The organism is Rhizobium sp. P1_C7 (genome assembly GCF_056406295.1).
Map to the genome: position 1 here is coordinate 1 of NZ_JBFUAL010000029.1, position 54,775 is coordinate 54,775.

The window sequence follows — 54,775 nt, forward strand, 5'->3', positions numbered from 1 at the left end:
ATTGGCGGCCGTCGGCGTGCCGGTGAAGGTCCGCGTCGTGGCGTTGAAGCTCAGCCAGGCGGGAAGCGCCGAGCCGTCGGCGGCCAGTGCCGTGTAGGTGAGCGTCTCGCCGCTGTCGACATCGGTGAACGTGCCGGCGGGGAGTGCAAGCGAGAACGCGGTGCCCACCGTGGCGTTCTGGTTGGAGGTCTGGACGGCGAGCACCGGCGCGTCATTGGCGCCATGAACGGTGACGGTGAGCGTCGCCGTGGCGATGGCGCCGGCGGTGTCGCGCATGGTGTAGCTGAAGGCATCGGTCAGCGTGTTGGTCGACAGCCGCAAGGCCTGCACGGCGGAGGCGCTCTCGTTGACGGTGTAGGTGTAGGCGCCCGACGCATTGAGCACGAGGCTGCCATAAGTGCCGTTGAGCGCCGTGCCGAGCGTGCCCGTGGTCGCGCCGAAGCTGACCGCGCTGACGGCCTTGGTATCGCCGCTATCCGGATCGGTGTCATTGGTGAGCACGTTACCGCTGGCGGCCACGCCGCCCGAGCCATTGGCGACCCCGCCCTTCTCGGTGGCATCGCCCGCATCGGCAACCGCAGTCGGAACCGTGTTGCCCGATGTCGACGGGTTGAAGATCACGTCGACCCAGTAGTTCGTCGCCTCGAATGTGCTGGTCGGGAGGCTGCTACTGCCATAGCTGTAAACGCCGTTGCCGCTGGCAGGCGCAGTCAAGGGACCGCTGGTCAGATTAGAAGTGAAGTAATTGGCAGTGCTCGAATAGTGGCCTGTGTCGGTGTGATAGGAGGCCGTGTAGGTGGCGCCCACCGTCAGTGCAACCGGGCTTGAGAAATACGCGGTTTGCCAACCGCTTGCTGTTTCGTTGCTGAAGGTGAGGGTGGCAAGCCTCGTTCCAGTGCTCGACCAGAGGGAGCCGGTATGGGTGCCGGTGTCCTGACTACCCTTGTAGAAGCGGATACCACTGACGGTACCAGCCGCCGAGGTCTGGAATTTGACCCCGAGCTCGACCGCGGCGGCGTCATTGGTGTTCACAATCGCAGGCGTCGCACTCCCCGGAAAGAGCGACACGTAGGTCGGCCCGCTGACGACGACCGTGCGCCCCGCCGATGGGGTTTCAAGGTTTATGCTGTCGTCGACGGCGCGAGAGCGAATGACATAGGTGCCCGCAACCTGTGGCGACCAGGTATACGTCCAGTTCTCATCGCCGGTCGCTGGATGCCAGCTGGCACCGTTGTCCGTCGAAACCTCCACTCCAGCGACCACGCCGCCGACATCCGAAGCAGTACCGGAAATCGTTACGTTGGTCCCAGGCGAGACAGTTGCCGGCGCCGTGAGGGTGGAAGTCGGCGCTGTGAGGTCGGTGGAGGCGGTCGCAGCAACGAGCCCGGACTGCAACGTGACAGGCTGGATTCCCATGTCCGCAAACAGATTTACCATTGCCTGCTGGACGCGCGGGTCGGTCGGCGTCCCCTGAAGGTCGTGATTGTCGCTCAGACCCCAGGACCAGTAGACGGTTCCGGCGCCGAAGACCAGCGCTCCGCTCGGAGCGCGGTAAAGAGTGAGATTGTGGGTCGAGACGCCGTCACCGGTCGTATTCCCGTAATCAAGAAGATAGGTGCTTACCGGAACTGTCGTCGATGACAGCTTGACCAGCCCGGCGGGATCGAAGCCGTTGTCGACCGCTTCGTCCCATTCATATCCGAGGTAATTCTGCGTCAGCGTCGCCGTCTGCCCGGCCTGCAGGTTGGCGACGCTCGTGTTGCGCCAGAAGCGGAGGTTGGCGTCGTCATAGGGGACCTTGATCGACTGCAGATTGCCGCCGACGTCGTCGACCTTGAACAACTGGCCGGTGAGGGAGTTTTCGGGGTTTCCTCCGCCGACGGCGGGCGGACTGAGGCGCGGATCGCGAAACGTCCCGGTCCACTCACTGGAAGGATCGATGCTGGCGCCGGGCGACCAAGTCTCCTTGTAGGAGATCATCGTGCGGTAGGCCGTGGCGTCTGCGCTCAGGCTGTTGCCCCAGCGGGTGCGCCAGTAGACCTCGTTGCCGCTCCAGAACTGCAAGTTGACACCCGCATCCCGGGCGGCCTCGACATTGGCCCGCTGCTGACCCGACCAGTACTCGTCATGGCCCGCATCCACATATACGTTGTGATTGAGTAGCAGGCTGCCGTAGCGGTCCACATCGACGCCCGACATGTAGGAGACGTCGTAGCCGTTCTGCTCCAGCCAGTAGATGCCCGCATACTCTGCGCCGAAGAGATAGTCCTGCGGGCCGGCAAACGTGCCGATGCCGCCGCGCGTCACGATCGGCCTGTTATAGCTTAGGGCATAGGCACGACCGGCGCCCTGTCCTGTCGCCGGGCCGTTGCCGCCGTAGAAGTTTGCGCCACCCCAGCCGTTATAGGCCTGCCACGTCTCATCTGCCGTCTGGAAGACGACATCGCTGTGGCTGTCGTCGTCGCGCACGATGAACGGGATCTGGTTCTCGCCGAAGGTGCCGTCCTGACGCACAAGCTTGGCGATGTAAACGCCGGAGACCGCGTCCTCCGGCACGGCCCAGGACGCAGAGACAGCCCAGTTGCCGGCGTCGACGAGGCCGGTCGACGCATCGCGCAATGGGTCTGGCTGCGCCTGCAATCCCGTGTGCTGCATCGTGGCGACCTTGCGCGCACCCATGCCGCCATAATAGCCGAGCCGGTAGATGTCGATGCGATAGTTGGTGGAGTCCGTATCGATCTTGAAGCTGATCGTCTTGCCGTTGTCGACACTTATATCGGTCGCAAAACCCTCGATGTTGGAGCTGCCCGAGCCGTCGATCCCCCACTCGCTCTCGGGATTGCCCTGCTTCTGGTTTTCCGCGACGACTGGATTGACGGCCGCTGCCACTGCCGCCAGGCTCTGGGTCGCGGCTCTCGAGGTCACCGTCGGCGGCGGACTGGTGACCGAGCCGGAAAGGATGCCGACACCCTTCGATGTGCCGGTTCCCGCTCCGGCCTCTCCGCCGCCGGGCAGCGATCCGGTCCACGCCGCCGACTCGGCCCAATTTGCCGTACCGGTCCATCCCGAGAGCTGGGTCAGGTTCCTGCCCAGAAGCGGGTCGCTGATCGAGGCGCCCATCGAACTCTTGCCGGCGGAAACGTAGTCAGGTCCATCGATCAGCCGTGTCCCCGGCAATTGACCGTCCGGTTGAAGCATGCTCTGGCCGGGTGCCCACTCTAGAATGTGTGTTGGAGACGTAAAATAGCCGCACCCGCAAACACCGTAAGGCAAGCCAAACGCCAGAAAAGACGGAGATCCGGAAATGTGCGCTGTGGTCTTGGCGGAGGGTGCTGATTCCAGGATGACGACGTTGCCTGAGGCGGCAGGTTCGACCGCCGCGCTGGTCGCTCCTCTCCCCGCCGCCGTCAGTGAGTGACTTTGCAGTGCGGGACTGTGCAGAAGAAATGGCCCCAAGGGATCGCCGCTTATGCGGCTCATGCCCGCTCCGCCGACAGGCAGCTTCAATGCCGTGCGAAATGAGCTCGCGGCGGTATCCCTTGTGAATGGTGCAACTGCGTCGGCAAACGAAAGCGATGCCCGATCGGCATCCACGTGTCGATACACGTCGGAGACCTCATCGCCGGCCTGCTCCCCCCGGTCCTCATCGAGCGAAGAATCGTTGAATATCAGGTCGACACGAGTGCCGATCTTGTCCCAATCGGCAACTTGCACGGTCGATGCGAGCTGCGAATAGTCCTCGCGTTTATGAACAAACCTGCGCGGCTCGGCCTCTTGCCCGGTGGCCAGCCATCTGGGAGCCAACGAGTCTGGCAATAGTGACCTGGAAGTCCACCGACGAGCATAGCGATACATGGGCTGACCCTCTCGCGAAAATGGTCGGAATCAATACGGACCGAACTATGGGTGATCGTCAGAAGCATAGTCGAAATGGCACAAAATGCATTGTACCCACTTCGGCGTAGATCACCGACCAATCGATGTTTTACGAATACGAACGAGGTGAGATTTGTCTTTTCGTCTGATCGTGATTGGACTTCGTGGCGCGTCGGAGTCACGCTCCCGTTTGGCAAGTTTCGATGGATGGACCACCTACCGTACGAAAAGGAGGTTTCGATGAAGCACCGCGCCCTTGAACAACTCCAGACCGTCGCCAATGTGGACTTCGACTATCCGCGCCCGACAATGTCGCGCCGTGAACGCATTGAACGCTGGGCCGATCTTCTGGAACGCAGTTCACACCGCTCGCTATCAACCCTGTACGAGACCGAATACCAGCCGGCCAAGGAGCGTGCGGTCATTCGCGCCGACGATTCGCCGATCTCTGTAGCGTTTGCGGACCCTGTTTTGCGATCCGTCGGATTGGAAAGCGACACCTATGGCGAGGCCCAACGGTTCTTCGAACTGAGCGATCATCAGTTGCACAGGATCGTCTGCTTTTGCCATTTCGGAGAGAGGGTCAGCACCGTGACGGCCGCCCGTCATGTCCGAGCACTGATTGCCGAGGGCGATCGAACCGGCATAGTGGCCCGACTACGCAACATTTTCGCGTGGTAGGTTTCACCCAACGCAGGGCGGCGAATTGCTCCTCGTTTGGCCGGATCGTCCCTTGTTGCTTCGATCCGGCCACCGCGGCGCGTTGGCGACCCTAGACCTGCAAGGCGAAGATGCCGGTATTCGATAGGTGCCGGCCGCGTGGCCTATCGGGAACAACCTTGGACGACAACGCCGACCAGCGCGGGAACGCCCTACGGGACTGTGTATTCACGCGTCTTCAACGCGCTGGGGTTGATGGCGGTTTTCAGCCGGGCCTTGCACCGCATTTTCAACCGGGAATATCCGCGGATGGAGGAAGCCCTTCCGTTCTGCGCCATGCGACCACGTCGATACGCACATCGCACAGACGGGGCAAGCACCGGTCTTCGAATGTCGTACGGCGAGGCGTTCTGCCGGGCACCATCCATCCATCCCAAATCGCGTCCATTTCAGCAAATGATTTGAGATCACGCAGCCAGATATTGGCGTGGATCAATTCTGACTTGTCAGTGCCTGCCTGCGCAAGCAGGTTCCCGATGCGATGCAGAATCTCTCTCGTCTGCGCGCCAACTCCAGAGCCCGCGGCATCGGTGGCAAGGTGTCCGATGAGGTGTATCGTTTGAACCGGAGAGACCCCATCCACAACGGCTCTCCCGATAGTCATAGTCGTGCAATCCTTGATTTGTGGCCGTGTGGAGAGATGCTCGCCGAGAAGGCAAACTGGTGCTTGTCGCGGCCCTTGAATAGGGCGCTTTATTTTTGACCGGTATAACGGGATCTTAAGGGCGGTCGGCCATCGCAGTGTGACGCGAGACGAATTCAACGAGATAGCGAACACCATCCGACACATCCGATTGTGCATAAAAGCCGATCTCGATGCGCACGCCGCCAGGCAAATCGGTCGACTTGTCGAGTGCGCGACATCCCTCTGGGATTGTCGCTGCAAGCATCGGGCCAATACCTATGCCGACCCGCACCGCGGTGGCCATGGCGACCAAAGTCGATGCGACACAGGCGATTTTCCATTTGATATTTCTTTGCGATAAAGTCGCTATGGTCCGAACATTCCAAGGGCAGCTCTCATCAAACATGATGACCGGCAGGGGCCTGCTTGCGTCAACGACAAAATCTGATCTGACAGCCCAGGTCAGATATTCTGTCCAGATCAAGATTGGCTTTCTGGCAAGAACGGTTATGTCGCAGACTGCGAGATCGAGTTTTCCGTCTTCGAACATTTCCGCCAGGCGTCGATTTGGCTCAACAATGATGTCGATGTCCACCTTTGGGTTTTGAACCCTGAAGTCCCGAAGGATATCGATCAGACGGCTGGCGGCAAAATCCTCCACGACTCCGAGGCGGATCCGACCCTCGATCATCTTTCCGGTAAGCCTTTGTCCGACCTCGTCGCTGAGCAAGACGATTTCCCGCGCATAGGCAACCATGATTTGACCATGAGCGGTGAGTTCAAGCCCTTTGGAAGAGCGGGTGAAAAGCGTTACACCGACAAGTTCCTCGAGCTTGCGGATCTGCATGCTGACCGCCGCCTGGGTTCGATGCAATTTTCCCGCCGCACCGTTGACGGTTCCTATTTCTGCGACCGTCAGGAAGGCGCGCAACAGATAAGAGTCTAGATCAAGCATGGATGAACCGCGATTTTGCCGCTGCTGAGGACGCTGATCGTGGCATCGACAGCTGCGGCCGACATTGAACCTTCTCCCGTCCAGGCGCAACGGGGCTTTGCCCCTCGCCAAGTTGCGCGACCGGCAGGTGGTCACCTCAGTCGCAACGCGAAGCGACTAGCGATTAAACAGGACACACGCTTTTGGCGGCAAGGAGACCGCGACCTGCTGCCCACGCACGAACGAAATGTCCGGACGGTTCGGACAGGCAGAAACGACACGGTCACCACTGGCAAGCTCGACAAAGACGTGCTGGAAAGCCCCCAGCATCACGATCTCTGCAACGCGTCCTGGCATGCCCTGTGTCACGGTGTGGCTAGCGGTTGACGATATCTCGACGCTCTCGGGTCGCACGCAAACCTCGCGCATGACGGCACTTTTGTCTGGCGAAGCAACCGGGAACTCCCATCCAGACTCCGAACGAAACCTTGATATTGCTCCGTTCGACGCGACGATCGATCCCCTGATCCAGTTTGCTCGACCCATGAAGTCCGCAACGAAGCGCGAATTGGGACGCCAGTAAACGTCGTCGGGCTTACCCGACTGCATAATGGCGCCACGGCTCATGACGAATATTCGCTCTCCAAGGCTCATGGCCTCTTCCTGGTCGTGTGTTACCACGATTGCGGTTGAACCGACCGCAGCGAGAACGTCTTTCAGCTCGGTGCGCAGTTCGTGCCGAAGCTTGGCATCGAGGGCGGAAAGAGGTTCGTCAAGGAGGAGGAGGCTCGGGTGCGTCGCGAGAGCTCGGGCCAAGGCTACACGCTGTTGCTGTCCCCCACTCAACTGATGGGGACGTCTGTGCCCGAAACCCGATAGCTGCACAAGCTCGAGCATCTCAGCAACGCGGGCAGGGATCTCGGTTGCCGGGTGACCTCGGTGGCGAAGCCCATAGCCGATATTCTGCTCGACCGTCATGTGCGGGAAGAGGGCGTAGTGCTGGAAAAGCAGGCCGACGTTACGCTCATAAGGCTTCAAACCGGCCATGGACTTGCCCGCGATCGTGATCGTGCCGCTGTCGGGCCGCTCAAAACCGGCGATAAGACGAAGGATCGTGGTCTTGCCGCAACCGCTCGGACCGAGCAGAGCGATCGTTTCGCCCGGGGCAACGGAAAAGGATATATCACCGAGCGCAACAGTCTCGCCGAAGCGCTTGCCGACGCCTCGAAATTCAACCGCAGACATCATTATACTCTCCTCATGAACGAAACAGGCCCTGGCCGACGACGTTGTCGAATCCGACGAGCCTGTCGAGGACAACGATCAGCATCACAGTTGCTGCCATCAGGATCACAGCTGCGGCAGCTATCGTCAGGTCGAAGGCCGCACGCATATTGCTGACGAGCGTGACAGGCAGGGTCGTTGAGGATGGGTCACTCAGGAAAAGACTGATTGAGACGTCGTCCATCGAAATGGCGAATGCGAAGATCGCCCCGGTGATAATGCCAGTCCTCATTAGCGGTATCGTAATGGTCCAAAACGCTTGGCGTTCCGTCGCGCCGAGAATCATTGCAGCTTCCGTCAATCGCTTGTCGCTGCCAAGAAGACTGGAAAGGCTCGTCCTTATGCAATAGGGCACGGTCACGATCACGTGCCCAAGAAGCATGCGCGCAAAGCCATTCGTGATACCGGCCTTAGAGAGGAAAAGCAGCAAACCGAACCCGATAACGACAGGCGGAACGACCAGCGGCGACAGGAAGGCCGATGTCAGTGCCGCCTTTCCCGGAAAGTTCCTGCGCACGAGGCCGACAGCTGCAGCTGTCCCGATCGAGACAGACAGAAACGTGGTCAGCAGGCCCAAAATGATGCTGGTGCGAAGGCTGGTTAAAATCTCCGCCTGCGAGACAAGTCGTTCGAACCAGTGAAGCGACAGTGCGGGGGGCGGCAGAGGACCGAGATAGGACCTCGCGTCGAAAGCCATCAGGCACGTCATCGCCAACGGGATCGCGAGAAACGCCAGCCCAAGGCCGATCACGCCGTAGGCGAGAACACTGGCGATACGGTCGCCAAATCGCTTGCCAAGAGAACGCAAGGTCATCTGGAGCCCTTCCACGATTGCGCAAACGTTATGAATGCGATCACCGCAAGTGCAGCGGCGAGCATGACGAGCGAGATCGCAGCTCCGCTTGGATAGTTGGCGATGTCGCTGAAGCGCGTGTAGATCACATTCGACATGAAGAGAACGCGCCCTCTCCCGAGCACCATCGGAATGACGAATGCGCTGATCGCAAAAGTCAGTGAGACAAGGGTGCTCGAGACGAGGGCAGGCAGGCTGAGCGGAAGCGTAATCGACAGATGAGCTTTCCAACCGGGCGCTCCCAGCGATTGGGCAGCGTCGAGGAGGCGTGGATCAATCGACTGCATCGCCCCCATGAGTGTCAGCGTCGCGACAGGTATGATCGAGTGAACCAGTCCCGCGATAACGACAAGATTGATGTACTCTCGGCTATTGGGCGAAAAGCCGACGCTTAGAAGCAGGGGCCGCAAGATACCAACCGAGCCGAACGTCAGTTCGATCGCGTATGTCTTGATCAAGACGCTCGACAGCACGAGCGTGATGAGAAAGCCAAGCGTAAGAGTACGCATGCGCACTGAAAGCCGTCGCACGATGAAGTAGGCGAGAGGAAGGGCCACGAGCTGCCCGACGATTGCCGCCACGCCACCGATCCAGAATGTCGTGATCAGGACGTTCACGAAAGCCTGGTTCGCGAGCTCATGATAGTTCTGGACCGTCGTCACGGCGCCTTCGACGGAACCGACGCGCCCCGGCGTGAATTGCTTCAAGCTTTCGATGGCCAGATTGATCAGCGGCGAAAGAAAACCGAAGGCGAAAACCACCAGGGCAGGGCCAAGTGCCATGGCCGTGTCGCGGTAATCCGAAATTGAGATGGCGGCAGATCGCCGCGTGGCTTTGGTCATGATCAAACAGCCTATTTCCGTCCGACGAGCGCCAGAAAGACTCTCGAAGACGCGCCGTCGCGCCTTCGAGACCTTCATCGCAATTCTTTAAAGCAGCGGCGCGATGTCCTGCTCCCAGCGCTTGGACCAGGCATCCTGCTGTTCAAGAACGACGTTGTAGTCGGGAACATAGACGGAGCCGGCGAACTCGTCGGGAGTGAAGGCGAGATGCTTCAGATTGTCGGGAGTCGTTGCCTTGGCATTGAGTGGTGCTTCGCCTGCCACCTTGGCGTAAAGCCCGTTCATCTCCGGGCTGATGGCGAAGTTGACAAAGTCCAGGGTCGCCTTCGTATTGGGTCTATTCTTCAAGACCCCGAAGCCGCTCTGATAGAGGAATGTCTTGAAGTTGGCATCCTTGGTAAAGCGCGTAACGGGGAAGTTCTTTGCCACCGCCGCCCAGCCGGGTTCCGCAAAGAAGCCAACCGACGTTTCACCCGACGTCAGCGAATTGGTAAAATCGATGTCAGTGACGGCGACACGACCAATGTTTCCCGATTTCGCGATCTCCTTCATCAGCTTCCAACCTGGCTCCATGTTGGTTTCGCTACCTCCTGCATGGAGTGCGAGTGCCACGATCTGCAACATCATGCTCTGGGTTGGCCCAGGCCAGCAGATTGCTCCTTTCAGCTCGGGGCTGAGAAGATCGTCGATCGTCTTGATGACCCGAGGCGCTGTGTCGGTTCGTGCCCCGAAATACATGCCCCCCACCGCGCGAGGCACGGCCTTTATGTTGTCCTTGGCATCACGAATGATGATTTTTTCCGGGATATCGGCAAGGTTGGGAATGTCTGCAGGATTGATGGTCTCCAGCCAATCTTCTTTGACCATGCTGTTGAACGAGCCCTCCCATCCGGCGACGTAGTCAAAGTCGACACTTGGCCAAACCGCCTTTATCTTCGGCAGAATCGCGCCCGCCCCACCCTGATGGAGTACCCAGTTGAATGTCGCCGCGTTCTGGGTTGCCGCCACTTGCTTCATGGCTTCGACAACATCTCCGCCCCATTCGACTGCTGTAAGATTAGCGCTCGTCCCTGCGGCCGCCGGCCGTGCAAGTCCAGCAATCGTTCCGGCAACTCCGAGAGCCACAGCGGATCCCATGAAACGGCGGCGTGTCATAGTGTGCAACATGGTCAGTTCCCTTTTTGTGGCCATCACGATGCGGCCTTTTGTTCTGGGGGAAGACTGCTTGGGCGTTGTTGCCGGCGGTAGTGGGAAAAACTTCGCTGGGCTATAAGATTTTCTGAATGTGCGCCCCCTCGCATCGCTTCGCCACGCTGAGTCCGGGTATCAGGAATCGTTATAGTCGCTCTTGAATTTTCGAGGTTCCAAAGGGTTGCGCCAAAGCGAAGGATGGCACCGCGATATCAGAACCGTGGAGCTTATCTTGACGATTGACCGGGATTTTCTGGAGGACTTGCGCAACCGCTTCGGCAATGCGGCCGGCGGCGAAATGCAAGATCCACACTTTCGCGAAGTTGCCGCAAGCGTCTTCAAGGACGGCGACAGTCGCAAATGGCCTTTTGCGGACCCGGCAACATTCCTCGACGCGCCGTTCATAGAAAACGGCCTGCGGCCGGACATTCTTGATGCTCTGGACGTCGCCTTGATCGGTGTGCCAATGGATCTTGGTGTGACCAACCGTGCAGGCGCACGACTGGGGCCGAGGGCAGTTCGGGCAATCGAGCGGGTGGGACCCTATGAGCACGTCCTTCGGGTTGCGCCGATGGGTAAGCTGAAGGTTGCCGATGTCGGCGACGTGCCGATGCGGAGCCGGTTTGACCTTGCTGGATGCCATGCAGACATTGAAGCATGCTACCGCATGATTTCCGGTACCGAGGCGATACCCTTGTCGGTAGGCGGGGATCATTCCATTTCCGGTGCCATCCTCAAGGGCCTCGCGCGCAATGCGCCAGTGGGCATGATCCACATTGACGCCCATTGCGATACGGCGGGGCCTTACGAGGGTTCGAAATTCCATCACGGAGCTCCCTTTCGAGAGGCCGTACTTGCCGGGGTACTTGATCCTCGACGCACGATCCAGATCGGCATCCGCGGCGGTGGCGAGTATCTCTGGGAATTCTCCTTCGCCTCCGGCATGACGGTTATTCATGCCGAAGAGGTCGCGGAAATGGGCGTCAAGGCTGTGATCGCCCGCGCTCTCGAGGTGGTCGGATCCGGCCCTACCTATCTCAGCTTCGACGTTGACAGCCTTGATCCTGCCTTTGCGCCCGGAACCGGAACCCCTGAGGTCGGAGGCCTTCTTCCGAGGGAAGCTCTGGCCATTTTGCGGGGTTTGCGAGGGATCAATCTCGTTGGCGGTGACGTCGTGGAAATCGCGCCGCAGTATGACCCGACCACCAATACAGCGCAGATAGCCGCCCAGGTTCTGTTCGAACTTCTGTGTCTTGCGACGTTCAGTCCGTCCGCACGCGGGCGCGCCGCCTGATGCAGAGGTGAACCTCCATTCAAACCAACCAAAACATCCAAAAAGGGGAACAAACATGACAATTTACCGAAAACTAGGTCGCACTGTCGCTGCTGCCGCTGCATTTGCTCTTGTGGGGTTAGCTGCCCATGCGGACGAACTCGCCGACATCAAGGCCGCCGGCCAGATCAGTGTCGGCATATTCTCCGATTTCCCTCCATTTTCCTCGGCCAGTGCCGACATGAGCATCAAGGGATACGATATCGATGTTGCGCAGGACATTGCCGACAGTCTTGGCGTAAAGCTCAACCTGGTAAGCGTCACCGGGCAAAACCGGATCGCCTATCTGAACGATAAGCGCGTCGATATCCTGATGAGTGTCGGCTATTCAAAGGAGCGGGCGGAGGTCATCGATTATGCGGCTGCATACGCCCCATATTACATCGCGGTCATCGCCCCAGCAGCACTCGCGATCAGCAACAAGGACGATCTGGCCGACAAGACGATTGCCGTCAATCGCGGGACGCTCGAAGACACCTCTTTGACGGCTGCCGCCCCTGCGTCCGCAACGATCCAGCGCTTCGAGAACTACAACTCCGTCATACAGGCCTTCATCTCAGGCCAAACGCAATTGATGGTTGTCGGCAACGACGTTGGAGCGCAGGTCCTGGCCCGGCAGGATGCGTTGAAGCCGGAACAGAAGTTCCAGCTCCTAACGTCGCCTTCGCATATCGCTCTTCGCAAGAGTGAGGAAGGTCTGAAAAAGGCAGTCAACGACGTGGTCGCCAAGATGGTGGCCGAGGGAAAACTCGACGCAAGTTCAAAAGCCTGGCTGAAGACGCCGCTCAATCCTGAAAACCTCAAGGACTGACAATCATGAGCGCTCCAACCCGCGGAAGGAGTGGAGATGACCTATAGCCTTGGATTCGACTGGCTTTGGGGCAGTGCAGGAGCGCTTGCTTACGGCGCGGGCATGACGCTTATGCTGATTGCCTGCACCACGGTCCTGGGGACGGTGCTCAGCGTTTTCGGTGCGGCTGCCCGACGAGGGCGGTACGGCTGGCTGCGACGGGCTGTCGGCATCTACGTTGAAGTGATCCGCAACACCCCGTTCCTGGTCCAGCTGTTGTTCATCTTCTTCGGACTTCCCACTCTCGGAATCCGTCTCGATCCGGTGACCGCTGCAATACTCGCCATGACCCTGAACATGGCGGCATACACCACCGAGGTTGTTGGCGCAGGGCTCGATGCTATACCGAAAGGGCAAGGCGAGGCAGCACGCGCGCTTGGGCTCAAGCCCAGGCACGTGTTTTTCAAAGTTGTGTTGCCACAGGCGCTCACCATTATCTTTCCGGCGCTGACGAGCCAGATCATCATCATGATGCTGGAATCGGCTGTGGTCTCGCAGATTTCCGTTCGAGAGCTGGCGCAGGAGGCCGACCTTCTGCAAGCGCGTACCTTCCGTTCTTTCGAAACGTATCTTGTCGTGACGATGATCTACCTTGYGATGTCGGCAAGCCTCCGGCGTTTGCTCATTACCGTCGGGCGGCGCTTTCTTGGAGCCGGCGTGTCATGATTGAATTCACGTTATGGGATATTGTGCGCAACCTCGCCTTTGCGACACGTTGGACGGTTCTCCTGTCGATCGCAGCCTTCGCCGGCGGGGCTGCCGTCGGGCTCGCGATCCTGTTTGCACGGATATCGAAAGCATTCTGGCCACGCCGTCTGGCGTCGGGTTACATAGCGCTGTTTCAAGGCACTCCGCTCCTGATGCAGCTATTCCTGATGTTCTTCGGGTTGCCCATGCTGGGTTTCCGAATAGAGCCATGGACGGCTGCCGTGTGCGGTCTGACGTTCTATGCCAGTGCATATCTCGCCGAGATCTGGCGAAGCGGTGTCGAAGCGCTGCCACGCGGCCAATGGGATGCGGCGGCGAGCCTCGGGTTACACCGTTTGCAGGAGCTGCGGCTCATCATTCTGCCGCAGGCTTTTCGCATCACCCGTGCGCCCACTGTCGGTTTCCTTGTGCAATTGATCAAGAGCACAGCCCTGACGTCCATCCTTGGCTTTGAGGAGCTCATGAGAACCGCGAACGCTATAAACAATGCGACCTTCGAACCGTTCAAAGTCTATGGCTTGGTCGCAGTCATCTTTTTTATGCTCTGCTATCCCCTGACCCAATACGCACGGATGCTCGAGAAGAAGGCTCCAATTCACTGAGCGTGCGCCGCGCAAGACTGTCGATTTCCAGTCGCGCTGGAGGAAACGTGTTCACCCCATTCGACCGGCAAGTCGGTCGTTCAAATTCCACGGGAGGCTATTTCAATGATCGATACGCGAATTCGCATCCTTGATGCTGAGGTTACGTGCGCCCTTCTTCCCTTTGCGCCCTTGATAGAAACCTTGCGGCGCGCCTTTGCGGAGGGTTGCATTGTGCCGGTGCGCCACCACCATACGATTGCAAATCATGGGGAACCAGATGCGACCCTGCTCCTGATGCCTGCCTGGCATGATACCCAGCGCTCTTCGCGCTATCTCGGCATCAAGATCGTCACCGTCTTTCCTGGAAATACGGGACGCGGAATTCCCGGATTGACATCGACCTATATGCTCTACGACAGTCTAACAGGCGAGCAACTTGCGCTCATTGATGGAAACACCATCACGACGCGCAGGACCGTGGCAGCATCGGCGCTGGCCGCAGATTATCTCGCTCGCAAGGATGCCAGTCGTTTGCTGGTGGTCGGCGCCGGGCGCGTGGCAAGCCTCATTCCTGATGCCTATCGCGCAGTTCGGCAAATTGAGCATGTCGACATATGGGATATCGACGCGGCGAGTGCGACGAGACTGGCGCGAAGGCTCGAACAACAGGGGGTGACAGTAGCCGTCGTTGAAGATCTGGAACAGGCTGTCGGCGCCGCCGACATCGTGAGTGCCGCAACGCTGGCTACCACGCCGCTTGTCAAAGGAGAGTGGTTGCGTCCAGGTACCCACCTGGACCTGATTGGCGGTTTCACGCCGGCCATGCGTGAAGCGGATGACGAAGCAATTCGGCGATCTGCGGTCTTTATCGACACCACCGAAGCCCTCCACGAAGCTGGTGACCTCGTCCAGCCCATCAAGGCGGGGGTTTTTTCGGACGAGATGGTGCGTTCAACGCTCGACGAATTGTGCCGTCGGGACCACCCTGCTCGAACCACCGCCGAAGAGATCACCCTCTATAAAGCGGTCGGAACGGCACTGGCGGATCTCGCTGCTGCGACGATGGCATATAGTGAATCGCTTCGCGTCAACTGACGGCAAGGCCAGGCCACGTCGCTTCGCCGAACAGTGGTCTGGCGGACAATGCCGATGGCCAGCTAGTCGACCGCGATCGCTTAAATCATGGGCGACAGCTTTGCTGGTATCGCCTGGGTCTCCTTGCGAGTCGAGCATTCCGGAGAAGGAAACGCCGACGCGCGGGCAACAGACTTCAGCGCCTCACCACGCGCATGACGAGCGAAACCACGAAGAGGACGAGGAAAATGAAGAACAGGATCTGCGCAATCGACGCCGATGCCCCGGCTATGCCGCCAAAACCGAGCACGCCGGCGATCAGTGCAACGACCAGGAATACCAATGCATAGTAAAGCATTTCGAGCTCCTTTTTGATGTAGAAAGGAGAAACTGCGCAGAGTTCGTTTGGTTCCGTAGACGCGCTCGATGTCTTGATTCAGGCGCTGAGCGAGCCTTCCTGATCAGCCAAACTGAGCGGTGCCGCCGTTTACCCGGAATGATCGCTCGCCATCACTTGGCTGTGGCGGCTCGGCAGCCTCCAGATAGGTCCTGACAGGTGCCGTCAGGACGAACCAAAGGCTCGCGCCAAGCAGGAACCAGCGGCCTGCGGGATCATCCGTCGCGACAAGAACCGGCATACAGATCGAGATCAGCAGGATCATCAGGCGAACCGACCATTCAGCGTCCCGTTTCTTAATCGCCAGTGCCGCCAAGGCGCGGTAGGTGCGGACATCGTAGGTCTGCCTGGCCCGACCGGACACAAGTTTCCATGCTGAAGGCAGTGACAGCATTGACAAGGCGCCGACCCCAAGTACGAGGGCGCCGCCAGCAAGAAACTGACAGCTTGCTGCCAGGAGAACGAGAACCACACCAAGGTTCCAAATGGGTTCGAGTTTCGCAGGGGATTGGCGGGTACGGACATGCCAGGCGCGAAGGGACATCGACGCGCCTTGAAGCAATGGTTGGTCAACGTAGCGATTGATGAATTCCATGTTGCGTCCCCTTTGGTCCAGGAAAAGCCCACAGCATGTAATTCCGGCGTCAGCGTGGCGAAGATCCCCGGCGGACGATAAGTTGCCGCTTAGCGCACAGATACTTTGAAGCGCGGGCGTCCATTGCCTCTAAGGATGGTCATGGTCGACCATCCTGTCTTGGCGTTCACCAGCTGGCTGGTACTATGGCTAAATCTGCCCGCGATCGCAGGATCGATGTTATCTCCGGTTCGGATTTTCGGCATCTGTGGCTGCCCTGCAATTGCTCATCGCGCGTCTGACGCTATCGTCCGGTCAAGTGCGGGAGGTATGGATGGTAGCGAAGACTGACTGGCCGAAGGAGCCGATGACCGGCGAGGCGATGACATTGCTCAATGACGTTCTTCGGGAATGGTGGACCGAAAAGGGCCTTCATCCCGGCAGCGAAGCGGTTGCGGCCCAGGCCAGGCTATTGGTGGGCTGGTTCGAATTTGGCATCCGCGACCGGGAAGAGTTCTCAAGTCTTTTGCGAGAAGAATTGACTATGAGGCAATAGCTCCCTCGAATGATCCCCGTTCTCGTCTGTGCCTGGTGCGCCTTGCCACGCAAGCAAGACGCTTCCGCTGTATGGACCGCTCGTTAAAATCGGCCTGCTTGGTCAGCGCCTCATCGTAGCGAGATCTTTCGCCGCCATTGTGGTGCCCATCGGTACCGGATTTCGTCCTGATGCCAACGCAAGGCCTTCCCCACGCTCGGCATCGAGCATGTAGTCCCGTGCCAATGGCAGCGCATCGACGTTGCGCGTCAGCTGCAGTTGCCAGTTCATATGTCCCATTCGGCGGAAGGCGAGTTCGGAGCCGATCAAATAGAACTCGAACATGCGACAGAACCGCTCGTCGTACAGCTTGGCGAGCGTCCCCCGATGTTTCGCGAACCGGTCGCGCCAGTGAGCCAGGGTTTTGGCATAGTGAAGGCGCAGCACCTCGATGTCCGTCGCCCATAGTCCAGATCGCTCCACGACGGACAAGACCTCCGACAGAGCCGGCGAATAGCCGCCTGGAAAAATGTACTTCGCGATCCAGGGGTTTGTGCTGCCTGGACCGTCGGCACGGCCGATGGCATGGATGAGGGCCACACCGTCATCCTTTAGCATCGAGCGCACTTTGTCGAAGAAGGTTCTGAAGTGGTTGATGCCCACATGCTCGAACATGCCGACGGAGACGACCCTGTCGACCTGGCGCGACCATGATCTGTAGTCCATGAGTTCGAACTTCACCCGGTGGTCGAGCCCTGCCTCCCTGGCGCGGGCGCGGGCGGCCTCGAGCTGTTCTGTTGACAGGGTCAGACCCGTGACGCGCGCGTTGAATTCGCGCGCGAGGTAAAGGGCCATTCCGCCCCACCCACAGCCGATATCCAGGATCTCCAGATCGGGCCGATCGAGTCTCAGCTTCGCTGCAATATGCTGCTTCTTCTTGAGTTGTGCCTCTTCCAGCGTTTCCCCGCCTTCGGGAAAATAGGCGCACGAATATTGCCGGTCCTCGTCCAGCATGAGCGAATAGAGACGCGCATCGAGATCATAGTGGTGGGCAACATTACGCCTTGATCTTTGAGCGAAGTTCAGTTGGTCAAGGTGGCGGCGGAACCAGCGCAGCTTTTCCATGAGCTTGTCGAACGGGTGACTGCCACCTTCCATTGAGTTCATCGCCAGGAAGTCGAGTGTCTCGAAGAGACTGCCGGGAGCCGGTTCGAGATCACCGTCCATATAGGCCTCGCCCAGCGCTAGCGCCGGGTTGAACAGCAGACGGCGTTCGGCCCTCTTCGTGCGAATGGTGAGCGATGCATGCGGTTCCTCCCCAGTCCCGAAGACGCGCTTCAGCCCGTCAGGGAACGTAACGGTAAGGGTTCCAATTTTGATCAGATGTTTTAAAGCGAGCTCAAGCAACATTTCCAATACCTATTCATCGTCGGAGCGCAAACAACCGTTCACGCTGGCTGCGTGTCATGCTGGCAATGCTAGAGGCAAAAAGGTTTTGAAGGTCGCCGGCTAAGTCACGTGGCGGCCACTCGAAGGAAGGACTCAGCCCGTCCCGCACCGGCTGGGACCAAGACGGGCCCAGTCTTTGCGCCGGTCACTCCATGCGGTATTCGCTATTTTGCATTCATTGCTCATGGGCAACGTCCAAGCCGGGTGAAGGGTGGCGCGCTGACACGTTTGAGGAGGCGGCCGCCTCCGGCCGTCGGAACGGAAGCGCCGCCAATGCAATTTCGACGACGCGCCGCAGTTCATCACGGGTTCGACCGGCCTTGGCCTGGCAAGCTGTTCCCAGTGCCAGCGTCACAACGAAGCGTGCGAGATCGGCGGGATCACAATCAATCGGCAGATCACCGACGTCCCGGGCGCGGATCAGCCTTGCGCACAACGCGATTTCGATACCGACGCGCCGATCGATCAGCGTCTTTCGGATCGGCTCTGCCTCGTCCGAACAGGCCACGGCACCATTCAATGCCAGGCAGCCGGTCGGTGTTTCCGCATGGGTTTGCGCGTCGACATATCCATAGACCAGTCGCGCAACGGCAACGTCGACCGAAGGCTCAGCCAACGCCTCTTCGATAAAGCCCATGTATTCGGCATCATAGAACTGCAGGGCGCGCCGGAACAGTTCTTCCTTGTTGCCAAAGGTTCCGTAAAGACTGGGACGGGTGATCCTCATTGCATCGGTGAGATCCGAAACGGACGTGCCGTCATAACCCTTTTCCCAGAACAGTCTCACTGCAGATGCCAAGGCTTCTGTTGCGTCAAACTCTTTTGGCCGGGCCATGATGCGCTTCGTCCGTTTCCTACCAATCGGTATGTAACCAGATCCTCTCACGCCTGTCCAGACGTGACGCGAATTTCATACCGATCGGTAGCAATGTCGGTGCGGCGGGCGGGTCACTCGTATCCGTGACCCGCCCAACCCATCTTCCCTCCGCCGGCTCCTCAATCCTTCCCGATCTTGTCCTGCGTCATCGTGTCGAAGTCGGAGGCATCATGGCGTTCGTGAAGTTGCTCGGAAGGGTCGCCCGCCACGCGATTGACCCTACGCCCGCGTTTGACTGCTTGGCGCCCTGCGATCTCGGCCGTCCAGCGCTGCACATTCTTGTAACTCTGGACGTCGAGGAACGCACCTGCATCGCCGTAGGCTTTGCCTTGGGCAAGATTGCCGTACCAGGGCCAGATCGCGATGTCAGCGATAGAATATTCAGAGCCGGCCATGAACTGATTGTCAGCAAGGTGCCGATCAAGCACGTCAAGTTGACGTTTCACTTCCATGGAAAAGCGGTCAATTGCATACTGGATGTGCATCGGCGCGTAGGCGTAAAAATGACCGAAACCGCCGCCGAGATAGGGGGCGGATGCCATCTGCCAGAACAGCCAGTTGATCGTCTCGGTGCGTGCAATGTGATCATTCGGCAGAAAGGCGTCGAACTTGTTGGCAAGATAAAGCAGGATCGCACCGCTTTCGAACACACGGGTCGGCTCCGGCGTGGAGTGATCCACGAGAACCGGGATTTTCGAGTTTGGGTTGACGTCCACGAAGCCGGAGCCGAACTGCTCTCCGTCACCAATCCTGATCAGCCAGGCGTCGTATTCGGCACCCTCGTGGCCAGCTGCCAGAAGCTCTTCAAGCATGATTCCGATTTTCACGCCGTTCGGCGTCGCCAGGGAATAAAGCTGCAAGGGATGCTTGCCTACAGGCAGTTCCTTCTCATGCGTCGCTCCTGCGATCGGGCGATTGATATTGGCAAACTGGCCGCCACTTCCCCTCTCCCAGGTCCACACCTTCGGCGGCTCGTAACCGACGGGAAAGCTGTCAGCGGAGGATTTTTCAGTCATGAAGATTTGTCCTTATTGTGAGAAACGTATGGCGCATGGAGGGCAACCACGCACAAAGGTAAGCGCGACGCGCGGCGGCGCAAGATGTGGAATTACATAGTGCTTCTTCAAAAGCCGGTCGAAGCTTCGGCTTCCCTAATGGGGGCGAACTGAGAAAAAATGTTCTCGCGGTGCTGTGCCATAGTCAGCGTCAGAACGGCCTCGGTGGTGTCGACAGTTGCTTTCCAATGACCTCCGTGTTCTGGAACAAAAGTCACGCATCGGTGTTTCACCACCGATCGCGGGGATCTACATTTCCCGCGATCCCTCCCGGCGGAGAGCCCTTGTTACCGAGAGATCTCCGCCACCGGAGCCTGTGCAAGGCCATGGACTTCGCTGCGCTCCGTAATCACAACCCAGAACAGGGGACCCTTGAGATGTTCAGAACAATCGTACTCGTCGGCGCAGCACTTGGCGCATTGGCATCCTGCACAGCCACCGAGCAAGGAACAGCCATCGGGGCTGGCACCGGCGCAGTTATTGGCGGAGCTGTTTCCAACAGCTGGGGCGGAGCAGCTGTTGGCGCGGTGGCGGGAGGTTTGGCAGGTGCGCTGATCGGCCAGTCGACAGAACATCGCGGCTATTGCGTCTATCGTGATCGTTACGGCCGGACCTACGAAGCACGTTGCCGCTGAACCCTTGCAGGCGTCGCCTTCCTCTTAGGGAGCGGCGGCGACGCCGGCGCGGGCCTGCACGTCTAAGTCATGCGTTGAGGCCGACCGCCTTTCTTTGCGCCCGTCGCGGGACCAGTTGAGCCGCGGTGCGACGAGCGTAATGAAGTCCTGGATGATCTGGCGGTATTCTTCATCCTCGAACTCATAGGGAAGTTCGAGCCTGAGTTCGCTGACGTGGGGCAGGATGGGATCGGCGAACAGACGTTCAAGGATCTCGTCGGACGTGCCGACGATATCACGGGCATAAAGGGTGCGTCGGTCGCCCTGCGGCGTCAGCGTTCGCCCGTCGCGTCCCGCCGCGTAGTCGCGATAGCGCCGTCGTGTTGTTGCGTCGGCACTGTCGATCGGGACAATTACGCGGCCGAGTGCGACCCGTCCCTGTCCACCTGCCCTCCTGTAGGCATCGAGCTGACGGCCTTGCGCGACGAAGAAGTTGTCGGTCTCCTCGCCTGTCGTCACGTTGCCGATCAGGAGATTGAAGCCGTGTTTGCCCGCCCAGCCGGCGGAGCGCAACGATCCGCCCCCATACCAGATACGGTCGATGAGCCCCTTGGCATGGGGCTGCAGACGCGGCCGCTGCGGCCCGAAGGGCGTCTTGATGACGGTGGTCTCGTCACCAAGATAGTGGCCGCGCAGGTTGTCTGCGAACCGAAGCACCCGATCATGCGAGAAGTCGTGTTTCTCCCAGTCGCCGTCGAAAGCGAGTGGCCCGATGAGGTCTGCATGCAGCGGCCGACCGGCACTGAGGCCGACATTCAATCGTCCTCGCGAAAGAACGTCCACCATCGAAAGATCTTCGGCAAGTCGATAGGGACTTTCATAGCCGATCGGGATAACCGCGGTTCCAAGCTGGATACGCTTTGTTCTCTGCGTCGCTGCGGCGAGAAATGCGGTTGCCGACGAAATGCCGGGTTCGAGATGCCGCTGGCGCGCCCAGGCGCTGTCAAAACCCAGCTCCTCGCCAAAGGCAAGCAGTTGCAGTGTCTTTTCCAGACCTGAAAGCGGATCACTGTCGGGATAGTTCCCCGGTGTCAGGAATCCGATATGACTTATCGAAACGGATTGGTCACTCATCATCTGATCCTCACGACTTCGGCAGCCCGGGAGGGTTTGTTTCCGATTTCGGCAGGGCCTCTTCGTTGAGTTGCCAGCGATCGAGGATTTTGGCGTAAACGCCGTTGGCAATCAGCCCGTTGGTGGCGATGGTCAGGGCGTTGGCAAGACCGCTTCCCTTGCGGGTCGTTATGGCAACATCGGAACGCTCGGGCCAGCCGGCACTCAGAGTGCCAACGCGCTTGATGTTCCCGTCGCGGGCGGCGATGTAGACAAGCTGAGCATGCGGCTGAACAATGACATCGGCCCGTCCGGAGGAGATGGCCAGCAGGCTCGCTGCCTGATCGTCGAAGTACTGAAGTTCCAGGGGTTTCAATCCCGCCGCAACATTTTCGTCGTTCCATCTGAGCAGGATGCGCTCCTGATTGGTACCGGCGCCGACGATGATCCGCAGCCCTGCTGCATCCTTCGGTTCCTTGATGGATATAATGGGACTGTCGGTTTTGACAAAGAAGCCGTGCAGACCCTGCCGGTAGGTGGAAAAGTCGAACTTCTCCTTGCGTTGCTCTGTTACGCCGACGTTCGAGATAACGGCGTCATACTTGCCGGATGTCAGCCCGAGCGGCCAGTCGATCCAGGCAACCGGCACCAGTTCAAGCTTCAACCCGAGGCTATCGGCGACAGCCAGTGCGTAGTCGGGATCGGCACCCACAACAGTCTTCGCATCCGTGGCATATGTCGCAAGAGGTGGTCCTCCGGGACTGACGGCGACCGTGAAGCTACCTGGCGCGGCGAACTTGAAATCCTGAGGAATGGCTTCAATTGCCGTATTGTCACGCTCCCCACGGATGCGGCCAGCCTGCTCCGGGCTGAGATCGAAATCTGCGGATTTTGCAGTACTGACAGCAGCGAGAAGAATAGCCGCCACGGCCAAGAGCGAGCTTCGCAAGGTCCAAGTGGTCATGTGTCCACGATCTCCAAATTATGACTGACCATGTGAAGGGCCGGCGCCGTAGGGGGCGCCGGCCGGTGCGACGAGGCTCAGGAGCCACTTCTCGGAAGACCGGGTGGGTTCGTCTGCGCCTTCTCGATCGCCTCCGGCGTGAGCTTCCAGGTCTCGAGAACCCTGTGATACTCACCGCTGGCGATGAGGTCGTTGATGACGTCGGTCAGTGGATCGGCCAGGCCGCTGCCCTTTCGGGTGGTGACAGCGATCTCAGCCGTGATGGGCCAACCGCCGCTGACGGTACCGACCAGCTTGGTCTTGCCGTTGATGCCTGCCGCGTAGGCCTGGGTGGCATTGACGCTGAACACCGCATCTGCGCGACCGGATTGCACTGCCAGATCCTTGACCGCGTTGTCGTCGTAGTACTGGACCTCGATCGGCTTGAGGCCGGCGGCAACATTCTGCCTGTCCCATTCGAGCAGGATTATTTCCTGATTGGTTCCGGCATCGGTGATGACCTTCAGCCCGGCAATATCTTTCGGCTCCTTGATTGCCGCTATCTGGCTATCAGCTTTGACGTAGAAGCCCAGTTCATCCTTTCGATAGGTAGAGAAGTCGAACTTCAACTTCCGTTCTTCGGTAACGGTGACATTGGAAATCACCGCATCGAATTTGCCCGAAACCAGTCCAAGCGGCCAATCCGCCCATGCGACCTGCACCAGCTCGAGCTTTCTTCCGAGGCTGTCTGCGACCACCTGGGCCAGATCGACATCATAGCCAATGACGGTCTTGGAATCGGACGCGTAGTCATGCAGCGGCAGGTTGCCGCTTGTGCTGATGCCGATCGTCAGAACGCCGTCATTGACGAATTTGAAGGTCTTCGGCACTTCGGCGATCCGTTTTTCATTCTTGGCGACTCGCAGCCGGTTTGGCTGCTCCGGGCTGAGATCGAAGCCGTCGGCTGCCTGCACGGACCCGATCGCCAGCGCAGTAAAAGCAATCGCTCCTGCCATCAGAAGTTTTGTCTTGTGTAGAAAATCCATTTCCCGTCTCCGTTTTCACGTTGTGGTTGCATGCACTGCCATACTCCACCGACGGCCTGACGCGGCGGAACAGTTCAAGTCATTTCGGTCAGAGGACTTTTGCGAGGAACTCGCGCGTGCGAGCGTGTGTGGCGGTTGCGAATATTCGCGATGGCGGGCCCACCTCGATCACATTGCCGCCGTCCATAAAGACCACGGTGTCAGCCACTTCGCGCGCGAAGCCGATTTCATGCGTCACGATAATGAGCGTCGTGCCGGTGCGTGCCAGCTCCTTGATGACATCGAGCACCTCGCCGACCAGTTCCGGGTCCAGCGCTGAGGTTGGCTCGTCAAAGAGCAAGACCTTGGGGCGAAGAGCCAATGCACGGGCGATCGCAACACGCTGCTGTTGTCCGCCGGAGAGTTGGCGAGGATAGGCATTGATCTTGTCTGCGAGACCGATACGGGAAAGCAGTTCCCGGGCCTGGCAGATCGCGTCATCACGACCGGTTCCGCGCACCTGGACAGGCGCTTCGATGAGATTTTCCAGGACGGTCATGTGCGGAAACAGATTGAAGTTCTGGAACACCATGGCGATGTCGGCGCGACGCTTCAGGATATCCTTTTCCTTGAGCTCGAAGAGCGTGTCGCCGTGCTGTTGGTAGCCGACCAGTTCGCCGTCGACAGAGATGAACCCGTCGTCGACGCGCTCGAGGTGATTGATTGAGCGCAGAAGCGTCGACTTGCCGGAACCGGATGGCCCGAGGATCACGGTCACGCTTCCGGCCGGAATGGTGAGTTCGACGTTGTTCAGAACCTTCAACGGGCCATAACTCTTGGAGATACCGTGAATCTCCACCTGTCCGCCGTCACTGATCGCGGCCGCGTCCTGGAAGCCCGCCCGACCCACGGCATGCTCGACGGCGGAGCGTTCCGGGCGCGCCGACCTGAAGCGCTCGCGCAAGGCCCTAAACGGGAGTGGAACCGGATTGCGCAGTGCGCCTTTGGCAAAGTAGCGCTCGATATAGTGCTGGGCAATCGACAGCACGGTCATGATGATAAGGTACCAGACCGTAGCGACCATCAAGAGAGGGATGACTTCCAGGTTGCGGCGATAGATAACCTGAACGGTGTAAAACAACTCGGGAAGCGCCAGAACGTAGACCATCGACGTTCCCTTCGCCAGCCCGATGATCTCGTTGAACCCCGTCGGGAGGATGGACCGCATTGCCTGCGGCAGGACGATCCGAAGGGCCTGGCGGTGACGGGGGAGACCGAGGGCCGCTGCTGCTTCGTGCTGGCCCTGATCGACGGAAAGGATGCCGCCGCGGACGATTTCGGCAAAGAAGGCAGACTGATTGAGTGTCAGGCCCAGGAACGCAGCCGCGAACGGTGTCAGCAACTGAACCGTAGGATAGCTGACGAAGATCGTGTCGGTGAACGGGATGCCAACGGTGATGGTCTCGTAGAGGTAGCCGAGGTTGTTGAGCACCAGCAACAGAACGATCAAAGGGATGGATCTCACGAGCCAGATGTATCCCCACGATAGTCCTGCCAGCAGCGGCGACTTTGAAACCCGGGCGAGAGCCAGAAATGTTCCGAGAATTGATCCGGAAATGGCCGCGAGTGCCGTCAAAAGCAACGTCCTGCCGAGCCCCACCAGAATCGGTTCGGCGAAAAACCACTCGGCAAAGACGCCCCATCCCCAGCGTGGATTTGTGAAGGTCGAATAGACGATGGTCGCGATGACGACGGCCGCAAAGACGGTGCCCGCAAGGCGGCCAGGATGGCGCGCCGGCACGATCTTGTAGCGAGAATAGTCCTGCTTTCGGTGGACCGTTTCAACGCCGATGTTGGCGCTCGGGAACTCTGTCGTCAATGCCATCGCGCTTCCCCTTGCTTCGTTGTCCGCCAGCTAGGCACGCTGTGCCGCGCGCTGTTCTTGCTGCGGTCTGCCCATCGGTGCCAGATGGCGGATGTCCTTCTCGAAGGGCAGCGACTTGTAGATTTCTGGATCGACGCTGGGATCGAAAAGCGCGGTGTAGCCGTAATTCAGGTAGAGACCCACGGCCTCGGGCTGGCGAAAGCCCGTGGTTAGATAGATCCGGGAGTAACCTTGCCTTGCGGCTTGCGCTTCCAGTTCGACGAGAACTTTGCGGGCGAGGCCCTGGCGACGCAGATCAGAGCGCGTCCAGATCCGCTTGAATTCGGCTGTATCATCGTCATAGCGCCTGAAGGCACCGCCGGCGATCGTCTCGCCGTCGCGAAGAAGGAGAACGAAGTTGCCGAAGGGCACCGAGAAAGCCTCGGGCGGATAGCGGTTCAGTTCCGCCGCAGCGCCCTCTTCATTGAAGTAGTTGCCGTATCGGCTGTCATACTCATGGATCAGTTCATCTATGAGCGGCTTTGCGCGTGCGTCGAGCGGGGTCGTATAGAGAAAGCTGTCGCCCATATCGGTCGCCTGTCCTGTCTACTGAAGAAATGTTTCTGCCAGACGCACCCAATAGCGCGCAGCCGGGGCAATGATCGCGTCGTTGAAATTGTATTGGGCGCTGTGCAGCGGCGCGCTGTCGCCATTGCCCACAAAAAGATAGCTTCCGGGCCGCGCCTGCAGCATGAAGGCGAAATCCTCGCTTGCCGTGCGCGGTCGAAACCCGGTTTCGACCGCCGCTGCGCCCAGCGTGTCGACAGCGACCTGGCGGGCAAACTCGGTCTCGTTGGCGTGGTTGACAAGCGCTGGAAAGCCCAGCCGGTAGTCGACCTCGGCGCTCGCACCAAAGCTCTCGGCCTGAGCGCGCGCAAGAGATGGAACGCGCTCCTGTAACTGCTGGCGCACCGCGTCGCTGAAGGATCGCATGGTCAGCTTCAGCTCGACGCTTTCCGGGATGACGTTGGAGGCCGTTCCGGCATGGATTGAGCCGACTGTCGCAACGGCCATCTCCTGGGGGTCGACATTGCGCGAGACCACGCTCTGCAATGCCGTGATGAACGACGCCGAGGCAAGGACTGGATCCACTGCTCGATGCGGTTCCGCGCCATGGCCGCCTTTGCCGATGATCCTGATGATTGCCTGGTCAACTGAGGCCATCGCCGGCCCGGCTACGAAACCGAACTGGCCAGTCGCCACACCTGGCCAGTTGTGAAGCCCGAAAACCGCGTCGACCGGGAAGCGATCGAACAGACCTTCCGAAATCATCTTGCGCGCACCGGCACCAATCTCCTCCGCCGGTTGGAAGATCAGCCGCAGTGTGCCGCTAAACCTGCCGCTTTCGGCAAGATAGCGAGCCGCGGCCAAAAGGATCGATGTATGCCCATCATGTCCGCAGGCGTGCATGACCCCCGGATTGTTGCTTGCATAGGAAAGCTCCGTTGCTTCCTCGATCGGCAGCGCGTCCATGTCGGCACGAATACCGATACGCCTTTCTCCCTCGCCGCGCCGGAGAGTGGCGACGATGCCGGTCCCGGCAATGCCCGTCGCCACCTCGTAGCCCCATGAGGAAAGCTTTGATGCAATGATCTTGCTCGTGCGGCGTTCCTGGAAGGCAAGCTCCGGATATTGGTGCAGGTCTTGGCGCAACGCGATGAACTCGCCGATAAATCCGTCTATGACCTTTTCGACCGGATCCTGCGTGTGGACGTTCTTGGGGATGGCGTTCATGTTCGTTCGCGCCGCGCCTCAGGCACCGACGGCCTTTCCGCGTTCGTTGTCTTCCAAGGGCTTCGCGTAGCGGCTTTCGCGATACGGCAGGCCCAGGTGCTCGCGCAGTGTCTCGCCCTTCAGAACGGGGTCGAAGTAGCCCCGCTCTTCAAGGATCGGCAGGATATATTTGGCAAAATCGTCGAACCCTTCGGCAACAATCGGAAATCCGAGGATGAAGCCGTCGGCGGCACCCTCGTCGACCCAGCGGATGATCTCGTCGGCTATGTGGTCCGCCGTGCCGATGAAATCCGTTCGCGGCGTAGCGACATCGAGTGCTGTTTCGCGCAGTGTCAGGTTGTTGTCGCGCGCTGTTTTCTTGATCCGATCGGTCGTCGCACGGAAACTGTTTCTACCGATATCGCCGAGCTCGGGGAACGGCGCGTCGAGCGGATAGACGCTGAAATCATGATGGTCGAAGAAACGTCCGAGATAAAGCAGCGCTTCATCTATGGTGCAAAGGCTGCGGATCGCCTGGTATTTGCGCTCTGCTTCCTCGGCTGTTGCGCCTACGATCGGCCCGATGCCCGGATAGATGCCAACATCGGACGCGCGCCTGCCTTGCGCAATCGCGCTCTGCTTGACCTGTTTATAGAAGACTTGTGCCTCTGTGATCGGTCCGCCATTGGTGAAGACCGCATCAGCGTGCTTGCCGGCAAGTCTCACGCCTGAATCAGATGCTCCTGCCTGGAACACAACAGGCTGACCTTGCCGCGAACGGGCGATGTTCAGCGGTCCTTCGATGCGGAAAAAGCGGCCTTTGTGATTGAGGCGATGAAATTTGCCTTTGTCCGCATAAACCCCCGTGCCACGGTCACGGACGAACGCGTCGTCGTCCCAGGAATCCCAGAGCCCTTTGATCGCATCGATATACTCCTCGGCGATCTCGTAGCGCAGTTCATGTTCGGGGTGTTCTCGGGTGTAGTTTCGGCCCGACCCTTCCAGCGGCGAGGTCACCGCGTTCCAGCCTGCCCTGCCACCACTGATGAGATCGATTGAAGCGAACTGGCGGGCGACAGTGAACGGATCGCTGTACGACGTCGAGACCGTTCCAACGAGACCGATCTTCGATGTGGAAGCGGCAAGTGCCGAGAGTACGGCGATGGGCTCGAAGCGGTTGAGAAAATGCGGAATTGATTGCTCGTTGATATAGAGGCCGTCGGCCACGAACGCGAAAGCAATGCCAGCCTTCTCGGCCTTGCGCGCCGTCGTGACGAAGAAATCGAAGTTCGTGCTGGCGTCGGCAGGGCCGCTCGGATGCTTCCAGGCGTTCATGTGTCCACCGGGACCCTGCAACATGATACCGAACGTGATATTTTTCTGGGCCATAGGATCAATCCTCTGGAGAAGGTCAGGCGACGAGGGAAAGCCGCTCTTTTGCAAGCAACTCGATGGAGTTCAGGCGCTCGGCGGCGGTCAAAGCAGGCGTATCGAGAATGAATTCCTTGACGCCGTAGCGGCGATGAAGCGCATCCAGCTCCTTGCGGATCTGGTGGGCTGTGCCATGCAGCACGCTCGGGACCTTCTCCTCGGTCCGATAGTCCTTGAAACCGGACTGCCGGGCGAATTCGGCAGCCTGCTCTTCGTTGCCGACGTTGACGCTCTGGCCGTTGGGCAGGAACACCTTTACGATTCTCAGGTCGCCGACGCGTTCGCGGGCGTGTTCCTCGCTTTCGGCCGCAAAGGCCGAAAGCGCAAGAATTGGAACCTTGCCGTTTGTTGCGTGTCGATATGTTTCAAACGTCTTGTGGAGATTGGCCGGGTCACCATTCAAATGACCTGCAAAGACAAGTTCCCAACCCTTTTCAGCCGCAAGCTCGGCGCTATCGACCGAGGCCCCGAGCAGGAAGCGTTCCGGCGCGATCGCGGGAAGTGGCGTTGCGACGGCGCCATCGGGATTCGACGCGCTAGAAAGGTAGAGGTTGATGTCGGAGAGCTGGTCGGCGAAGCGCGGCTTGCGGGTCGGATCTACCGCCGCCTGCAGCGCCCTGGTCGACAGCGGAAAGCCACCGGGCGCCTTGCCGACGCCAATGTCGACGCGGCCAGGAGCGAGCGAGGCCAAGAGGTTGAAGGTCTCCGCCACCTTGTAGGCACTGTAGTGCTGCAGCATGACTCCGCCGGATCCGACGCGAATTTTCGACGTTCTGGCGAGGATATAGGCAATCAGCACTTCGGGAGACGAACTTGCGAGATTGTCCATGTTATGGTGTTCGGCGACCCAGAAACGGTGGTAGCCGAGCTGTTCTGCCTTTGCAGCGAGGTGGGCCGTAGCCTGCAGGGCTTGGCTGGCGCTCTTCCCCGCTTCGATGGGGCTCTTGTCAAGAAGGCTCAAAAGGTACGTCATGGAGTGATGCATCCCTTAAATCATTAGTCTATAAAATCAGTAGACAATATGATTTATAAGGAAGGACGTTCTCTTTCCGACCGGGAAGGTGAAAAAAGTCGCTCGCCAACAATGCGGGCCACGTGATTGTCTGGCTGAAAGCCCGTTAGGCGACCCAGCCCCGTTTCGAGGAACACCCGGCGCATGTCAAAACCCAGCACCAACACGAAGATCGTTCTCGCTTCCCGTCCACTTGGAAAGCCGGCAGCGGATAATTTCAGGGTCGAGGAATCCGCAATTCCGGAGTTGGCGGAGGGCGAAGTCCTCCTGCAAATACTCTTTCTGTCGCTGGATCCCTACATGCGCGGTCGCATGGATGACGCCAAATCCTATGCCAAGCCGGTCGACATCGGTGGTGTGATGGAGGGAGGAACGGTTGGCCGCGTTCTGAAAAGCCGCAACAACGACTTCGGTCCGGGCGACACAGTGCTGTCGCATTCCGGGTGGCAGACGCATGCGGTTTCAAACGGCAGCGATCTTCGCAAACTTGATCCCGATGCTCATCCGCCTACCACCGCGCTTGGCGTACTAGGGATGCCCGGCTTCACAGCCTATGCCGGGCTTCGCAATATCGGCAAGCCGAAAGCGGGCGAGACTGTCGTGGTGGCTGCCGCAAGTGGCGCGGTCGGCTCGGCCGTGGGCCAGATAGCCCAGATCATGGGTGCTCGCGCCGTCGGAATTGCGGGCGGTCCGGACAAGTGCGATTACGTGCGCCATGAACTCGGCTTCAACGCAGTGGTCGATCACAAGTCTGCAGATTTTCCAGAGCAACTCGCCGCCGCCTGCCCACACGGTATCGATGTCTATTTCGAGAATGTCGGTGGACCCGTTTGGAGCGCTGTTTTTCCCTTGCTGAACAATTTCGGCCGTATTCCTGTCTGCGGCTTGATCGCTCACTACAACAAAGGGCCCGATCCTCAGCAGGGGCCAGATCAACTCCCGAGCCTGATGGGAGCGATTTTGCGCAAGAGCCTTCTTGTTCGTGGCTTCATCCAGCGCGAGTTTGCCCAGCAGCGACCCGACTTCTATCGCGAAGCCGGTGAGTGGGTCGCAAACGGCCGACTGAAGTACCGTGAAGACATCGTCGATGGACTGGGACATGCCCCCGAGGCCTTCATCGGCTTGCTGGAGGGGGAAAACTTCGGAAAGCTGATTGTTCGCGTTGCAGAATGACGGTCTCGCCATCTCTCGCACCAGCACGTGTTGCGGGCTCGATGGGCAGGGACCAAACGAGGGCTGCTTTTCGACAATTGACGAAGATCGGATCAGATGAAGCCAATCACAAGGGCTAGAATAAAAGCAAACGATGAAACAACGGAGCCGACCGCCATGCCATGCATGACCCTGGACTGGATGGTCTTGAAATCCGACTTGATCAGCTGTCGACGAACGTCAAAAGCGAGCGCCATTGTCGCGCCCTCAGTACCAAGGCCCTGGTGCCGAACTCCAGTAGTAGAGTTCGTATTCATGTGGCGCTCGCTCGCCCTCATCGCGTGCGTGATTTGTCGTAGGGCTCTTTGGGAGCCGCTCGCTTGCCTCGACAAGGAGTTTCTCTAAGCGCGCTTTGAGGTGACCAATGAGATTTTGCATCCTGCGATCCTCCGTTTTTGGCAAGTTTGATTTCGTCGTCTAAGGGATGAGCGAGTGCCGACGCGCGTTCGCAAGCAGTGCGTGACAAGACGCGAACGGCCCGAACAGCATGAGGAGGCGGTTTTCCTCTTTCTTCGCCAAGCGATGTCGACGCGAAAAGTCGAAAACGCTCCACAACTCTTCGGAGGGTGCTGCTACACGTTCACTGGCCATCATTGCCTCCTTGCAGCGCCTGATCGATCCACACTACAACCATCAGAAGCCCAGGCTTGCCTTGCAATCCATGCGCAATGGACAGCGCAATCTGGCATTAATATTGTCTATAAAATTACTAGATTAAAGGAATTGTCGCCCCTTATGGAGTTCGCGAGAGAAAAATCCATCTCGCGTCATCGAATGACGACGTCGGGGATCCCGAAGCTACTGCTTCAGTTTAATTTTCAAGGGTAGCGTCCTTCGCATTGACCATTCGGGCCTCTCTAGCAGCTACGGAGTTCGCCCCGCAGATGCGAGCCCGGGGCAATGCCTGGACCAAGTTTGTCCGCAGCGCTTCGAGGAAGGAGCCAACTTTCCGATTTGGTGATGGTCTGTGTCTTGCGCTACGGTTTCACGCGGTCGGGATGCGCCGCCTGGAAGGCTGGCAATTCCGCGCACTTGCAATCGATATCGACGATACGCTTGAAATTTGTCATGTCCACTCCCCAGCGGCGGGCGTTGTAGACCTGTGGAACAAGGCAAAGGTCCGCCATCGTCGGCACACTTCCAAGGCTGAACTCTCCATTGGTGCCTTCTAGCATCGCCTCCAGTTTACGCAGTCCATCCGGGATGAAGTGCTTCATCCATTCCTCTCGTGCGTCAGCTTTACCCGTTATGGACATGACATGCGCTGCGACATGCAGGTTGCATACTGGATGAATGTCCATGGCGATCGCGTATGCGAGTGCTCTTACCTGTTGCCGATCCGCACTGTCCAGTGGCAGCAATCCACATTGTGGCCGAACGTCCGCGAGATATTCGATGATTGCCAGCGACTGCGTCAACGTCCGCCCGTTCATCACCAATGTCGGCACCAGGCCCTGGGGGTTCAGCGCAAGGTAGTCCGGGGTCTGGTGCGCCCCTTCCAACAAGTTGATCGCCACCGTCGTGTAGTCGATCCCCAACATGTTGAGCGCGATACGAACGCGATAGCTCGCGGACGATCTCCAGTAGCCGTAAAGAACGACCTCGTTCATTGCGTCCCGCCCCCGCTGTATCTCTCGACGGTTTGCTCGATCGCTCCGAAGATCGAATGTCCGGCCCGATCCTTCATCTCGATGCGGACCTGGTCGCCGAACTTCATGAACGGCGTCTTCGGCGATCCGGCCTGGATGGTCTCGATCATCCGTATCTCGGCAATGCAAGAATATCCGTCTCCTCCGTCCTCGACCGGCCTGCCCGCTCCACCGTCCAGCTTGTTGGAAACCGTTCCCGAACCGATGATCGTTCCGGCTGCGAGACTGCGGGTCTTGGCGGCATGGGCAATCAGTTGGCCAAAATCAAACGTCATGTCGATGCCGGCATTCGCTTTGCCGAATGCCTTGCCGTTCAAGGTCACGAGCAGCGGACGATGCACCTTTCCGCCGTCCCAATCGTCTCCGAGTTCGTCCGGCGTCACAGCAACTGGAGAAAATGCCGATGCGGGCTTGGACTGGAAGAAACCAAATCCCTTTGCCAGCTCTTCCGGTATGAGACTGCGCAACGACACATCGTTGACGAGCATCACCAGCCGGATGGCGTCACGGGCGACCTGTGGACTGGCCCCCATAGCGACGTCGCCGACGACGACAGCGACCTCGCCCTCCATGTCGATCCCGTAAGCCTCGTCGGCCATCATGATCGGGGCGCGCGGGGCGAGGAAACCGTCCGACCCTCCTTGATACATCAGCGGATCGACCCAGAAGCTGGCCGGCATCTCTGCGTTGCGGGCTCTGCGCACGAGTTCGACATGATTGACGTATGCCGAACCGTCCGCCCACTGATAGGCCCGCGGCAAGGGCGACGTGGCGTCATGCTCGTGGAACCTGATCGTCGGCTGGGCTCCTGTTTCGACACCCTCGGCAATCTGCGCGAGTCTCGGAGCGACATGCTCCCAGTCGTCGAGCGCTGCCTGCAACGTACGGGCAATATGACCGACCTCGCAGCAGCGGGTGAGATCGCGGGAGACGACGACCACGCGACCGTCCCTAGTGGAGTCTTTCAGTGTCGCGAGCTTCATGTCCAGATTCCAGTGGGATGAGGGGTCGGTCTTCACTTGATGCCCGGGGTCCCGTCGAACTTGCGTTCAAGGCCGTCCCAGCACTCCAGGTAATTGTCCTGAAGCGTCTCAAGCTCCGCGGCGTACTTCGTGAGTTGCTGCGGGTACCGGGTCTCGAACATGAAGGCCATGGTGTGATCAAGCTTCACGGGTTTAAGTTCGGATTTGGAGGCCTTTTCGAAGCCAAGCGCGTCCGGCCCGTGGGGAAGCATCATGTTGTGCAGGCTCATGCCTCCGGGCACAAAGCCTTCTTCCTTTGCATCATACTGACCATGGATAAGGCCCATGAATTCGCTCATGATGTTGCGATGGTACCATGGCGGGCGGAAAGTGTGCTCGGCGACCAGCCAGCGCGGCGGAAAGATCACGAAATCGACGTTCGCCGTTCCCGCCTCTTCGGTCGGCGCGGTCAGCACCGTGAAAATCGACGGGTCAGGGTGATCGAACAGGATGGCGCCAACCGGGGAAAATGTCCGCAGGTCGTATTTGAAGGGCGCGTAGTTGCCGTGCCAGGCCACCACATCGAGGGGCGAGTGGCCGATTTCTGTGACGTAGAACTTTCCGCACCACTTAACATGTACGCGGCAAGGCGTTTCCTTATCCTCGAAGGACGCGACAGGTATTTTGAAGTCGCGTGGATTTGCCAGGCAGTTCGCACCGATCGGCCCTCGATCGGGCAGCCTGAATTTCGCGCCGTAGTTCTCGCAGATATATCCGCGCCAGACCGCTTGATCGCCGATGCGCAGCACCTTGAACATCATGCCACGGGGAACGAGACATATTTCAAGGGGCTCGACATCCATGATGCCCATTTCGGTAAAAACGCGGATTGCGCCGAGCTGGGGGACGATCAACAGCTCGCCATCGGCGTTGAAGACGTAATCGTCAACCATGTCCTCGTTGAAGACGTAGACATGTGCAGCCATCCCCACCTGGGTCAGGGCATCGCCTGCGGCCGTCATTGTCCGCACCCCCTCGATAAACGTCAGCTTCTCGGTCGGCGCGGCGATGGGGTCCCAGCGAAGCTGGCCCAGAGGAAGCGAATGTTCGTCCGGGCAGGGTGCCGATTTCCAAAGCGGATAGGACGCATTCGAAAAGCGACGGGTGTGGCGCACGCTTGGGCGAATGCGATAGAGCCACGATCTTTCGTTCGTCCCTCGGGGGGCGGTGAAAGGAGAGCCCGACAGCTGCTCCGCATAAAGACCGTAGTTGCATTTCTGCGGGCTGTTCTGGCCTTGCGGCAAAGCGCCGGGAAGCGACTCGCTCTCGAAGTCGTTGCCGAAGCCCGGCATGTATTTGAGCTTGCTCGCCGCCGTGGCCTCACCGTCAGAAGCTTGGATTACCGCCTGTTCCATTGCTCAATCCCTCCCCGAGGGCGACCCCGCAATGCCGGGGTCGCCTGATGATCACTCTGCCGCAGTACCGATCACGCCGCGCTTGATCTGATCCGCCTCGATAGACTCGAAAAGAGCACGGAAGTTGCCTTCGCCGAAGCCTTCGTCACCTTTGCGCTGGATGAATTCGAAGAAGATCGGGCCGATGACGGTTTTGGAGAAGATCTGCAGCAGGATTTTCGTCATGCCACCGTTCACCACACCTTCGCCGTCGATGAGGATGCCGTGCTTCTTCATACGTTCGATCGGTTCGTCATGGCCGTGAACCCGTTCATGGGACATGTCGTAATAGGTCTTCGGAGGACCCGGCATGAAACGGAGGCCGTTGTCGGCAAGCCTGTCGGTGGCCTCGTAGATATGTTCCGTTCCAACCGCAATGTGCTGGATGCCCTCGCCCTTGTACTTCTTCAGGAATTCCTCGATCTGGCTCGTCTCGTCCTTCGATTCATTCAGGGGAATGCGGATTTTGCCACAGGGCGACGTGATGGCCCGACTCACCAGCCCTGTGATCCGTCCGTCGATGTCGAAGAAGTGGATCTGCTTGAAATTGAACAGGTCACGGTAAAAGTCCCACCACTTGTCCATGTTGCCGCGGAAGACGTTATGGGTCAGGTGGTCGAGATAATAGAAACCCATGCCTTCGGGACGCGGGTTGCGCTCGCCAAGCCAATCGAACTCGGCGTCGTAGGCCGATCCCTTTGCACCATAGGCTTCGACAAAATAGAGCAGTGAGCCGCCGATTCCAACAATCGCGGGGACGTCGAGCGCCTTGTCATTCCCTTCATAGGGAAAGGCACCTTTTGACACCGCATGGTCGAAAGCGTGCCTGGCGTCAACAACACGCCAGGCCATCGACGGGGCTGAGGGACCGTGATCTGCGACGAACCGTGTGGCATGACTGCCCGTCTCGGCGTTCAGGATATAATTGATGTCTCCCTGCCGCCAGACAGTGATGTCTTTCGTCTTGTGCTTGGCGACCGCAATGTAGCCCATGCGCGTGAAGAGTTCGCGCAATTTGTCGGGCTCCGGATGGGCGAATTCAACGAATTCGAAGCCATCGGTGCCGGCCGGATTGTCGGCGGTAATTTCCGGTGGCGGCGCATCGTGTGGAAAAGGACCCATTTTCTCCTCCGAAGAAATTTGCTCTTGGTTGCGCAAAGTGTGATCCAAAACACGTGCAAAGTTCTTGCATTCTTCATGCCCGGGGAAGAAGTTATGCACGGTTTGTGAGGATTTGAGGGATTTCGTGCAATGGATGAACGGCTCGACAAGTTCGATCTGCGCCTGCTCCAGGAGCTCCAGAAGGACGGCCGGTTGACGAACAACGAGTTGGGCGAGCGGATCGCGCTTTCCCCCTCGCAATGCTCGCGCCGACGGACGAGACTTGAGTCTGAGGGATATATCAGGGGCTACCAGGCCAATTTGGACAGGCAGAAATTGGGCTTGGATATGCTGGTGGTCATTTCCGTGACGCTCGCGACCCACAACAGAGACAATGCCCGCAGATTTTCCCAACTCATCAACGGACTACCCGAGGTTCTCGAGGCCTACGCGCTGACGGGCGAAATGGACTATCACCTGAAGGTAGCGACCCGCGGGCTCACGGACCTTTCACGTTTCGTCAACGATGTTCTGTTGCCGCACGAGTCGGTGCAGCATGTGAAGACTTCGATTGTTCTCGACACGCTCAAGACATTTGAAGGCCTCCCGGTGCTTATGCTGAGTAGCTAAGCGCCGGGCGGTTGCACGGCATTGGATGACACGTGCTAGATCGGCAGTTCGGTCGAGAATTTCAGTTCGCGCAGCACAAAACTCGAGACGACCGTTCGCACATGCGGGTTGCGCATGAGGTAGCGGGTCATGAAGGCCTCGTAGCTTTCCACGTCCCTCGTCCGGATCTTCAGCATGTAGTCGAAGGCGCCGGACAGCGCATAGCACTCCATGATCTCCGGCCGCTCCAGCACCACCGAGGCAAAAGACGCGACCGCTTCTTCGTGATGATCATCAAGCGTCACATGCGCGATGACGCAAAGCTTGAGATCGAGTTTTCCCGGATCGAGCAGTGTCACGCGCTTGCGGATGACGCCGCTCGATTCCAGTTCCTGGATCTTCCGCCAAGCCGAACTTTGGGACATGCCGGCCCTTTCCGACAGTTCTGCCAGGGAAAGGCTGCCATCGGTCTGGACGAGCTCCAGAAGTTTGCGATGAGAATTCCCAGATTCTTTCATTATTGGCGTCACTCTCGAAATTATCTACCGTTATTGTCCAACAGGTCAGCATGAAAGAAAAGAAAATCCTCAGATGCAGGAGCATAATAGTAAAAGGCAGCAGTGCCTGGGAGGATCGTCATATGGTCAAGGAAAGCAGCTACACCGCCAAACTGCCTGGCTCGGATGGTTTATACGCCTACACCGCCGAGGAAGATGCGATATGGGGCGAACTTTACCGACGCCAGCTGATCCTTCTGGCCAATATGGCCTGCCAGGAATATCTGGAGGGCGTCGAAACCCTGCGGCTCAAGCCGGAGAAGGTCCCTCAACTTTTCGACGTCAACCGACGCCTGAACGAGACGACCGGCTTTGGCGTCGAAGGCGTACCAGCGCTCATTCCGCCATCGCGCTTCTACGAACTCCTGTCACAAGGCAAATTTCCGCTCGCAACCTTCCTGCGTCGCCGCGAACACATCGACTACATCGAAGAACCCGACCTTTTCCATGAGGTCTTCGGGCACTGCCCGCTGCTGACCAACCAGAGCTATGCCAATTTCGTGCGACATTTCGGCGAAACCGCCGTCCGTCTCGGCAAGGGTTATTCCTGGCATTTGTTCCGCATCTTTTGGTTCACCGTCGAATTCGGCCTGATCAATACACCGCAAGGCCGCCGCTGCTACGGCGCGGGGATCGTCTCGTCACCAAGCGAAGCCAGGGCAGCAATGGAAGGCAAGGCGTGCGAATTCCGACCGTTCGACCTCCTAAGCGTGCTCCGGACACCGTACCGGATCGATATCGTCCAGCCGATCTACTATGTCATCGACAGCTTCGGCGACCTTGAGGCGATCGTCGAGCAGGATATCGAGAGCCTGATCCTCACGGCAAAGTCGCTGGGCGACTTCGCGCCCGCTTTCGAAGCCAAGGCCTCGTGAATCGCTGATTGTCCGACGGCGAGAAGGTTCCTTCTTTCCAGGTGGTCAATCTCGCCTCGGCGTAAGTCATTGCTATGATCACTATGGTGCCAATTAAAAGAAGCAATATTTATGTTTATTTCCGTTAGCGCATTGTCAGCGCTGGCGGCTACATTCATGGATTGCGATCAATTGAGGCAGCGCCGATCGGCCAGGGGCTGGCTTCGCTGGCGACGACGCGTGACGGCAGGGCTAGCGGCAGCAAGCGGACGGGATCGATCGCTCCGACAGACGGTCATCGGCCGCGCGGATCGGGCAGTGCCATCGACGTGAGCTGGGCCCGATGGCCGGTAGGAGTATCCGTCATTGGTGTAGGAATTAACCCTTCGTTAACCATCACGGCCTAGCCTTCCTACTGCTTTCTCTCATGGTTAGGTGGCTCTTTTCACGGGCGCCATCGGTGTATCATCAAGACACGGCGTGATTCGCGTGAGAAGCGCGTGCCGATCAGAAAAGAGCGTTTCCGAGGAGATCGAGATGCCACTCGTCGCCATACCCGGCAAGATCAAATTGATCGGCGCAGACACCATCATCGTCATGGACGCGGGGACCGCGCACCAGGCCGTCCATGTTACCGAAGATGCATTGAGCAACAGCCATGGCGAGTTGTCACGCGACCATCTCACCGCTCAGCTGGAACTCATCGAGCAGGTTGCAAGTCACAAATTCGACCGAGGCGAACTGGCATTTGATGGCAGTGTCTGGGTCACATCGGAGGATATTCTCGACTGGCGGCGCGGACGTTCGCATTAGGCGGGAGTCTGCATTCGCCACACTGCTCGATAGCCTCGCTCACGTGCAGCGTTGTTGCCCAGCGAAATGCTCCAGCGATCTGACTCGCCGAACGAACGAAAATTATCACGCCGCCCTTGAAATTCCCTGGAGTGGACTTCATTTATCGGTCACTGCCCGTATCGATAGCCTGCGTGTCGACCAGTCTGGTCGGCTAGCGTTTGCTGTCCGGGAAGAAAAGGCGCTCCCCGAAAGGGTCGAGCGCCTTTTTCATTCCATGGGTGCCCGGGAGGCAGGGAGCTGCATCTGCGTTCAGATGTGAAGTCCACCCTCCAGGACGCTCGCCATACCGTGTTATCCAAACGGGTCGGCCCTTGCCATGGCAGCCGGAAGCGAAGCACTTCTCCGGGGGCACGACACGCCGGTTCACAGGCATCATTGAATGCGGCCCGGGGACGACTGCTGTTTCGAAGGTTCGCTGCAACAGCGCCCGCCTGCGCTATGGGATGCGGCGATATGTCGGACCTCATCCTGGCTATTTTCGGCAGCGGTCTCGCTCCATGGTTTCACCCTTCTGTTGCTTGAATGGATTGTGTCTTTCACGGGCAGCGATACGCCGAAGGGCGCCCGCGGCGAGGGAGAACGCTGCACGGGCCAGACGGCGTGCCACTTGAAGCGTCTCTTGATCCGCTGCCACAGGATTGAAGGGCTCCGTTGAGCATTGAGCGGCGGGGCGTGCTCGGGCGGAACGGCTACCGGCGTTCCGAGCCGGCGGCACGAACATCTCACGTGAAGGTTTTGGACGTGTGTGACCGTTGCGGTGCGAACGCTTGCCCAGATCCGGCATCATGCTCGTGGTGACCAGGGTATCTGATCTCGCGCCTGATCAGGACCGAGACTTGCATTAGCCCGGGGTAGCGAGTCCCGTCGCCGACGTTCGCTAGGATTTTTCCTCCGACAAACGGATGCGGCGCCTCGACTGCCTTCATACACAGGCGCATTGCGCGGCAAACACTGCATGTCGCGTGACTGTCCCTGATGCGTTGCCCTGCCGCGTTCCCTTTTTGGCCTCTTGCGCGGCGCGGCGACGGACTGTCTCTCGAGCACTCCGCCCTTTGCCTTTCGGTGTTGCCCCGTGCCCCGATTGGAGAGACCTTGCTTGGCCCGACCTTGCGAAGGAAGTCGCGCCTCACAGTTCCCCGCGGGGAACTTGACTGGCCCACGCGATGCAACGGCGCCAACGGTCATTCGCCGCCTTGCCACACGCGGTCGATCTCCGCGGCGTTTGGTCGCCGTAGCCGGACTGCCGACCCGCCGGATCGGCCGCGCCTGTCGGTTCGTGCAGGACCACCGCCGTCTTGGCGCAAAAACTGTGCTTGCCACTCCGCTGACCTTGAGACGGCGCCGGCCACCTCCCGCCCCTGGATTGAACTTCGGCGCTCAGGCTGATCGAATTCGCCTCACAAAGTTTACCGGCTGTGATCTGGCAAGCATTGAATTTGGCCCCTTCATAGGCCATCAAGCGGGGTGGCGGTCCGTCCTTGACATTTCGGCGTCGCCCGATTGTTCCCCGCGGGGAACTCCCTGCCGCATGCGACGCAATGGCCCCAACCCCATGCCGGGTCGAATGCCGGTTGCCACAAGCGAATGCGGCGCGATCAGTCGAGCGACCGAACGCGTCACTGGCCTGGAGACGGCATCGTCCACGATCCATCTCTGGATTGAACGCCGCGTCCGGCGTATGGAATTCGCCTGACGGAGCTTCCAGATCGTCATCTGGCAAGCATCAGGTCTGGGCGCCTTTGCAGCCAGTCGCAACGCGTTAAAACTTGCGGTGACGCCTCTCTCCGGCGCTCCCTGCTTGGCCTTTCGACGTCGCCCGATTGCTTCCCGCGGCAAACACCTTTCTGGACACGGTTGGCTCCGCAAGACACGGGCCAACAGCAGTTCCCGGCGGGGAACACCCCGATTTGCCGCCGAATGCGAATCGGGATACTCCTTTAACTACGCAAAAAAAGCGAATTATCGTATTTCGTCGAAACAACAGCCCGGTTAATCCCGTGTTAACCAACTCGGCGCTTAGGTTTGAAACGAATTGAGGGAAGAATCGTGACCCGGCACTTAAGCAGCCTCGACTTCATGCAGAGTTTCTCCAGCAAACTCGAGCTCGCCTTGCAAAATCTGTCGATGGCACAATACCCACCAGACGCACGCAGGGAAATGCGAAAATTTGCCTCGTCGGAAGTCGCGGCACTTCTTGATGTCTCGGAGGCCTATATCAGGCAGATTGTCGTGAAGGAGAAGGGGCCCGCACCCGAGACGACATCCAACGGCCGTCGAATGTACACGCTCGACCAAATTCTCGAGCTCCGGATGTCACTTGCTGAAAAAGGTCGCAAGAAGTGGATGAACCCCCGCCGGATCGATGGCGAGGAGTGCCAGATCATTGCTGTCACCAATTTCAAGGGCGGATCGAGCAAGACGTCGACCACGATCCATCTTGGCCATTATCTGGCGCTCAAGGGCTATCGCGTCCTGGCAGTGGATCTAGACCCTCAGGCGTCGCTGACCAGCCTGCACGGCAGCCTGCCGGACTTTAATCCTCGGGAAGACGAGACGCTCTATGCTGCAATCCGGTTCGACGAACCGAAGCCAACCAGGTCCCTCATCCACACGACTCATATCGCCGGCTTCGACGTCATCTGTGCCGGACTCGACCTAACTGAATTCGAGACCGCCGTGGCACTGGAAATGCGCAAGCACGGCGGCACCAGCTTTTTGTTGCGGGTCTCGCAAGCATTGGAGCAGGTGGCTGGCGACTACGACGTGATCCTGATGGATTCTGCGCCGTCGCTTAACTTCCTTACGCTGTCGTCGCTGACCGCCGCGACAGGCGTCATCATTCCGGTGCCGGCTCATATGCTGGACGTTGACTCGACCGGGAAATTCCTCGAACTCGCTTCGTCCTACATGCAGATCCTCAGTGACATGGGCGCTGCCGCAGAGTGGGACTTTGCCAAGTTCCTGGTCACGAAGTTCGAACCAAACGACCATCCGCAGGCCAACATGACGGCATTGATGCGCCAGGTGTTTGGTGAAGACCTGTTGTTGAACATGGTGTCAAAGTCGACAGCCGTGGCCGACGCACTGACGTGGAAGCAAAGCCTCTATGAGGTACAGCGCTCGCGCTTCTCCGCGCCCAAGACCTATGATCGCGCGATGGAGTCGATCAATGCGTCGAACGCGGAGATTGAGAAATTACTCTGTGCAGCATGGGGGCGTGAATGAGCCGCAAAGACTCGCGTGGCATGTTTGCCAATGTACTCGGCCAGCTTGACCAACAGGCGGCCGCAACTCAGCCGTCGGCCAAGACGACATCCCCGCACCTGTTGAAGGTCGCCGCCGGTGTGCGCCAGATACAGGAAAAAGGCGAAGTTCTCGATCGCCTGTTGAAGGACGGCGACCACATCATCGAAGTCGATCCGAACGATGTGGCCCCGTCACCGATTCCTGATCGTTTTGACGGATCTTACGATGATGCTGCGATCGAAGACATTGTCGCATCGATCAACGAGCGGGGACAGATCGTACCCGGCTTGATCAGGCCACATGCAGCCGGTAGCCAGTCCTATCAAATCGTGTTCGGACGCCGCCGATTGGCAGCCGTCAAAGCCCTTGGTCTCAAGTTTCGCGCTATCGTTCGCGATCTGAGCGACGAACAGGCAATCGTTTTCCAAGGCGAAGAAAACACCAACCGGAACGATCTCTCATTTATCGAAAAGTGCGCTTTCGCGTTCTCGCAAGAGCAGGCGGGATACAAGCGCGACGTCATCTGTGCATCGCTCTCGACCGGCAAGTCGCACATATCGGAAATGCTGAGCATAGCATCGACGGTCCCGCGCGCCACCCTCCTCGCAATCGGAGCGGCGCCCGATATTGGCCGACGTCGATGGATCGAATTCGTTGAGGTATTTGCGGGGCGCCCTGATGCCGCAGAGTGCATCCAGCAGGCGCTCTCTGCCGTCCCCCCTGCAGTTGGAACGGATCGCTTTGCAATCGCGCTTGGTGCCCTAAAAACCGAAGCGCCTCGGGCACCCGCTGCTGATGCCGATGTCACGCAACCCACCGAGATCCGTGCAAACGGGTTCCTGTTGGCAACTGTCAGCTATCCAAAATCGGGTCCACGCATCAACTTTACCAAGTCGGTGCCGACAAGTTTCGTCGAATTTCTGAATGATCGCATGGAGACGCTACACGGCGAATTCCTGCAGTCGATAGACCACAAGCGCAAAGGATAACACCGCAAAAGAAAAAAGCTCCCGAACGTTGCCGTCGCGGAAGCCCTTCTCATTGGTTTAGCAGCTAGAGAATCGCACTTCCGGGAATCACTGTCAAGAGTCTTGGCGTCGTTTTGGCGAGTAGAATTCTTTTGCCTTGAAGAAGGTGAAGGTAATGGAAGGTCAAGTTGTAACGACGCCGTTCGGGCGGCGGGCGATGACGTTTGGCATGCTCGCAGTCCAGGTAAAGACCCGGGACATCAAACCGGGACGTACTATCGACAAATGGAAATTGTATCGCGCCCTTTGTGAAGCCAAGCCGCTCATCGGGGTCACCGATCGTGCGCTTGCGGTTTTGAACGCGCTGTTGAGTTTCTATCCAACCGCCGAGCTTTCGGAGGCCACCGGGCTCGTGGTGTTCCCGTCCAACGCTCAGCTGTCGATGCGATCACACGGCATGGCCGAGCAGACAATCCGACGGCATCTTGCGGCATTGGTCGAAGCAGGCCTGGTGACCCGCAAGGACAGCCCGAACGGCAAGCGCTATGCACGCAAGAGCAAGGCAGGCGAAATCCGGGAGGCATTCGGCTTCTCCCTTGCACCGCTTTTGGCGCGTGCCGACGAGATCGAGCACCTTGCCTCTAGGGTCGTTGCCGAACGTTTGCACGTGCAGGATCTACGCGAACGCATCAGCCTTTGCCGCCGCGACATATCCAAGTTGATCGAGGCAGCGATCGCGGAACGTCTCACAGGGGACTGGACGCTTACATTCAACCATTTCCGCAACCTCGTGGAGGGGATTCCGCGCTCACCAACAACGGCGCAGCTGGAGACTGCGTTGGATGCCATCACCATTCTTCGCCAGGAGGTGCTTAACCAACTGGAGAAACAACTTAAATTTGGAAATCAGAGCGCCAATCCCTGTCAGAATGAGCGCCACATACAGAATTCTAATCCCGAATCTATTTTTGATCTTGGATCGGGTATCGAAATGAATGAGGGCATGCTGTCGAATGAACAGTCGGATCCACAGTCCGTGTCGACAACTGACAACAACGGCGACGACACAAGCGACGAGAGCAAGCTGGAGCAACCACGCCATGTGGCCCCGGGCGCCGCGACCGTTGGCGATCGTGAGCTGAAATCCTTTCCGCTTGGGCTTGTTCTTCAGGCTTGCCCTGAAATCGCAGCCTATGGACCGGGAGGGATCATTCGAAACTGGCGAGATCTGATGACCGCAGCGATTGTCGTGAAATCAATGCTGGGCGTTAGCCCCTCGGCCTACCAGGACGCCTGCATGGCCATGGGACCGACCAATGCGGCAACCGTCATGGCCTGCATTCTGGAACGCGCGGAGCAGATCAACTCGGCGGGCGGTTACCTGCGCGACCTTACGCGCCGAACTGAACGAGGCGAGTTTGCCATCGGGCCAATGCTGATGTCGCTGGTCCGGACGAATGTGGTACAGACGACACGCACCGGCTGAGGTCACGGGAGTGCGGCGGCGTGTTCGGCATTCGATGAGCTCCTGCGACCTAATCTGGTGGCAGCCGGCTTGTGGGATGAGTAGCTTCCAGGCGCGCGCAGAAACCCGTTGGCCGGGCGACGGAATGGACATGGTGAAGCTCCTCCATGCGTGCCCTTGTCGCTGTGAGACAAGGCGCGGCGGCAGGGATTTGCAGTCGCCCCGCCGAACATAAAGGCGCGCACGTCGTCAAGCATGATTGGAAGCCTGCGAGTGACAAAAGCAAACGTGCAGTTTGCTTCACTATGAGAAGAATATTTTGTGAGATCAAGGTCTTGCGCTTGGGGAGATTTCTATCTCCAGACCTCATCGACAAGCCGGCTTCACCACCCTCGCCCGTATCGATCTCGCTTAAAAGACCGAGGTCAAAGTCGCGCTTTACAAACGATACGACAGGATGAGGGGTCATGCAACAGCCTCGCATGCACTGATTTTTCTGCTTTGGGCCAAAAGGAGAACCGACTTTTCTTTAATCTACAATCTTTATAGACAATATTGCCGGCATGGAACTTGGTTCGCTGAAAGGAAATCGAATGTCGGCTCCGAAACTCGTCGGCCTTGCGGGCAGCTTTAATCGCCCGTCTAAGACCTATGCATTGGTACAGCACGTGGCGGATCTGGCCGGGGGAAAGTACGGCTTCGATAGTACGATCTACGACCTTGCCGATCTCGGCGCGTCATTGGGTCAGGCGCAGTGGCGCAGAGATCTTGACGATACCGCAAAGCGCGTCATCGACGACATCGTCAGTGCAGACGCATTGATCATCGGTTCTCCGACCTACAAGGGATCCTATCCCGGCCTGTTCAAGCATCTGATCGACCTCATCGATCCGCACGAGCTTCGCGCCAAGCCGATCATCATCACCGCAACAGGCGGCGGTGATCGCCATGCCCTGATGGTCGAGCATCAGCTGCGGCCGCTATTTGGCTTCTTCATGGCCCACACCCTGCCCACGGCGGTCTATGCGTCGGACCGTGATTTCACCGACTACAAGGTCGCGTCCGACCCTCTATCCAGTCGCATCCACGAGGTGGTCGGTGAACTGGCGGCATTCTTTCCGGCGAAACGGGCGGTTCTTGCGGCTGCTGAATGACACGACGCAAGTGACATAGACGCGGGATTTCCCCTCGCAAATTATCCCAAGGCCCTATCGCACCACGCGTCGTTAAAGTGATAGCGTGCGAAAAAAGCAGACCGCCGGAGGATGATATGACGAAGAGAACGCTTGATGATTGGCGGGCGCTTGCCGAAAAAGAGCTGCGCTCTTCCCCCGAAGCGCTCGCCTGGAACACTCCCGAGGGCATCGACGTCAAACCGCTTTACACCGAGAGCGATGTCGAGGGCCTCGATCACCTGGGGTCGATGCCGGGCCTTGCGCCGTTCACGCGTGGCCCACGTGCCACGATGTATGCCGGCCGCCCCTGGACGATACGGCAATATGCGGGATTCTCAACCGCGGAAGCCTCCAATGCTTTTTACCGCAAGGCGCTCGCTGCCGGCCAGCAGGGCGTCTCGGTCGCCTTCGATCTCGCCACCCACCGCGGCTATGACAGTGACCACCCCCGCGTGGTCGGCGATGTTGGCAAGGCGGGCGTGGCGATCGACAGCGTCGAGGACATGAAGATCCTGTTCGACGGCATCCCGCTGGAAAAGGTCTCGGTGTCGATGACGATGAACGGCGCGGTCATTCCGATCCTCGCAAACTTCATCGTTGCCGGTGAGGAACAGGGGGTGCCACGCGCCGCGCTTTCGGGAACCATCCAGAACGACATCCTCAAGGAGTTCATGGTCCGCAACACCTATATCTATCCGCCGGAGCCCTCGATGCGGATCGTTGCCGACATCATCGAATACACGGCCCGCGAGATGGAGAAGTTCAACTCCATCTCGATCTCCGGCTACCATATGCAGGAGGCCGGCGCGACGCTGGTGCAGGAACTTGCCTTCACGCTTGCCGACGGGCGAGAGTATGTTCGCGCCGCGATCGCCAAGGGGCTTGATGTCGACGCGTTTGCCGGCCGTCTCTCCTTCTTCTTTGCGATCGGCATGAACTTCTTCATGGAGGCGGCAAAGCTGCGCGCCGCGCGGTTCCTGTGGACCCGCATCATGCAAGAGTTCCGACCCCAGAAGACCTCGTCGCTGATGCTGCGCACGCATTGCCAGACTTCGGGCGTGTCGCTGCAGGAGCAAGATCCCTATAACAACATTGTCCGCACCGCCTTCGAGGCGATGTCGGCCGTGCTTGGCGGCACGCAGTCGCTGCACACCAATTCCTTCGACGAGGCAATCGCGCTGCCGACTGAGTTTTCGGCCCGCATCGCCCGGAACACGCAGCTGATCCTGCAGCACGAGACGGGCGTCACCAAGGTGGTCGATCCGCTGGCGGGCTCCTACTATGTCGAGAGCCTGACGAAGGAGCTCGCCGACAAGGCCTGGGCGCTGATCGAGGAAGTCGAGGCCCTCGGCGGCATGACCAAGGCCGTCCACGAGGGATTGCCGAAGCGGCTGATCGAGGAAGCGGCGACACGCCGGCAGGCAGCAGTCGATAAAGGCGAAGAGGTGATCGTCGGGGTCAACAAATACCGGCTGGAGAACGAGCAGCCGATCGACACGCTGGAGATTGACAACACTGCGGTCAGAGCAGCGCAGATCAGGCGGCTCGAAGAAACAAAGCGCCGGCGCGACGGCGAGTTGGTACGCCAGGCCCTCGACGTGATTGCGCGCGTGGCAGAAAGCGGCAAAGGCAATCTTCTTGAGGCAGCTGTCGAAGCCGCCCGGGCACGGGCAACGGTCGGCGAGATTTCCGACGCGATGCGAAGCGTCTTTGGGGACCATGCCGCAACACCGGAGGTGATCAAGGAAGTTTATGGCGAGGCCTACCGTGACGAGCCGGAGATGGCAGTTCTGAAAACCCGCATCGCGGATGTCGGCGCGGCGCTCGGCCGCCGGCCGAAGGTCATGGTCGCCAAGCTCGGCCAGGACGGCCATGACAGAGGCGCCAAGGTCATCGCCTCGGCATTCGGCGATATCGGCTTTGACGTGCTTGCCGGTCCGCTGTTCCAGACGCCGGAGGAGGCTGCCGCTCTGGCGGTTGCCAGCAAGGTGAACGTCGTCGGCATCTCCTCGCTTGCAGCAGGCCACAAGACTCTGGCACCGCAGCTGATCGCGGCGCTGAAGGCCAGCGGCGCCGAAGACATCATCGTCGTCGTCGGCGGAGTAATTCCACGCCAGGACTACCAGTTCCTCGTCGAACACGGCGTTGCCGCTGTCTTCGGACCCGGCACCAACGTCATCGAGGCGGCAAATTCGGTGCTGGATCTGCTGGAAGGAAAGCGGCGGAACAACTGACGGCCCGGTTGCGGCTGTGGCGCCCCTGGCGTTCCAGTGGTGGATGCCACGAGATGAAGCGATATCTCGCTTGCCTAGTCGGTTTTAAATTAGGATAAGCAACGATCTGCATTGCGAAGCCACCTGCAATGCACATGGGTGGAACGGCAAACTCGGATCACCTTGGCCGTTCCAAGAAGAGCGACACATGCCCGTTCCGACCGGCTGTGAGGGGCGAAATGCGCGCTCCTCCGCTATGAAAATCGAAGGCTCGTCAAAACAAGCGCTTATGAAAATTAATTTCATAGTTTCAACTTTTTGCGTGATTCGTGTTGACGAGTTCGAATTTTTGTCCCAACTTGACGAAAATAAATTACGTAAATGGGAACGAGAGCAGCATGAAAGTGGGAATTATCGGGCTAGGTTTCCGGCTCGGCTACCTTGGCTATGTTTTCAAGTCTGTCGATGAAAGCTTCGAGATCGTCGGTTATGTCGATCCCGAGCCGGCGGGACTTCCTGGCCTGGTTGAACAGGGCATTTCCGCAGGCAAGGCTTATGCGTCTCCCCAAGAGCTGATCGCCGGCGAGAAACTCGATCTGCTGATGATCGGGTCGCCGAACCACATGCATCTCGACCATATCCGGCTCGGCCTTGAGGCTGGCCTGAAGGTGTTCTGCGAAAAGCCGATCGTGACAACGATTGCCGAGAGCATCGAGCTTGCCCGCCTGATGGCGAAGTTCGGGCACGAGCGCCTGATGGTCGGCCTCGTGCTGCGCTATTCGCCGCTCTATAAGGATCTGCGCGCCATTCAGGGCGCCGGCACGCTTGGCCAGATCGTCTCGATCGAGGCGGCGGAACATATCGAGCCTTATCATGGCGCGTTCTTCATGCGCGACTGGCGCCGCTACGAGCGTTATTCCGGCAGCTTCATGCTGGAAAAGTGCTGCCACGATCTCGACCTCTATAACGGCGTTGTCGGAGCGCGGCCCGAGCGCGTTGCAAGCTTCGGAGGCCGCAAGAGCTTCACGCCGGTAAACGATCCCGCCCGCGAAGGTATCAACGACCTTGAACTGTTCCATCGCAAGCCAAGCGGCTGGATGGGCTCCGAGAAGGTTTTCGACAGCGACGCCGATATCATCGACTACCAGGTCGCGATCGTCGAATATGCCAACGGCGTCGGCATGAACTTCCACACCAATCTGAACGTTCCGGACCAGTTCCGTCGCTTTGCCATCATGGGCTCGCGCGGCATGGCCGAGGGCGATTTCGTTCGCGGCTATCTGGATGTCCATGAGCAGCTGACCGGCAAGAAGGTGGTCGAGAACAAGTACGTGGCGACCGAGCTTTCTCAGCACTACGGCGCCGACGAACAGATGGCCGCCGACCTGCTCGACAGCGTACGCACCGGGACAGAGCTTCCGGTCTCGACGCTCAATGCCCTTGAGGCCGGCATACTTGCCCTGTCGATGGACGAAGCCCGGATCAAGAAAACGATCGTCGACCTGCGCCCGGTTTGGGACAGCTTCGACGAGGCCCTTCACGCAAGAGCGGCTTGAGGAGGGCGGCAGGATGAACGTTCAACGAAGCAACCTCATCTTCGCCTGGATATTGCTCTTCCCGGCCGTCCTCTATGTCGCGGTGATTGTCGCCTACCCGCTGGTCGATACATTCATCCTCTCCTTCACCGACGCGTCGCTGAAGAAGGTGACGAATTGGGTCGGCTGGATAAACTATCAGAAGATCTTCAACGAGACCTTCGCGGAAGTCATCATCCGTACCTTCGTATGGACGTTCTTCTCCGTCTCCATCAAGATGATCATCGGCGTCTTCGGCGCGACGATGCTGAATTCCGCGGTGCCTGGCAGGGCACTCTTCCGTGTCCTCACTATGCCGCCCTGGATTGTCCCCATGGCGATCGGCATCTTCATGTGGGGCTGGATGTACAATGGCCAGTTCGGGATGATTTCCGGCATGCTGCAGCGCTTTGGCCTGGCGGATGCTCCGGTCGCGTTTCTCGCGCAGGGTTCCACGGCCTTCTGGGCGACGATCATCACCGACGTCTGGATCGGCGTTCCCATGGTCACGCTCTATATGCTAGCCGCCATGCAGGCGATCCCGCAGGATCTGTACGAAGCCGCCTGGACAGACGGGGCTGGCCGTCTATACCGCTTCCGTCGCATCACCATGCCGCTGATCGTGCCCTCGATGATCACCATGTCGATGCTGTCGCTGATCTCCACCTTCAACTCCTTCGACATCATCTGGATCCTCACGCGCGGTGGACCGAGCGGCGAAACGACGACGATGATCATCGACACCTACCGCACGGCCATCGGTTCGAACAAATACGGTGAAGGCGCCGCTCGGGCAGTGTTGATCTGCATCTTCCTGTCGATCTTCTGCGTCTGCTACTTCCGCCTGACCAGCCGCCTTTCTTCGGGAGACAAGCGATGAAACAGCCCCCTATGCTGATCAATCGGTACAAGTGGTATGAAATCATCGGCATCTATGCCGGGATCCTTTTGTTCCTCACATTTGTGCTTGCGCCGTTTGTTGAGGGCTTCCTCGTATCGCTGAAGCCGCTCAGCCAGCTCTTTTCATCGCCTTACCGTTTCATTCCCCAGAACGGCTCCTTCGAGGCCTACCGGACCATGTGGATCAGCGTGCCGGGCTTTGCGCGCTATATCTTCAACTCCTTCTTCATCTCGACCATCGTGACCGCTGTCGTTCTGGTTCTCGTCATCCCTGCCTCCTATGCCTTCGCGCGTTTTGAGTTTAAGGGCGCGGGGTTGTTGCTCGGTGCGTTCCTGGCGGTCAACATGTTTTCGGGCGCCGTCCTGCTCATCCCGCTCTTCCGGCTGATGCGCACGCTCGGCCTGCTCAATACCTATTTCGCGATCATGGTCCCCGGTGTGGCCTTCCTGATCCCCTCCGCGATCTGGCTGCTCAGAACCTACATGATGCGCATTCCGAGGGAATTGGACGAGGCGGCCTTCGTTGATGGCGCCAGCCATTTCTACACGCTGCGCCGTGTCATTCTGCCGATTGCCATGCCCGGCATCACGGTGGTTGCGATCACGACCTTCATTGGCTCCTACGCCCAGCAGTTCATCTTTGCGCTGACCTTCAATTCCAAATCCGAATTCGCGCCGTTGCCAGTCGGGCTCTTTGCCTACTTCGGCCGGCAGGAAGTTGTCTGGAACGAGCTGATGGCCGCAAGCTTCGTCGGCATTGCGCCTGCCATGATCGTGATCTTCTTCCTTCAAAAGTATCTCGTCAGCGGGCTGACCGCGGGCGCGGTGAAACAGTAAGCCAACCACCAGAGAAAAAACGGGAGCTATAAAAGTGACAATTCAACTCAAGACCGGGCTGATTGCCCTTGCCCTGCTCGGCTCCACCGCGCTCGGCACCATGACCGCTCACGCCGCTGACAAGGAGATCAGCTGGATCTATTGCGGCGACAAGATCGACCCCATTCATGAGAAGTACATCAAGGAGTGGGAAGGCAAGAACCCGGGCTGGAAGGTCACGCCTGAGGTTGTTGGCTGGGAGCAGTGCCAGGATAAGGCCACGACGCTCGCCGCTGCAGGCACGCCTGTCGGCATGGCCTATGTCGGCTCGCGCACGCTCAAGGAATTTGCCCAGAACGACCTGATCGTTCCTGTGCCGATGACCGACGAAGAGAAGAAGGCCTACTATCCGAACATCGTCGATACCGTTACCTTCGAAAACACCCAGTGGGGCGTGCCGGTTGCCTTCTCGACCAAGGCCCTCTACTGGAACAAGGACATCTTCAAGCAGGCTGGTCTCGACCCGGAAACACCGCCGAAGACCTGGGCTGAAGAAATCGCCGACGCCAAGCAGATCAAGGAAAAGACCGGCATTGCGGGCTACGGTCTGCCGGCCAAGACCTTCGACAACACGATGCACCAGTTCATGCATTGGGTTTACACCAACAACGGCAAGGTCATCGACGGCGACAAGATCGTCATAGACAGCCCTGAAGTTCTTGCAGCCCTCCAGGCTTACAAGGACATCACGCCCTATTCCGTCGAAGGTGCGACCGCCTACGAACAGAATGAAATTCGCGCCATCTTCCTCGACGGCAAGGTCGGCATGATCCAGGCAGGCTCTGGCGCTGCTGCCCGCCTCAAGGACACCAAGATCAACTGGGGCGTCGCACCGCTGCCGCTCGGTCCGTCGGCCAAGGGTGAGGGCACGCTGCTCATCACCGACAGCCTTGCAGTCTTCAAGGGCACGGGCGTAGAAGAAAAGGCAGCGGAATTTGCCAAGTTCATCACCTCTCCGGGCCCGCAGGGCGAGTACGAGCTCCAGGGCGGCGCAGGCCTGACGCCGCTGCGCCCATCGGCAAAGGTCGATGAATTCGTCAAGGCTGACCCGTCGTGGAAGCCGTTTATCGATGGTATCGCTTTTGGCGGTCCCGAGCCGCTGTTTACCGACTACAAGGGTTTCCAGAACTCGATCATCGAGATGGTTCAGTCCGTCGTGACAGGCAAGGCCCAGCCGGCTGATGCCATCAAGAAGGCTGCCGGCGAGATCGAAGCGTTCAAGTAGGCCCTTGTTGGGATCGCGGGCGCAACACCCGCGATCCTTTAATTATCGAGTGTAAGCGCCGCATGCGCCGGCGACCGGAGACAGGTTTTGGGACAGCTTTTTCTCAACAAGGTTCAGAAGTTCTACGGCGACTTCGAGGTTCTCAAGAGCGTTCAGCTCGAGGTGAAGAACGGCGAGTTCGTTGTTTTTGTGGGCCCCTCCGGCTGCGGCAAATCCACGCTTCTGCGAATGATTGCCGGCCTGGACGGGACGTCGGCCGGTGACATCGTCATCGACGGGCTGAGGGTCAACGATCTTCCGCCCGTCAAGCGCGGCATCGCCATGGTGTTCCAGTCCTATGCGCTCTATCCGCATATGAGCGTTTTCGAGAATATCGCCTTCCCGCTCCGCGTCGAAAAGATGGAAGAAGAAAAGCTCAAGGCCAAGGTCGAGCATGCCGCGCGCATTCTCCATCTGGATCAGCGCCTGCAGCAGAAGCCGGGCATGCTTTCAGGCGGTCAGCGCCAGCGCGTTGCCATCGGCCGTGCCATCGTGCGCGAACCGAAGATCTTCCTGTTCGACGAGCCGCTCTCAAACCTTGACGCCGCCTTGCGCGCCGACATGCGCATCGAGCTTGCCAAGCTGCATCGCCAGCTGAAGGCTACAATGATCTACGTCACGCACGATCAGGTCGAAGCGATGACAATGGCGGACCGAATCGTCGTGTTGAATGCCGGCGACATCGCCCAGACTGGCGCACCGTTGGAGCTCTATCACAAGCCTGCCAACATCTTCGTCGCCGGCTTTATCGGCAATCCGAAGATGAACTTCCTGCCAGTAACCTGCACAGCCGTCAGCGATGCCGGCGTGACGGTGGACTACAAGGGCCAGACGGTGACGATCCCGGTGACGCCACGAGACGGGGCTGTCGGCAAGATGCTTACGCTCGGCGTGCGGCCGGAGCATATCCATCTCAGCTCCGGCGATATCTCGCTGACGGTCGTGCCGAGCGTGATCGAGCGCCTTGGCGCGCAGACGGTCGCCTATGCTTCGCTCGATGGCGAAGGCGAGAATTTCTGCGCCACCCTTCCGGGCAGCATCGGCGTGAGACCGGAGCAGCCGCTCGCTGCCGGGATCAATGCCGCAGACTGCCATCTGTTTGACGGGGCCGGCATCGCTTTCGAACGGCATGTCGCGTTGACCGATATCGACATGAACCTGCTGAACCCGACGGCTGTCGCCTAGCTGCGTGCAGTCGAAATCACAGTCGATCAGCGACCGAAGAAGTTAAGGAATGGCGCATTGGCCGAGTAGGCGTATGCGCCCCGGTCGACGATGCCGAACCGATACATGCAGCCTCTCAGCGCGGTGACGTACAGCAGGCTGTTTGTATCGGTTGAGCCGCGCCGCACTGCTTCTGGTGCGCAATAGTGGTATGTACGGTTGTAGCGCTCCAGAAGGCGGTGGTCGGAATCGACCCTGACGCCATGATATGTCTGCCATTGGTACGGAGGCTCGGCGGCAGATATGCATGCCAGGCTCGCGGCTATTCCCAATGCCCACCAAACTCTCATTGACAGATCTCCCCAGCGTTACAGAAACTACGACGCATTCATGAAATGCACTCGCAACGCCGAACGTCAAGATGGCTCCGTCGAAGGAAGGTATTGGCGAAGGAACGTTTCGACCGGCGAATGATCATCCGGCCAGGCTGATTTGCCAGTATTGTGATTTGTTTGAAAGACGTCGGTACTGAAGCTGCAGGTCCTGGTGTCGTTCATATCTGCTTGCCGGGCTACGAACAGGCGTTGAACGACGTTGCCTTTTCGTAGCCCGTGCGTATCTCCGTATGAAATGCTCAACCCACGGGCAATGGGCCTCTGTTCGGCCGCTTGTTGTGCCTGGGCGATATCAGACCACAGGGGCAATGATTTGCGGTGGGAAACCGGTTCTTCAAGAACCGCCAAGTGCGGCGCGACAATCAGGATGAGACGCCGCATTGCCTCGCCTGAACTGCTCCCTGAGAATGGGTTATTGCCTCATCTAAATTGCTCCCGACGAATCAACCTCGGGAGCTGTGATGAGGAAGGTAAGCATGGCGACACGTACGGAATTGGTGGCTGCGATCAGTTGCCGCTATGCGTTAGGCGGGCGGGCCGAGAAAGCGAGGATGTTAGACGAGTTCGTGGCGCTCACGGGTTTTCATCGCAAGCATGCGATGCGACTGCTGCGAGGAGAACGCGAACCGGCGAAGGGTGGTCCTCGGCCAGGGCGCCGGGTTTACGGCGATGACGTGCGGGCAGCACTCGTCGTTGTTTGGGAGGCGTCGGATCGAATTTGCGGCAAGCGACTACACCCCCTGTTG

Annotated in this window: 50 protein-coding genes and 1 pseudogene; 23 read left to right on the forward strand and 28 right to left on the reverse strand. The window is 58.9% G+C overall.

Annotated elements, in window-relative coordinates; genetic code table 11:
* Nucleotides 1–3,855: N,N-dimethylformamidase beta subunit family domain-containing protein (locus AC1D2R_RS28500; protein ID WP_477972701.1), on the reverse strand; the 3,855-nt coding region annotated here is incomplete at its 3' end.
* A 261-nt stretch (nt 3,856–4,116) separates the two neighbouring features.
* On the opposite strand from AC1D2R_RS28500, the gene AC1D2R_RS28505 reads away from it, so the two are divergent.
* Nucleotides 4,117–4,557 (forward strand): hypothetical protein, encoded by a 441-nt coding sequence (locus tag AC1D2R_RS28505; protein WP_477972702.1) that lies wholly within the window; start codon nt 4,117–4,119, stop codon nt 4,555–4,557.
* 268 nt (nt 4,558–4,825) lie between these two features.
* Here AC1D2R_RS28505 and AC1D2R_RS28510 read toward each other — a convergent pair whose 3' ends face one another.
* The 6 genes from AC1D2R_RS28510 to AC1D2R_RS28535 all read right to left on the reverse strand — a co-directional run bounded on the left by AC1D2R_RS28510 (nt 4,826) and on the right by AC1D2R_RS28535 (nt 10,301).
* Nucleotides 4,826–5,200, reverse strand: a complete 375-nt coding sequence (locus AC1D2R_RS28510; protein ID WP_477972703.1) for a Rid family hydrolase — start codon at nt 5,198–5,200, stop codon at nt 4,826–4,828.
* A gap of 115 nt (nt 5,201–5,315) precedes the next feature.
* Nucleotides 5,316–6,176, reverse strand: a complete 861-nt coding sequence (locus tag AC1D2R_RS28515; RefSeq protein WP_477972792.1) for a LysR family transcriptional regulator — start codon at nt 6,174–6,176, stop codon at nt 5,316–5,318.
* 156 nt (nt 6,177–6,332) lie between these two features.
* The gene (locus AC1D2R_RS28520) at nt 6,333–7,403 is read right to left on the reverse strand and encodes an ABC transporter ATP-binding protein (RefSeq protein ID WP_477972705.1); all 1,071 of its coding nucleotides are present in this window, start codon (nt 7,401–7,403) and stop codon (nt 6,333–6,335) included.
* 10 nt (nt 7,404–7,413) lie between these two features.
* The gene (locus AC1D2R_RS28525) at nt 7,414–8,253 is read right to left on the reverse strand and encodes an ABC transporter permease (RefSeq protein WP_477972706.1); all 840 of its coding nucleotides are present in this window, start codon (nt 8,251–8,253) and stop codon (nt 7,414–7,416) included.
* Nucleotides 8,250–9,134, reverse strand: a complete 885-nt coding sequence (locus AC1D2R_RS28530; protein WP_477972708.1) for an ABC transporter permease — start codon at nt 9,132–9,134, stop codon at nt 8,250–8,252. The genes AC1D2R_RS28525 and AC1D2R_RS28530 overlap by 4 nt, the downstream gene beginning before the upstream one ends.
* An 87-nt stretch (nt 9,135–9,221) precedes the next feature.
* Nucleotides 9,222–10,301: an extracellular solute-binding protein gene (locus tag AC1D2R_RS28535; RefSeq protein WP_477972710.1), complete on the reverse strand. Its 1,080-nt coding sequence runs from the start codon at nt 10,299–10,301 to the stop codon at nt 9,222–9,224.
* Between the two features lie 256 nt (nt 10,302–10,557).
* Between AC1D2R_RS28535 and AC1D2R_RS28540 the strand changes: the two genes are divergently transcribed.
* The 5 genes from AC1D2R_RS28540 to lhpI all read left to right on the forward strand — a co-directional run bounded on the left by AC1D2R_RS28540 (nt 10,558) and on the right by lhpI (nt 14,895).
* Nucleotides 10,558–11,619: an agmatinase gene (locus AC1D2R_RS28540; RefSeq protein WP_477972712.1), complete on the forward strand. Its 1,062-nt coding sequence runs from the start codon at nt 10,558–10,560 to the stop codon at nt 11,617–11,619.
* A 55-nt stretch (nt 11,620–11,674) separates the two neighbouring features.
* Entirely contained in the window at nt 11,675–12,469 is a 795-nt protein-coding gene (locus tag AC1D2R_RS28545) for a transporter substrate-binding domain-containing protein (protein ID WP_477972713.1), read from the forward strand.
* Between the two features lie 36 nt (nt 12,470–12,505).
* Nucleotides 12,506–13,174, forward strand: coding sequence for an amino acid ABC transporter permease (locus AC1D2R_RS28550; RefSeq protein WP_477972715.1), 669 nt, complete (start codon nt 12,506–12,508; stop codon nt 13,172–13,174).
* Nucleotides 13,171–13,818: an amino acid ABC transporter permease gene (locus AC1D2R_RS28555; protein ID WP_477972717.1), complete on the forward strand. Its 648-nt coding sequence runs from the start codon at nt 13,171–13,173 to the stop codon at nt 13,816–13,818. Before AC1D2R_RS28550 ends, AC1D2R_RS28555 begins: the two co-directional genes overlap by 4 nt.
* 105 nt (nt 13,819–13,923) lie before the next feature.
* Nucleotides 13,924–14,895 carry a bifunctional Delta(1)-pyrroline-2-carboxylate/Delta(1)-piperideine-2-carboxylate reductase gene (lhpI, locus tag AC1D2R_RS28560; RefSeq protein ID WP_477972719.1) on the forward strand — a complete coding sequence of 324 codons (972 nt, stop codon included), beginning with the start codon at nt 13,924–13,926 and terminating at the stop codon, nt 14,893–14,895.
* Nucleotides 14,896–15,070: 175 nt separating this feature from the next.
* Here lhpI and AC1D2R_RS28565 read toward each other — a convergent pair whose 3' ends face one another.
* Together AC1D2R_RS28565 and AC1D2R_RS28570 are read right to left on the reverse strand one after the other, a co-directional pair.
* Nucleotides 15,071–15,232 carry a DUF1328 domain-containing protein gene (locus AC1D2R_RS28565; RefSeq protein ID WP_477972720.1) on the reverse strand — a complete coding sequence of 54 codons (162 nt, stop codon included), beginning with the start codon at nt 15,230–15,232 and terminating at the stop codon, nt 15,071–15,073.
* A gap of 103 nt (nt 15,233–15,335) precedes the next feature.
* The gene (locus AC1D2R_RS28570; protein ID WP_477972722.1) at nt 15,336–15,866 is read right to left on the reverse strand and encodes a hypothetical protein; all 531 of its coding nucleotides are present in this window, start codon (nt 15,864–15,866) and stop codon (nt 15,336–15,338) included.
* A 313-nt stretch (nt 15,867–16,179) separates the two neighbouring features.
* Between AC1D2R_RS28570 and AC1D2R_RS28575 the strand changes: the two genes are divergently transcribed.
* Entirely contained in the window at nt 16,180–16,401 is a 222-nt protein-coding gene (locus AC1D2R_RS28575; protein WP_477972724.1) for a hypothetical protein, read from the forward strand.
* Nucleotides 16,402–16,503: 102 nt separating this feature from the next.
* Here AC1D2R_RS28575 and AC1D2R_RS28580 read toward each other — a convergent pair whose 3' ends face one another.
* From AC1D2R_RS28580 to yghU, 3 genes are all read right to left on the reverse strand, one after another.
* Complete coding sequence (locus AC1D2R_RS28580; protein WP_477972726.1) at nt 16,504–17,790, reverse strand: class I SAM-dependent methyltransferase; 1,287 nt, start codon at nt 17,788–17,790, stop codon at nt 16,504–16,506.
* Between the two features lie 214 nt (nt 17,791–18,004).
* The gene (locus tag AC1D2R_RS28585; RefSeq protein WP_477972728.1) at nt 18,005–18,664 is read right to left on the reverse strand and encodes a TetR/AcrR family transcriptional regulator; all 660 of its coding nucleotides are present in this window, start codon (nt 18,662–18,664) and stop codon (nt 18,005–18,007) included.
* A gap of 161 nt (nt 18,665–18,825) precedes the next feature.
* Nucleotides 18,826–19,722 (reverse strand): glutathione-dependent disulfide-bond oxidoreductase, encoded by an 897-nt coding sequence (gene yghU / locus AC1D2R_RS28590; protein ID WP_477972730.1) that lies wholly within the window; start codon nt 19,720–19,722, stop codon nt 18,826–18,828.
* 416 nt (nt 19,723–20,138) lie between these two features.
* Between yghU and AC1D2R_RS28595 the strand changes: the two genes are divergently transcribed.
* Entirely contained in the window at nt 20,139–20,396 is a 258-nt protein-coding gene (locus AC1D2R_RS28595) for a YMGG-like glycine zipper-containing protein (RefSeq protein WP_477972732.1), read from the forward strand.
* Nucleotides 20,397–20,420: 24 nt separating this feature from the next.
* Here the strand turns inward: AC1D2R_RS28595 and AC1D2R_RS28600 are convergent, their stop codons facing one another.
* The 8 genes from AC1D2R_RS28600 to AC1D2R_RS28635 form a co-directional block, all read right to left on the reverse strand.
* Nucleotides 20,421–21,509, reverse strand: a complete 1,089-nt coding sequence (locus AC1D2R_RS28600; RefSeq protein ID WP_477972734.1) for an LLM class flavin-dependent oxidoreductase — start codon at nt 21,507–21,509, stop codon at nt 20,421–20,423.
* Nucleotides 21,510–21,519: 10 nt separating this feature from the next.
* Nucleotides 21,520–22,452 carry an ABC transporter substrate-binding protein gene (locus AC1D2R_RS28605; RefSeq protein ID WP_477972736.1) on the reverse strand — a complete coding sequence of 311 codons (933 nt, stop codon included), beginning with the start codon at nt 22,450–22,452 and terminating at the stop codon, nt 21,520–21,522.
* Between the two features lie 77 nt (nt 22,453–22,529).
* On the reverse strand, nt 22,530–23,477 hold the full coding sequence (locus tag AC1D2R_RS28610) for an ABC transporter substrate-binding protein (protein ID WP_477972738.1): 948 nt from the start codon (nt 23,475–23,477) through the stop codon (nt 22,530–22,532).
* An 88-nt stretch (nt 23,478–23,565) separates the two neighbouring features.
* Entirely contained in the window at nt 23,566–25,341 is a 1,776-nt protein-coding gene (locus AC1D2R_RS28615; protein ID WP_477972740.1) for an amino acid ABC transporter permease/ATP-binding protein, read from the reverse strand.
* A 30-nt stretch (nt 25,342–25,371) separates the two neighbouring features.
* Nucleotides 25,372–25,908 (reverse strand): GNAT family N-acetyltransferase, encoded by a 537-nt coding sequence (locus AC1D2R_RS28620; protein ID WP_477972742.1) that lies wholly within the window; start codon nt 25,906–25,908, stop codon nt 25,372–25,374.
* Between the two features lie 18 nt (nt 25,909–25,926).
* The gene (locus tag AC1D2R_RS28625; RefSeq protein WP_477972744.1) at nt 25,927–27,114 is read right to left on the reverse strand and encodes a M20 aminoacylase family protein; all 1,188 of its coding nucleotides are present in this window, start codon (nt 27,112–27,114) and stop codon (nt 25,927–25,929) included.
* 18 nt (nt 27,115–27,132) lie between these two features.
* Complete coding sequence (locus tag AC1D2R_RS28630) at nt 27,133–28,482, reverse strand: LLM class flavin-dependent oxidoreductase (protein WP_477972746.1); 1,350 nt, start codon at nt 28,480–28,482, stop codon at nt 27,133–27,135.
* A 22-nt stretch (nt 28,483–28,504) separates the two neighbouring features.
* Nucleotides 28,505–29,497, reverse strand: coding sequence for an LLM class flavin-dependent oxidoreductase (locus tag AC1D2R_RS28635; protein ID WP_477972748.1), 993 nt, complete (start codon nt 29,495–29,497; stop codon nt 28,505–28,507).
* Nucleotides 29,498–29,680: 183 nt separating this feature from the next.
* Between AC1D2R_RS28635 and AC1D2R_RS28640 the strand changes: the two genes are divergently transcribed.
* Nucleotides 29,681–30,709 carry an NADP-dependent oxidoreductase gene (locus AC1D2R_RS28640; protein ID WP_477972750.1) on the forward strand — a complete coding sequence of 343 codons (1,029 nt, stop codon included), beginning with the start codon at nt 29,681–29,683 and terminating at the stop codon, nt 30,707–30,709.
* A gap of 92 nt (nt 30,710–30,801) precedes the next feature.
* Here the strand turns inward: AC1D2R_RS28640 and AC1D2R_RS28645 are convergent, their stop codons facing one another.
* The 5 genes from AC1D2R_RS28645 to hppD all read right to left on the reverse strand — a co-directional run bounded on the left by AC1D2R_RS28645 (nt 30,802) and on the right by hppD (nt 35,935).
* Nucleotides 30,802–30,945 (reverse strand): hypothetical protein, encoded by a 144-nt coding sequence (locus tag AC1D2R_RS28645; RefSeq protein WP_477972752.1) that lies wholly within the window; start codon nt 30,943–30,945, stop codon nt 30,802–30,804.
* Between the two features lie 780 nt (nt 30,946–31,725).
* On the reverse strand, nt 31,726–32,358 hold the full coding sequence (gene maiA, locus AC1D2R_RS28650) for a maleylacetoacetate isomerase (protein ID WP_477972754.1): 633 nt from the start codon (nt 32,356–32,358) through the stop codon (nt 31,726–31,728).
* The gene (locus tag AC1D2R_RS28655; protein ID WP_477972756.1) at nt 32,355–33,380 is read right to left on the reverse strand and encodes a fumarylacetoacetate hydrolase family protein; all 1,026 of its coding nucleotides are present in this window, start codon (nt 33,378–33,380) and stop codon (nt 32,355–32,357) included. The genes maiA and AC1D2R_RS28655 overlap by 4 nt, the downstream gene beginning before the upstream one ends.
* A gap of 32 nt (nt 33,381–33,412) precedes the next feature.
* On the reverse strand, nt 33,413–34,774 hold the full coding sequence (gene hmgA, locus AC1D2R_RS28660; protein WP_477972758.1) for a homogentisate 1,2-dioxygenase: 1,362 nt from the start codon (nt 34,772–34,774) through the stop codon (nt 33,413–33,415).
* A gap of 51 nt (nt 34,775–34,825) precedes the next feature.
* Nucleotides 34,826–35,935 (reverse strand): 4-hydroxyphenylpyruvate dioxygenase, encoded by a 1,110-nt coding sequence (hppD, locus tag AC1D2R_RS28665; RefSeq protein WP_477972760.1) that lies wholly within the window; start codon nt 35,933–35,935, stop codon nt 34,826–34,828.
* Nucleotides 35,936–36,064: 129 nt separating this feature from the next.
* On the opposite strand from hppD, the gene AC1D2R_RS28670 reads away from it, so the two are divergent.
* A complete protein-coding gene (locus tag AC1D2R_RS28670; RefSeq protein WP_477972762.1) occupies nt 36,065–36,544 on the forward strand; it encodes an Lrp/AsnC family transcriptional regulator in 480 nt (159 codons plus the stop codon).
* Nucleotides 36,545–36,579: 35 nt separating this feature from the next.
* Here AC1D2R_RS28670 and AC1D2R_RS28675 read toward each other — a convergent pair whose 3' ends face one another.
* On the reverse strand, nt 36,580–37,041 hold the full coding sequence (locus AC1D2R_RS28675) for an Lrp/AsnC family transcriptional regulator (RefSeq protein WP_477972764.1): 462 nt from the start codon (nt 37,039–37,041) through the stop codon (nt 36,580–36,582).
* A gap of 122 nt (nt 37,042–37,163) precedes the next feature.
* Here AC1D2R_RS28675 and AC1D2R_RS28680 point away from each other — a divergent pair, with 122 nt between their 5' ends.
* The 12 genes from AC1D2R_RS28680 to AC1D2R_RS28735 all read left to right on the forward strand — a co-directional run bounded on the left by AC1D2R_RS28680 (nt 37,164) and on the right by AC1D2R_RS28735 (nt 53,655).
* Nucleotides 37,164–37,955 (forward strand): phenylalanine 4-monooxygenase, encoded by a 792-nt coding sequence (locus AC1D2R_RS28680; protein ID WP_477972766.1) that lies wholly within the window; start codon nt 37,164–37,166, stop codon nt 37,953–37,955.
* A 516-nt stretch (nt 37,956–38,471) separates the two neighbouring features.
* Nucleotides 38,472–38,747, forward strand: a complete 276-nt coding sequence (locus AC1D2R_RS28685; protein WP_477972768.1) for a hypothetical protein — start codon at nt 38,472–38,474, stop codon at nt 38,745–38,747.
* 2,088 nt (nt 38,748–40,835) lie between these two features.
* Nucleotides 40,836–42,014, forward strand: a complete 1,179-nt coding sequence (gene repA, locus AC1D2R_RS28690) for a plasmid partitioning protein RepA (protein WP_477972770.1) — start codon at nt 40,836–40,838, stop codon at nt 42,012–42,014.
* A complete protein-coding gene (gene repB / locus AC1D2R_RS28695) occupies nt 42,011–43,024 on the forward strand; it encodes a plasmid partitioning protein RepB (RefSeq protein WP_477972772.1) in 1,014 nt (337 codons plus the stop codon). Before repA ends, repB begins: the two co-directional genes overlap by 4 nt.
* A 154-nt stretch (nt 43,025–43,178) precedes the next feature.
* Nucleotides 43,179–44,489 (forward strand): plasmid replication protein RepC, encoded by a 1,311-nt coding sequence (gene repC / locus AC1D2R_RS28700; protein ID WP_477972774.1) that lies wholly within the window; start codon nt 43,179–43,181, stop codon nt 44,487–44,489.
* 572 nt (nt 44,490–45,061) lie between these two features.
* The gene (gene msuE, locus AC1D2R_RS28705; protein ID WP_477972776.1) at nt 45,062–45,622 is read left to right on the forward strand and encodes an FMN reductase; all 561 of its coding nucleotides are present in this window, start codon (nt 45,062–45,064) and stop codon (nt 45,620–45,622) included.
* Nucleotides 45,623–45,738: 116 nt separating this feature from the next.
* Nucleotides 45,739–47,877, forward strand: coding sequence for a methylmalonyl-CoA mutase (gene scpA, locus AC1D2R_RS28710; protein ID WP_477972778.1), 2,139 nt, complete (start codon nt 45,739–45,741; stop codon nt 47,875–47,877).
* 377 nt (nt 47,878–48,254) lie between these two features.
* Nucleotides 48,255–49,412 carry a Gfo/Idh/MocA family protein gene (locus tag AC1D2R_RS28715; protein ID WP_477972780.1) on the forward strand — a complete coding sequence of 386 codons (1,158 nt, stop codon included), beginning with the start codon at nt 48,255–48,257 and terminating at the stop codon, nt 49,410–49,412.
* 13 nt (nt 49,413–49,425) lie between these two features.
* Nucleotides 49,426–50,310: a carbohydrate ABC transporter permease gene (locus tag AC1D2R_RS28720; protein ID WP_477972782.1), complete on the forward strand. Its 885-nt coding sequence runs from the start codon at nt 49,426–49,428 to the stop codon at nt 50,308–50,310.
* Nucleotides 50,307–51,167, forward strand: a complete 861-nt coding sequence (locus AC1D2R_RS28725; protein WP_477972784.1) for a carbohydrate ABC transporter permease — start codon at nt 50,307–50,309, stop codon at nt 51,165–51,167. Before AC1D2R_RS28720 ends, AC1D2R_RS28725 begins: the two co-directional genes overlap by 4 nt.
* 100 nt (nt 51,168–51,267) lie before the next feature.
* On the forward strand, nt 51,268–52,431 hold the full coding sequence (locus tag AC1D2R_RS28730; protein ID WP_477972794.1) for an ABC transporter substrate-binding protein: 1,164 nt from the start codon (nt 51,268–51,270) through the stop codon (nt 52,429–52,431).
* A gap of 87 nt (nt 52,432–52,518) precedes the next feature.
* The gene (locus tag AC1D2R_RS28735; protein ID WP_477972786.1) at nt 52,519–53,655 is read left to right on the forward strand and encodes an ABC transporter ATP-binding protein; all 1,137 of its coding nucleotides are present in this window, start codon (nt 52,519–52,521) and stop codon (nt 53,653–53,655) included.
* A gap of 26 nt (nt 53,656–53,681) precedes the next feature.
* Here the strand turns inward: AC1D2R_RS28735 and AC1D2R_RS28740 are convergent, their stop codons facing one another.
* Together AC1D2R_RS28740 and AC1D2R_RS28745 are read right to left on the reverse strand one after the other, a co-directional pair.
* Nucleotides 53,682–53,984: a hypothetical protein gene (locus AC1D2R_RS28740; protein WP_477972788.1), complete on the reverse strand. Its 303-nt coding sequence runs from the start codon at nt 53,982–53,984 to the stop codon at nt 53,682–53,684.
* A gap of 66 nt (nt 53,985–54,050) precedes the next feature.
* Nucleotides 54,051–54,410 (reverse strand): hypothetical protein, encoded by a 360-nt coding sequence (locus tag AC1D2R_RS28745; protein ID WP_477972790.1) that lies wholly within the window; start codon nt 54,408–54,410, stop codon nt 54,051–54,053.
* 80 nt (nt 54,411–54,490) lie between these two features.
* On the opposite strand from AC1D2R_RS28745, the pseudogene AC1D2R_RS28750 reads away from it, so the two are divergent.
* Nucleotides 54,491–54,775 (forward strand): annotated as a pseudogene (locus AC1D2R_RS28750) (transposase); the annotation flags it as partial.

What these genes read in the sequence shown, in the direction of transcription:
- AC1D2R_RS28600 (WP_477972734.1), bottom strand. Translation starts at nt 21,509, where the DNA reads ATGAGTGACCAATCCGTTTCGATAAGTCATATCGGATTCCTGACACCG.
- AC1D2R_RS28530 (WP_477972708.1), bottom strand. Translation starts at nt 9,134, where the DNA reads ATGACCAAAGCCACGCGGCGATCTGCCGCCATCTCAATTTCGGATTAC.
- yghU (WP_477972730.1), bottom strand. Translation starts at nt 19,722, where the DNA reads ATGACTGAAAAATCCTCCGCTGACAGCTTTCCCGTCGGTTACGAGCCG.
- AC1D2R_RS28625 (WP_477972744.1), bottom strand. Translation starts at nt 27,114, where the DNA reads ATGAACGCCATCCCCAAGAACGTCCACACGCAGGATCCGGTCGAAAAG.
- AC1D2R_RS28545 (WP_477972713.1), top strand. Translation starts at nt 11,675, where the DNA reads ATGACAATTTACCGAAAACTAGGTCGCACTGTCGCTGCTGCCGCTGCA.
- AC1D2R_RS28580 (WP_477972726.1), bottom strand. Translation starts at nt 17,790, where the DNA reads ATGTTGCTTGAGCTCGCTTTAAAACATCTGATCAAAATTGGAACCCTT.
- AC1D2R_RS28595 (WP_477972732.1), top strand. Translation starts at nt 20,139, where the DNA reads ATGTTCAGAACAATCGTACTCGTCGGCGCAGCACTTGGCGCATTGGCA.
- AC1D2R_RS28570 (WP_477972722.1), bottom strand. Translation starts at nt 15,866, where the DNA reads ATGGAATTCATCAATCGCTACGTTGACCAACCATTGCTTCAAGGCGCG.
- AC1D2R_RS28680 (WP_477972766.1), top strand. Translation starts at nt 37,164, where the DNA reads ATGGTCAAGGAAAGCAGCTACACCGCCAAACTGCCTGGCTCGGATGGT.
- AC1D2R_RS28725 (WP_477972784.1), top strand. Translation starts at nt 50,307, where the DNA reads ATGAAACAGCCCCCTATGCTGATCAATCGGTACAAGTGGTATGAAATC.
- repC (WP_477972774.1), top strand. Translation starts at nt 43,179, where the DNA reads ATGGAAGGTCAAGTTGTAACGACGCCGTTCGGGCGGCGGGCGATGACG.
- AC1D2R_RS28605 (WP_477972736.1), bottom strand. Translation starts at nt 22,452, where the DNA reads ATGACCACTTGGACCTTGCGAAGCTCGCTCTTGGCCGTGGCGGCTATT.
- AC1D2R_RS28715 (WP_477972780.1), top strand. Translation starts at nt 48,255, where the DNA reads ATGAAAGTGGGAATTATCGGGCTAGGTTTCCGGCTCGGCTACCTTGGC.
- AC1D2R_RS28675 (WP_477972764.1), bottom strand. Translation starts at nt 37,041, where the DNA reads ATGAAAGAATCTGGGAATTCTCATCGCAAACTTCTGGAGCTCGTCCAG.
- AC1D2R_RS28655 (WP_477972756.1), bottom strand. Translation starts at nt 33,380, where the DNA reads ATGAAGCTCGCGACACTGAAAGACTCCACTAGGGACGGTCGCGTGGTC.
- AC1D2R_RS28630 (WP_477972746.1), bottom strand. Translation starts at nt 28,482, where the DNA reads ATGGCCCAGAAAAATATCACGTTCGGTATCATGTTGCAGGGTCCCGGT.
- AC1D2R_RS28535 (WP_477972710.1), bottom strand. Translation starts at nt 10,301, where the DNA reads ATGTTGCACACTATGACACGCCGCCGTTTCATGGGATCCGCTGTGGCT.
- AC1D2R_RS28670 (WP_477972762.1), top strand. Translation starts at nt 36,065, where the DNA reads ATGGATGAACGGCTCGACAAGTTCGATCTGCGCCTGCTCCAGGAGCTC.
- AC1D2R_RS28740 (WP_477972788.1), bottom strand. Translation starts at nt 53,984, where the DNA reads ATGAGAGTTTGGTGGGCATTGGGAATAGCCGCGAGCCTGGCATGCATA.
- maiA (WP_477972754.1), bottom strand. Translation starts at nt 32,358, where the DNA reads ATGAACGAGGTCGTTCTTTACGGCTACTGGAGATCGTCCGCGAGCTAT.
- AC1D2R_RS28510 (WP_477972703.1), bottom strand. Translation starts at nt 5,200, where the DNA reads ATGACTATCGGGAGAGCCGTTGTGGATGGGGTCTCTCCGGTTCAAACG.
- AC1D2R_RS28575 (WP_477972724.1), top strand. Translation starts at nt 16,180, where the DNA reads ATGGTAGCGAAGACTGACTGGCCGAAGGAGCCGATGACCGGCGAGGCG.
- AC1D2R_RS28730 (WP_477972794.1), top strand. Translation starts at nt 51,268, where the DNA reads ATGACCGCTCACGCCGCTGACAAGGAGATCAGCTGGATCTATTGCGGC.
- lhpI (WP_477972719.1), top strand. Translation starts at nt 13,924, where the DNA reads ATGATCGATACGCGAATTCGCATCCTTGATGCTGAGGTTACGTGCGCC.
- AC1D2R_RS28610 (WP_477972738.1), bottom strand. Translation starts at nt 23,477, where the DNA reads ATGGATTTTCTACACAAGACAAAACTTCTGATGGCAGGAGCGATTGCT.
- AC1D2R_RS28745 (WP_477972790.1), bottom strand. Translation starts at nt 54,410, where the DNA reads ATGCGGCGTCTCATCCTGATTGTCGCGCCGCACTTGGCGGTTCTTGAA.
- AC1D2R_RS28645 (WP_477972752.1), bottom strand. Translation starts at nt 30,945, where the DNA reads ATGGCGCTCGCTTTTGACGTTCGTCGACAGCTGATCAAGTCGGATTTC.
- AC1D2R_RS28720 (WP_477972782.1), top strand. Translation starts at nt 49,426, where the DNA reads ATGAACGTTCAACGAAGCAACCTCATCTTCGCCTGGATATTGCTCTTC.
- msuE (WP_477972776.1), top strand. Translation starts at nt 45,062, where the DNA reads ATGTCGGCTCCGAAACTCGTCGGCCTTGCGGGCAGCTTTAATCGCCCG.
- AC1D2R_RS28685 (WP_477972768.1), top strand. Translation starts at nt 38,472, where the DNA reads ATGCCACTCGTCGCCATACCCGGCAAGATCAAATTGATCGGCGCAGAC.
- AC1D2R_RS28565 (WP_477972720.1), bottom strand. Translation starts at nt 15,232, where the DNA reads ATGCTTTACTATGCATTGGTATTCCTGGTCGTTGCACTGATCGCCGGC.
- hmgA (WP_477972758.1), bottom strand. Translation starts at nt 34,774, where the DNA reads ATGGAACAGGCGGTAATCCAAGCTTCTGACGGTGAGGCCACGGCGGCG.
- AC1D2R_RS28555 (WP_477972717.1), top strand. Translation starts at nt 13,171, where the DNA reads ATGATTGAATTCACGTTATGGGATATTGTGCGCAACCTCGCCTTTGCG.
- AC1D2R_RS28620 (WP_477972742.1), bottom strand. Translation starts at nt 25,908, where the DNA reads ATGGGCGACAGCTTTCTCTATACGACCCCGCTCGACGCACGCGCAAAG.
- hppD (WP_477972760.1), bottom strand. Translation starts at nt 35,935, where the DNA reads ATGGGTCCTTTTCCACACGATGCGCCGCCACCGGAAATTACCGCCGAC.
- AC1D2R_RS28615 (WP_477972740.1), bottom strand. Translation starts at nt 25,341, where the DNA reads ATGGCATTGACGACAGAGTTCCCGAGCGCCAACATCGGCGTTGAAACG.
- AC1D2R_RS28515 (WP_477972792.1), bottom strand. Translation starts at nt 6,176, where the DNA reads ATGCTTGATCTAGACTCTTATCTGTTGCGCGCCTTCCTGACGGTCGCA.
- scpA (WP_477972778.1), top strand. Translation starts at nt 45,739, where the DNA reads ATGACGAAGAGAACGCTTGATGATTGGCGGGCGCTTGCCGAAAAAGAG.
- repB (WP_477972772.1), top strand. Translation starts at nt 42,011, where the DNA reads ATGAGCCGCAAAGACTCGCGTGGCATGTTTGCCAATGTACTCGGCCAG.
- AC1D2R_RS28520 (WP_477972705.1), bottom strand. Translation starts at nt 7,403, where the DNA reads ATGATGTCTGCGGTTGAATTTCGAGGCGTCGGCAAGCGCTTCGGCGAG.
- AC1D2R_RS28505 (WP_477972702.1), top strand. Translation starts at nt 4,117, where the DNA reads ATGAAGCACCGCGCCCTTGAACAACTCCAGACCGTCGCCAATGTGGAC.
- AC1D2R_RS28525 (WP_477972706.1), bottom strand. Translation starts at nt 8,253, where the DNA reads ATGACCTTGCGTTCTCTTGGCAAGCGATTTGGCGACCGTATCGCCAGT.
- AC1D2R_RS28640 (WP_477972750.1), top strand. Translation starts at nt 29,681, where the DNA reads ATGTCAAAACCCAGCACCAACACGAAGATCGTTCTCGCTTCCCGTCCA.
- AC1D2R_RS28585 (WP_477972728.1), bottom strand. Translation starts at nt 18,664, where the DNA reads ATGGCCCGGCCAAAAGAGTTTGACGCAACAGAAGCCTTGGCATCTGCA.
- AC1D2R_RS28635 (WP_477972748.1), bottom strand. Translation starts at nt 29,497, where the DNA reads ATGACGTACCTTTTGAGCCTTCTTGACAAGAGCCCCATCGAAGCGGGG.